The 46,352-nt window shown below is 74.4% G+C and carries 35 protein-coding genes and 1 riboswitch (1 of these 36 running past the window's edge); of the genes, 20 read left to right on the forward strand and 15 right to left on the reverse strand.

All coding sequences use genetic code 11. The annotated features are described in order from the left end of the window. A protein-coding gene (locus ACGFS9_RS17190; RefSeq protein WP_393253990.1) for a GMC oxidoreductase crosses the window boundary here: on the forward strand, positions 1–1,355 show its 3' portion. The gene continues 478 nt to the left of window position 1, outside the view; the window shows 1,355 of its 1,833 coding nt (coding positions 479–1,833); its start codon lies off the left edge, out of view; its stop codon occupies positions 1,353–1,355. A 149-nt stretch (positions 1,356–1,504) separates the two neighbouring features. On the opposite strand, the gene ACGFS9_RS17195 is transcribed toward ACGFS9_RS17190, so the two are convergent. Together ACGFS9_RS17195 and ACGFS9_RS17200 are read right to left on the reverse strand one after the other, a co-directional pair. Further along, positions 1,505–2,542, reverse strand: a complete 1,038-nt coding sequence (locus tag ACGFS9_RS17195; protein WP_393253992.1) for an LAETG motif-containing sortase-dependent surface protein — start codon at positions 2,540–2,542, stop codon at positions 1,505–1,507. A 1,114-nt stretch (positions 2,543–3,656) separates the two neighbouring features. After that, entirely contained in the window at positions 3,657–3,941 is a 285-nt protein-coding gene (locus ACGFS9_RS17200) for a chorismate mutase (protein ID WP_393253994.1), read from the reverse strand. 338 nt (positions 3,942–4,279) lie between these two features. On the opposite strand from ACGFS9_RS17200, the gene guaA reads away from it, so the two are divergent. Continuing rightward, the gene (gene guaA, locus ACGFS9_RS17205; RefSeq protein WP_393253996.1) at positions 4,280–5,860 is read left to right on the forward strand and encodes a glutamine-hydrolyzing GMP synthase; all 1,581 of its coding nucleotides are present in this window, start codon (positions 4,280–4,282) and stop codon (positions 5,858–5,860) included. A gap of 32 nt (positions 5,861–5,892) precedes the next feature. On the opposite strand, the gene ACGFS9_RS17210 is transcribed toward guaA, so the two are convergent. Beyond that, on the reverse strand, positions 5,893–6,363 hold the full coding sequence (locus ACGFS9_RS17210; protein ID WP_393253997.1) for a pyridoxamine 5'-phosphate oxidase family protein: 471 nt from the start codon (positions 6,361–6,363) through the stop codon (positions 5,893–5,895). A 172-nt stretch (positions 6,364–6,535) separates the two neighbouring features. Between ACGFS9_RS17210 and ACGFS9_RS17215 the strand changes: the two genes are divergently transcribed. Continuing rightward, positions 6,536–7,330 carry a class II aldolase/adducin family protein gene (locus ACGFS9_RS17215; protein ID WP_393253999.1) on the forward strand — a complete coding sequence of 265 codons (795 nt, stop codon included), beginning with the start codon at positions 6,536–6,538 and terminating at the stop codon, positions 7,328–7,330. 74 nt (positions 7,331–7,404) lie between these two features. Here ACGFS9_RS17215 and ACGFS9_RS17220 read toward each other — a convergent pair whose 3' ends face one another. After that, positions 7,405–8,286 carry a DUF4429 domain-containing protein gene (locus ACGFS9_RS17220; protein WP_393254000.1) on the reverse strand — a complete coding sequence of 294 codons (882 nt, stop codon included), beginning with the start codon at positions 8,284–8,286 and terminating at the stop codon, positions 7,405–7,407. 162 nt (positions 8,287–8,448) lie between these two features. Between ACGFS9_RS17220 and ACGFS9_RS17225 the strand changes: the two genes are divergently transcribed. Together ACGFS9_RS17225 and ACGFS9_RS17230 are read left to right on the forward strand one after the other, a co-directional pair. Next, on the forward strand, positions 8,449–9,789 hold the full coding sequence (locus ACGFS9_RS17225) for a hypothetical protein (RefSeq protein ID WP_393254001.1): 1,341 nt from the start codon (positions 8,449–8,451) through the stop codon (positions 9,787–9,789). 160 nt (positions 9,790–9,949) lie between these two features. Next, a complete protein-coding gene (locus ACGFS9_RS17230) occupies positions 9,950–10,480 on the forward strand; it encodes a DoxX family protein (RefSeq protein ID WP_393254003.1) in 531 nt (176 codons plus the stop codon). A 36-nt stretch (positions 10,481–10,516) separates the two neighbouring features. Here ACGFS9_RS17230 and ACGFS9_RS17235 read toward each other — a convergent pair whose 3' ends face one another. After that, positions 10,517–10,750 carry a hypothetical protein gene (locus tag ACGFS9_RS17235; protein WP_393254005.1) on the reverse strand — a complete coding sequence of 78 codons (234 nt, stop codon included), beginning with the start codon at positions 10,748–10,750 and terminating at the stop codon, positions 10,517–10,519. Then, positions 10,737–12,110 carry a PspC domain-containing protein gene (locus ACGFS9_RS17240; protein WP_393254006.1) on the reverse strand — a complete coding sequence of 458 codons (1,374 nt, stop codon included), beginning with the start codon at positions 12,108–12,110 and terminating at the stop codon, positions 10,737–10,739. The genes ACGFS9_RS17235 and ACGFS9_RS17240 overlap by 14 nt, the downstream gene beginning before the upstream one ends. 295 nt (positions 12,111–12,405) lie before the next feature. Between ACGFS9_RS17240 and ACGFS9_RS17245 the strand changes: the two genes are divergently transcribed. Further along, positions 12,406–13,695, forward strand: coding sequence for a PspC domain-containing protein (locus ACGFS9_RS17245; protein ID WP_393254008.1), 1,290 nt, complete (start codon positions 12,406–12,408; stop codon positions 13,693–13,695). Next, positions 13,692–14,399 carry a LuxR C-terminal-related transcriptional regulator gene (locus ACGFS9_RS17250; RefSeq protein ID WP_393254010.1) on the forward strand — a complete coding sequence of 236 codons (708 nt, stop codon included), beginning with the start codon at positions 13,692–13,694 and terminating at the stop codon, positions 14,397–14,399. Before ACGFS9_RS17245 ends, ACGFS9_RS17250 begins: the two co-directional genes overlap by 4 nt. On the opposite strand, the gene ACGFS9_RS17255 is transcribed toward ACGFS9_RS17250, so the two are convergent. Then, complete coding sequence (locus tag ACGFS9_RS17255; RefSeq protein ID WP_393254012.1) at positions 14,377–14,865, reverse strand: ATP-binding protein; 489 nt, start codon at positions 14,863–14,865, stop codon at positions 14,377–14,379. The two genes, ACGFS9_RS17250 and ACGFS9_RS17255, sit on opposite strands and share 23 nt — an antisense overlap. Positions 14,866–14,996: 131 nt before the next feature. On the opposite strand from ACGFS9_RS17255, the gene ACGFS9_RS17260 reads away from it, so the two are divergent. The 3 genes from ACGFS9_RS17260 to ACGFS9_RS17270 all read left to right on the forward strand — a co-directional run bounded on the left by ACGFS9_RS17260 (position 14,997) and on the right by ACGFS9_RS17270 (position 17,439). Further along, positions 14,997–15,827, forward strand: coding sequence for a helix-turn-helix domain-containing protein (locus tag ACGFS9_RS17260; RefSeq protein WP_393254013.1), 831 nt, complete (start codon positions 14,997–14,999; stop codon positions 15,825–15,827). Continuing rightward, positions 15,812–16,060, forward strand: a complete 249-nt coding sequence (locus ACGFS9_RS17265) for a DUF397 domain-containing protein (protein WP_393254014.1) — start codon at positions 15,812–15,814, stop codon at positions 16,058–16,060. The genes ACGFS9_RS17260 and ACGFS9_RS17265 overlap by 16 nt, the downstream gene beginning before the upstream one ends. A 260-nt stretch (positions 16,061–16,320) precedes the next feature. After that, entirely contained in the window at positions 16,321–17,439 is a 1,119-nt protein-coding gene (locus tag ACGFS9_RS17270; protein WP_393254016.1) for a MarR family transcriptional regulator, read from the forward strand. 16 nt (positions 17,440–17,455) lie between these two features. On the opposite strand, the gene ACGFS9_RS17275 is transcribed toward ACGFS9_RS17270, so the two are convergent. Further along, complete coding sequence (locus ACGFS9_RS17275) at positions 17,456–18,538, reverse strand: NlpC/P60 family protein (protein ID WP_393254018.1); 1,083 nt, start codon at positions 18,536–18,538, stop codon at positions 17,456–17,458. Positions 18,539–19,040: 502 nt separating this feature from the next. Between ACGFS9_RS17275 and ACGFS9_RS17280 the strand changes: the two genes are divergently transcribed. Then, positions 19,041–19,394 carry a hypothetical protein gene (locus ACGFS9_RS17280; protein ID WP_393254020.1) on the forward strand — a complete coding sequence of 118 codons (354 nt, stop codon included), beginning with the start codon at positions 19,041–19,043 and terminating at the stop codon, positions 19,392–19,394. Between the two features lie 73 nt (positions 19,395–19,467). Here the strand turns inward: ACGFS9_RS17280 and ACGFS9_RS17285 are convergent, their stop codons facing one another. After that, positions 19,468–20,448 (reverse strand): tellurite resistance/C4-dicarboxylate transporter family protein, encoded by a 981-nt coding sequence (locus tag ACGFS9_RS17285; protein ID WP_393254054.1) that lies wholly within the window; start codon positions 20,446–20,448, stop codon positions 19,468–19,470. Between the two features lie 145 nt (positions 20,449–20,593). Further along, positions 20,594–21,781 carry an NlpC/P60 family protein gene (locus tag ACGFS9_RS17290; protein WP_393254022.1) on the reverse strand — a complete coding sequence of 396 codons (1,188 nt, stop codon included), beginning with the start codon at positions 21,779–21,781 and terminating at the stop codon, positions 20,594–20,596. Positions 21,782–21,788: 7 nt separating this feature from the next. Further along, positions 21,789–21,961, reverse strand: a riboswitch (cyclic di-AMP (ydaO/yuaA leader). A 337-nt stretch (positions 21,962–22,298) separates the two neighbouring features. Here ACGFS9_RS17290 and pcrA point away from each other — a divergent pair. Further along, a complete protein-coding gene (gene pcrA, locus ACGFS9_RS17295; protein WP_393254023.1) occupies positions 22,299–24,785 on the forward strand; it encodes a DNA helicase PcrA in 2,487 nt (828 codons plus the stop codon). 254 nt (positions 24,786–25,039) lie between these two features. Here the strand turns inward: pcrA and ACGFS9_RS17300 are convergent, their stop codons facing one another. Then, on the reverse strand, positions 25,040–26,785 hold the full coding sequence (locus tag ACGFS9_RS17300; protein ID WP_393254025.1) for a M23 family metallopeptidase: 1,746 nt from the start codon (positions 26,783–26,785) through the stop codon (positions 25,040–25,042). A gap of 84 nt (positions 26,786–26,869) precedes the next feature. After that, positions 26,870–27,739: an esterase/lipase family protein gene (locus tag ACGFS9_RS17305; RefSeq protein ID WP_393254027.1), complete on the reverse strand. Its 870-nt coding sequence runs from the start codon at positions 27,737–27,739 to the stop codon at positions 26,870–26,872. 634 nt (positions 27,740–28,373) lie between these two features. On the opposite strand from ACGFS9_RS17305, the gene ACGFS9_RS17310 reads away from it, so the two are divergent. Continuing rightward, positions 28,374–28,790 carry a cobalamin B12-binding domain-containing protein gene (locus ACGFS9_RS17310; RefSeq protein ID WP_393254028.1) on the forward strand — a complete coding sequence of 139 codons (417 nt, stop codon included), beginning with the start codon at positions 28,374–28,376 and terminating at the stop codon, positions 28,788–28,790. A gap of 622 nt (positions 28,791–29,412) precedes the next feature. On the opposite strand, the gene ACGFS9_RS17315 is transcribed toward ACGFS9_RS17310, so the two are convergent. Together ACGFS9_RS17315 and ACGFS9_RS17320 are read right to left on the reverse strand one after the other, a co-directional pair. Next, a complete protein-coding gene (locus ACGFS9_RS17315; RefSeq protein ID WP_393254030.1) occupies positions 29,413–31,221 on the reverse strand; it encodes a DUF5691 domain-containing protein in 1,809 nt (602 codons plus the stop codon). A gap of 292 nt (positions 31,222–31,513) precedes the next feature. Then, positions 31,514–32,869, reverse strand: a complete 1,356-nt coding sequence (locus ACGFS9_RS17320; RefSeq protein ID WP_393254032.1) for an SWIM zinc finger family protein — start codon at positions 32,867–32,869, stop codon at positions 31,514–31,516. A gap of 134 nt (positions 32,870–33,003) precedes the next feature. Here ACGFS9_RS17320 and ACGFS9_RS17325 point away from each other — a divergent pair, with 134 nt between their 5' ends. The 6 genes from ACGFS9_RS17325 to sucD all read left to right on the forward strand — a co-directional run bounded on the left by ACGFS9_RS17325 (position 33,004) and on the right by sucD (position 42,765). Further along, a complete protein-coding gene (locus ACGFS9_RS17325; protein ID WP_393254034.1) occupies positions 33,004–34,182 on the forward strand; it encodes an AAA family ATPase in 1,179 nt (392 codons plus the stop codon). After that, the gene (locus ACGFS9_RS17330; protein ID WP_393254036.1) at positions 34,179–36,917 is read left to right on the forward strand and encodes a DUF5682 family protein; all 2,739 of its coding nucleotides are present in this window, start codon (positions 34,179–34,181) and stop codon (positions 36,915–36,917) included. The genes ACGFS9_RS17325 and ACGFS9_RS17330 overlap by 4 nt, the downstream gene beginning before the upstream one ends. Beyond that, positions 36,914–38,077 carry a VWA domain-containing protein gene (locus tag ACGFS9_RS17335; protein WP_393254037.1) on the forward strand — a complete coding sequence of 388 codons (1,164 nt, stop codon included), beginning with the start codon at positions 36,914–36,916 and terminating at the stop codon, positions 38,075–38,077. The genes ACGFS9_RS17330 and ACGFS9_RS17335 overlap by 4 nt, the downstream gene beginning before the upstream one ends. A 202-nt stretch (positions 38,078–38,279) precedes the next feature. Continuing rightward, positions 38,280–39,839 carry a hypothetical protein gene (locus ACGFS9_RS17340; protein WP_393254039.1) on the forward strand — a complete coding sequence of 520 codons (1,560 nt, stop codon included), beginning with the start codon at positions 38,280–38,282 and terminating at the stop codon, positions 39,837–39,839. Positions 39,840–40,680: 841 nt separating this feature from the next. Further along, positions 40,681–41,859 (forward strand): ADP-forming succinate--CoA ligase subunit beta, encoded by a 1,179-nt coding sequence (gene sucC / locus ACGFS9_RS17345; protein WP_393254041.1) that lies wholly within the window; start codon positions 40,681–40,683, stop codon positions 41,857–41,859. A gap of 21 nt (positions 41,860–41,880) precedes the next feature. After that, complete coding sequence (sucD, locus tag ACGFS9_RS17350; protein WP_393254043.1) at positions 41,881–42,765, forward strand: succinate--CoA ligase subunit alpha; 885 nt, start codon at positions 41,881–41,883, stop codon at positions 42,763–42,765. A 124-nt stretch (positions 42,766–42,889) separates the two neighbouring features. Here the strand turns inward: sucD and ACGFS9_RS17355 are convergent, their stop codons facing one another. Then, positions 42,890–44,185 carry a helix-turn-helix domain-containing protein gene (locus tag ACGFS9_RS17355; RefSeq protein ID WP_393254044.1) on the reverse strand — a complete coding sequence of 432 codons (1,296 nt, stop codon included), beginning with the start codon at positions 44,183–44,185 and terminating at the stop codon, positions 42,890–42,892. 108 nt (positions 44,186–44,293) lie between these two features. Between ACGFS9_RS17355 and ACGFS9_RS17360 the strand changes: the two genes are divergently transcribed. Beyond that, positions 44,294–46,090: a DUF6350 family protein gene (locus ACGFS9_RS17360; RefSeq protein ID WP_393254045.1), complete on the forward strand. Its 1,797-nt coding sequence runs from the start codon at positions 44,294–44,296 to the stop codon at positions 46,088–46,090. The last annotated feature ends 262 nt before the right edge of the window (positions 46,091–46,352 follow it).

Raw genomic sequence — 46,352 nt, forward strand, 5'->3', positions numbered from 1 at the left:
ACCTGAAGGCGGCGGCCGAGCGGATGGGCGTGGGGGACAGCTTCCACATGGCGCCGGTCGGCGTCTTCTTCGGCGACGGGCAGGACGCGGACGGGGAGGCGAGGGCCACCGCCGGCGGGGAGGTGCCCGACCCGTACTTCGGCGGCGTGGGCCCCGCTCGCAGGGCCTGCACCGAGTGCGGCGAGTGCATGACCGGCTGCCGCCACGGCGCGAAGAACACCCTCAACGAGAACTACCTGCACCTCGCCGAGAAGGCCGGAGCCGCCGTCCACCCCATGACGACCGTCGTGTCCGTCACGGACGACTCGCGCGGCGGGTACGCGGTGCAGACCCTGCCCACCGATCAGCGGCGCAAGGGGGAGGGGCGCACGTTCACCGCGCGCCGCGTCGTCCTGGCCGCGGGCACGTACGGCACCCAGACCCTGCTGCACCGCATGAAGGCGGGCCGTCAGCTGCCGTACCTGTCGCAGCGGCTCGGCGAGCTGACCCGCACCAACTCCGAGGCCCTGGTGGGCGCGCAGACCGACGACCGGCGCTACCGGGCGGCGCACGGGACGGGCCGGGCGGACTTCACCCGGGGTGTCGCGATCACCTCGTCGATCCACCCGGACGAGAACACCCACATCGAACCCGTCCGCTACGGCAAGGGCTCCAACGCGATGGGCGGCCTGTCCACCCTCCAGGTCCCCTACGCGCAGGGCTCCTCGCGGGTGGCCGGGTGGCTCGCCAACGCGGCACGCCACCCGCTGCTCCTGCTCCGGTCGATGTCCAACCGCCGCTGGTCCGAACGCTCCATCATCGGCCTGGTCATGCAGTCGCTCGACAACTCCCTGACGACGTACCTGAAGCAGAGCGGCCCGGGCAAGGGGCTGCTGACGGCACGTCAGGGGCACGGGGCGCCCAACCCCAAGCAGATCGAGGCGGCCACGCGCGCCGCCACGGCCCTCGCCGAGGAGATCAACGGCTTCGCGGGCAGCAACGTCGGCGAGTTGATGGGCACGCCGCTCACCGCCCACTTCCTCGGCGGCTGCCCGATCGGCGCGGGGCCGCAGGACGGGGTCATCGACCCGTACCACCGGCTGTACGGCCACCCGGGGATCTCCGTCGTGGACGGCTCGGCCGTCTCCGCCAACCTCGGGGTCAACCCGTCGCTGACCATCACCGCGCAGGCCGAGCGGGCGATGTCGTTCTGGCCCAACAAGGGCGAGGCCGACCCGCGTCCGGCGCCGGGCGCCGCCTACGAGCGGCTCAAGCCGGTCGAGCCGCTCCGCCCCGCGGTCCCCGCGGACGCGTTCGGCGCGCTGCGGCTCCCGTTCCTGGGCATGCCGGCGATGCCGCCGAAGCAGCGTCCCTAGCCAGGGGCGGGCCGGGTCCTGCCCGGCCCGCCCCGGCCGGGCCCCGGCCGGGCACGAAGAAGGACCTGCGCCCCCCTCCTGGCGCAGGTCCTTCCTCGGCTGCGGGGCGATGCCCGCGTCAGCGCCGTCCGGTCACCGGACGGGCCGCGTCACGCGGTCGCGTCGCCCGACTTGCGGCGACGGACGACGACGAGCGCGCCGGCACCGGCGACGACGGCGATGCCACCGGCGAGCGCGATGGTCGGCAGGGCGGAGCTGGAACCGGTCTCGGCGAGCGAGCCGGTGGCGTCCACCGTCTTGACGTCCTTGATCTCCTTGGCGCCACCGGTCTGCGGCTTGGCGTCCGACGGGTTGCCCGCGTCGGAGCCGGGGGCCAGGATCGCGAACGCGTAGATCCAGCCGTTCGGGTCGTCGGCGATCCAGCAGCCCGCGTCGTCCGCGTACTGGGCGAAGCCCGCGGTGATGCCGATGGAGTCCGGCACCTTGCCGTCGACCTTCAGCCTCAGCTGGTAGGAGGCCGAGGCCCCGGGCTCCAGCGAGAACGCGGTGAAGGTGCCGCCTTCGCCCGCGGCTCCGGCGACCTCCCGCCAGGAACCGGAGGCCTTGTCCAGGACCTGGACGGTGATCTTGCCGGAGTAGTCCTTCCCGTTCCAGCCCTCCGCCGCGACACCGATCAGCGGCGTGATGTCCGCGATGGCGCGGTCCCCGTGGTTGGCCACGTTGTACCGGAAACCGGTCCAGCCGGCGCCCGCGACGATCCGCTCCGGCAGGCCGGTGAGGCCGCTGGTGAGGTCGGCGCTCAGCTCGCTGACGTCGTCGCCGTTCTCGTCGATGCAGATGTCGGCGGGACCGCTCTGACTCGCGCTCGGGGAGGCGGGGGAGGACGTCGAAGAGGAGGAGGCGGACGCCGTGGCGGAGGACGCCGCCGAGGTGGACGCGCTCGGCGCCGGAGCGGACTCGCTCGCGCTCGCCGTCGCCGAGGTGGAGGCGGACGCGGTGTCCGTGGCCTCGGGGGTCGTCTCGGCGTCGCTGGCGGAGGCCGAGTCCGACGGGGACGCGGTCGCGGAGGAGCTCGTGCTGGGCTCGGCGCTCTCCTCGGCGAACGCGGCCGGCGCGACCGTCAGCAGCGCGAGCGGAGCTATGACAGCCGTCGCGGCCGCGGTGGCCAGGGCACGGCGAATCTTCATGAAGACCTCGGAAGTCCGGTGCGCGTCGCGGGGAGGCGCACAGGTGGGCTTGTGCGGTTGAGGCCTCCGCGGTGGGGACGCGGGTATGGCCAAGGGTTCTGCACGTGTGACCTGTGGGGCCCGCGAAGAGTTGTGCGCACTCCACATAAATCTTATGTGGCCTGCATCACACCTGTGTGTGAGCGGCGGACCGGCGTGCGAACACCCCCCGGTCGCCTCCGTGGCGGCGTCCCCCGGAGAGACTCGGGCGCCCCCCCGGCGCCCGACGCCGCGGGGAAGCCGCGGGGAGAAGAGCGCTCGCGCCCCGCCGGAGGGGGCGGGAGGCCGCGACCGTGGCGGGGGAGGCGACGCGAGGCCGGACAGCGTTCGGTGGCGGGGGCGCCGGAAGAGGAAAGAAGCCGGAAGGGGAAGAGGAGGTGCGCCCGCGGTGGGCCGGCCCGGCGCGGGGCCGGTGCCCGGGCGCGGCGAAGGGCCCCGCGGAACGGTGTCCGCGGGGCCCTTCTTCCGTCAGCACCGACGACAGGGCAGCGCCGGTGCCTGGAGGCGGCGCCGGGGGGGGGTGCGCCGCTGGTCACGGGGTGGCGCGCGGGTGTCGCCGCGCCACGGATTCGGTTGTCGGTCGGTGCCGGACCGCCGGAGCGGTGCCGGAGCCCGCCGTGCCGTCCGGTGCGGGACCGGGGACGGCCCGCGGAACGGACCGCGCGGTACGGGTCGTGCGGTGTGCGCTGTTCTCGGTCGTGCGGACGACGTGACGGCCTCCGCAACCGCCCGGCGTCCCTGAACAGATTCCGCCGGACGGCCCCGGGCGTCCCCGGAGCCGACCGTCCATGAGTGACCGGGCTGCTGTCCCCTGCCGTCCGGTCACACCACCTGGAGCGAGGTCCCACGACGCACGGCACGATCCGGACGTCTCATCGCTCCAGCGGAGCCACGCGTGGTTCTTTCGGGCCCGCCCCTGGCTGACACGGACACCAGGAGAAACGAAGCCCGTGCCGACCCGGTCACGCGCCGTACGGGTGAGAGGCGATGCGTACGTGCGTGCGCCGGGTCAGGGGTCGCGCGGCCTGGACGCGGCCGTCCGGAACGTGCGGGCGCCGCCCGCCGCCCGGTCGCCTCAGACCCGGCCGCGGCACAGTTCGAGGAGGGTCATGGCCAGCGAGGTGCCCGGCTTGCCGAGCGCCTCGCGGTAGTGGCCGAGGACCTCCATCTCGCGCGACAGGTTCACCCGCCGGCCGCCGGAGGTGATCCGGGCCTCCTGGATGACCGCCGAGACGGCCATCCGTTCCTGGACGAGGCCGATGATCCGGTCGTCGAGCGCGTCGATGCGCTCACGCGCGCCGGTGATCACGTCGGCGGCCTCGTCGGTGCGGGCGCCGGTCCTGTCGAGTACGTCGGTCATGGCGGGGGCTCCTCGGTGGAAGGGGTGCCCCGGGGCGGCCGGACCCGGAAACGGCAGGCGCCCCGGGCCTTGTCGGCCCGGGGCGCCTGGGAAGTCGCTTGTCAGTTGCTCAAGCAGCACGACCATGGCAGCCGGTGGGCCGGTTGCCATAGGTAAACGCGAACGTCGCGTGGGTGAGCCGGATGAGCATGGACGGCAGTATGCACGGGTGCGGGCGCCGCGGCCAAGCCGGTTCGGATGGTGAGACCCCGGCCCTCGAACCGGGCGGCGCCGCCCCCGCCCCGGCCCCCGGTAGAATCGCCCCCACACACCCTTTGCTCACCGCCGGAAGGCAGACCGTGCCAGAAGCGTCCCCCGCCGCCCCCGACACCGTCCTGGTCGTCGACTTCGGTGCGCAGTACGCCCAGCTCATCGCCCGTCGCGTCCGTGAGGCCCGGGTCTACAGCGAGATCGTGCCGAGCACCATGCCGGTCCGGGAGATGCTCGCGAAGAACCCGGCCGCGATCATCCTCTCCGGCGGCCCCTCGTCGGTGTACGCGGAGGGCGCCCCGCGCCTGGACCGCGAGCTCTTCGAGGCGGGTGTCCCCGTCTTCGGCATGTGCTACGGCTTCCAGCTGATGGCGACGACCCTCGGCGGCACGGTCGACAACACCGGCGCCCGCGAGTACGGCCGGACGCCGCTGCACGTGTCGAAGCCCGGCTCGACGCTGTTCGAGGGCACCCCGGACGAGCAGCCGGTGTGGATGTCGCACGGCGACGCGTGCTCCGCCGCCCCCGAGGGCTTCGCCGTCACGGCCTCCACGGACGTCGTCCCGGTCGCCGCCTTCGAGAACGACGAGAAGAAGCTCTACGGCGTCCAGTACCACCCCGAGGTCATGCACTCCACGCACGGCCAGCAGGTGCTGGAGCACTTCCTGTACCGCGGCGCGGGCCTCACCCCGAGCTGGACCACGGGCAACGTGATCGACGAGCAGGTCGCCCTGATCCGCGAGCAGGTCGGCACCCGGCGTGCCATCTGCGGCCTGTCCGGCGGCGTGGACTCCGCGGTCGCCGCGGCCCTCGTCCAGAAGGCCATCGGCTCCCAGCTGACCTGTGTGTACGTCGACCACGGCCTGATGCGCCAGGGCGAGACCGAGCAGGTCGAGAAGGACTTCGTCGCCGCGACCGGCGTGCAGCTGAAGGTCGTGGACGCGCAGGAGCGCTTCCTCACCGCGCTCAAGGGCGTCTCGGACCCCGAGGAGAAGCGGAAGATCATCGGACGCGAGTTCATCCGCGTCTTCGAGCAGGCCCAGGCGGAGATCATCGCCGAGGCCGCCGGAGGCGAGGACGTCGCGTTCCTCGTGCAGGGCACGCTCTACCCGGACGTCGTGGAGTCCGGCGGCGGCACCGGCACCGCCAACATCAAGTCCCACCACAACGTGGGCGGACTCCCCGAGGACCTGGAGTTCGAGCTCGTCGAGCCGCTGCGCAAGCTGTTCAAGGACGAGGTGCGGATGGTCGGCCAGGAACTCGGCCTGCCGGACGAGATCGTCCAGCGCCAGCCGTTCCCCGGCCCCGGCCTCGGCATCCGCATCGTCGGCGAGGTCACCAGGGACCGGCTCGACCTGCTGCGCGCCGCCGACGCCATCGCCCGCGAGGAGCTGACCGCCGCCGGTCTCGACCGGGACATCTGGCAGTGCCCGGTCGTCCTGCTCGCGGACGTGCGCAGCGTGGGCGTGCAGGGCGACGGCCGGACCTACGGCCACCCGATCGTGCTCCGCCCGGTCTCCAGCGAGGACGCCATGACGGCCGACTGGTCCCGGCTGCCCTACGACGTCCTGGCGAAGATCTCGACCCGCATCACGAACGAGGTCGCGGACGTCAACCGCGTCGTCCTGGACGTGACGAGCAAGCCGCCGGGCACCATCGAGTGGGAGTAGCCCTCCCGCCGGGGCGGGGGTGACCTCCTCCCTCAGGTCCGCCTGAGCGTGCGCACCGGCACGCCGGGCTTCCAGACCTGGACGACCAGATACGTGTCGTCCTCCACGCAGGTCCGTGTGACCTCCGTCAGCTCGGTGCGGAAGAGGTGGAACGGCTCCGGCGGTTCCACCTCTTGCGTGTACGCGGCCTTGCCGGGATCGCCGTCGCCGACCTCGACGGCCAGCCCGCCGATCCGCACGTCGCCGCCGCCCATGTCCGTACCGGCGCCCGGGTTCGCCTGGAGCGCGAAGCGCGGGTCCCGGCGCAGGTCGAGGGCCTTGAGCGAGTCCGGCATCATGCCGAACCACAGTTCGCCGCCGGTGAAGCGCACCTCGATGCCGGAGGTGCGCGGCGAGCCGTCGCGCCGCAGCGTCGCGAGGACGTGGTGGGTGAAGGCGCGGAAGCGCTGCTCGACGATGCCGGCGAGTCCGGGTTCCGCGGAGGAGAAGGCTGCCCAGTTCATGGTCCGAGTCTCGCGCTCATACCCGACATCTTCTGTCGTGTTTGCGGCGGATCGGCGTCCGGTCCCGCCTTTCGACACCCGGAGCACCATCCGTGTCCGGACAGCTCTGTTCTCCCGCGCCGAGCACGGGTACCTTCCGCTTCGTACCGAACACGCCAGTGCTGGAGGACCTATGCACGGGCCCACGCCGCCCCTGCCCCGCCCCACCGACCAGCTGCGGTTCGCCATGCCGCCGATGCACGAGTCCCTGGACGACGAACGGCGGCACCGCAAGGAGCGGCTCGCCGGCGCGCTGCGGCTGTTCGGGCGGCTCGGCTTCGAGGACGGCGTCTCCGGGCACATCACCGCACGCGACCCGGAGTACAGCGACTGCTTCTGGGTGAATCCCTTCGGCATGCCGTTCAAGCACGTGACGGTGAGCGATCTGGTGATGGCCAACCAGGACGGCCAGGTCGTGGACGGCCGGTACCACGTCAACCAGGCGGCGTTCACCGTGCACGCGCAGGTCCACGCGGCCCGCCCCGACGTCGTCGCCGTCGCCCACTGCCACTCCGTGCACGGCCGCGCCCTGGCGGCCCTCGGCGACCTGCTCGACCCCATCACCCAGGAGAGCTGCGCCTTCTACGAGGACCATGCCCTGTACGACGCGTACACCGGTGTCAACGTGGACGCGGAGGAGGGCCGCAGGATCGCGGACACGCTGGGCAGCCGCAAGGCGCTGGTGCTGCGCAACCACGGCCTGCTGACCGTCGGGGACTCGGTGGACGCGGCGGCCTGGTGGTTCCTGACGATGGAGCGCTCCAGCCAGGTCCAGCTCACCGCGAAGGCCGCCGGCCGGCCGCTGCTCATCGACCACAAGCAGGCGGTCGCGACCCGGGAGCAGCTCGGCGGCGACCTGGTCGCCTGGATCAACTACCAGCCCCTGTGGCAGGACGTCAGCCGCAGCGAGCCCGACCTGCTGAGCTGAGGGCTGTCCCGACCGGAAGAGTCCACCGGCTCGCGACGCCCGCCACGGCACCGGCGTGCCGCGGAGGAACACCCCTAGAAGCCGCGCAGGACCGCCTCCTTGGTCCGGGTGAACTCCTCGTCCGTCAGGACGCCGTCCCGGTGCAGCTCGCCCACCTCGCGCAGCCGGCGCAGCAGTACGTCGTGATGGTCGGAACGCGGTCCCCCCGACGGGGCCGGCCCGGTGGTTCCGCTGGGGGCCCCGGTCAGGGTCGAGGGGTGCGGCAGACGTGCCGTGACCGCCGCGGCGACCAGGGCGGTGAGCAGGTCGCGGCGGGCGCTGCCCCACAGCTCCAGGGCGTAGGGGTCCCTCTCGGGGGGCAGGGCGGAGAACATCGTCTCCCGTGCCACGAAGCGCAGGTACCCGTTCTCCAGGCCGGAGTTGGGCAGCCACTCGACGTGTGCCAGGTCGCCCGCCGCGATGATCCGCGGCCCGGTGGCCCGCTTGATGCGGTCGGAGGTGTCCGCCCAGTCGATCCGCACCCGCGTCCCGTCGAAGGACACCGTCCCGTCGCTGGAGCGCACCGACACCGGCACGGGCGGGCCCGTCAGCAGGTAGGCCGTCGCCGGTTCCCCGGGGACGCGGTCCAGCAGCAGCGCGCGGCGGATCTCCTCGGCGACGTAGGCGGCGACCCCGGAGCGGTCCACGTCGACGGCCAGCCGGTAGGGGTCCGCGTCGTCCGGGAGCCGGCCCCCGGTCGCCTGGAGCAGCGGGTCGGCGCCCTCGCGCAGCCGCAGCCTCAACCGGCCCCGCCTGCGCACGGGTTCGTAGGCCACGCCGGCCACCGCCTCCAGCGGGACGGACACCTCGCCGTACGTCTGCCGGAACAGCGGGACGCCGCGGTGCCGGCCCGGAGTGATGCGGACCGTGCTGCCGTCGAAGACCCAGGTCCCGTCCCGCTGGATGATCTCGGCCATGGGGAAATTCTCGCAGCCGGGTCAACACGCGGTCGCGTCCTTCACCCGCGCCGACCCCACCTGACGGCTGCCCGTCCGCTGTCGTGCGGCACAATTCGCTGTCGACACAAGGTAGTTGTGGGCCGGTGTACGGCGGTTGCGGCACGGAAGGCGGCAGAGGACGTGGCGGTGCAGGAGGCGGGACACGGTGCTGGGCACGGTGCCGGGTCGGGTGCCGGACCGGGCGGCGGGCCGGGCGCTCGACGCGGACCCGGGGGAGGGGGCGGGCACGAGGGCGGCTGCACGTGCGGGGACTGCCCGCACGGGGCCCGCACCGGACACCGGCGCGCCGTCGCCGCGTTCCTGGCCAAGCGGGACGCGCTGGCCTCCGGGCAGGGACTGCCCTCCGGTGTCGCGCACTCCGCCTCGGCCTCCCGGCAGTGGGTGTCCGACGAACTCACCCAGTCCGCCGACCTCGTCGCCGAGCGCGCGCGCCTCGACGGCGAGGCGTGGCTCGGACGGCTGTGGCGGTACACCGCGTACACCGTCTGGGGCACGGTCGTCGCCCTCCTCCTGGTGCAGGCGCTCACCGCGATCGGGGCCGGCTGGACGGCGGCACGCACCGCCGGTCTGCTCGCCGCCGTCGTCCCGGCCGCACTGCTGACCGCAGCCGCGTGGCGGCACCGGACGCGGGGCGGCGCCCTCGCCCCCGTCATCGGCGAGGACAACCGCCTCTCCACCTCCCGCGCGGTGGCGGCCGGCTGGGTGCTGCTCGCCGTGTACGCGGTCCTCGTCCTGGTGGGGCGGCTGGCCCTGGCCTCCGACCCGGGCCGGCGCGACGAACTCGTCGCCGGGCTCGAACTCGCCCGCGGGGCGGGCCTCGTGACCGTCGTCGCCGTGGTGTGCGGGGTCGCCGTCCTGGTGCGGCGGGTGGTCGGGCTGCGGGTGCTGGGGCAGCGGCTCCAGAAGGTCCGCGCGGACCGGCCGCGCGCGGCGGACCTGCTGACCGACGACGCCGGGCGCGGCAGCTTCACGGACATCCAGTACGTGGTGGTCGGCGCCGCCGCTCTCGTCTTCGCCGCGGTGCGGCTGGCGCGGCGGCCCGACCGGCTGCCGGACCTTCCCTGGGCCCTCGCCGTGCTGGTGCTGGTGTCGGCGGCCGCCTACGTCGCCGGGAAGTACGCCGAGGGCGGGCGGCCGGTGATCCTGTCCGTGGTCCGCGCCCGGGAGGCGGGCGACCTGGACGCGCCGATCCGCACCGGCGACGACATCGAGATCCGGGGGGCCGGTTTCGTGCCGCCGGGGGCGCAGGGCCCGGCCCGGCTGTCGCGGATGGTGGTGCGGATCGGGGCGGTGCACGTGCACGTCCCCCTGGTGCCGGTGGCCGGCGGCTTCAGCAACCCGACGGACGCGGTCCTGACCGTGCCGGTGCCGGTGGACGTCGAGGCGGGGCGGGTCGAGGTGCAGGTGGTCACGGCGGCCGGCGTGGAGACGAATCGGTACGGCATCGAGGTGACGGAGTAGTTCCGCCCGCCGTCCGCGCGATGCCCGTGCCGACCCGGCGAGCCGCGTCCCGGGGGCGGCGGGGTCCGAAAAGCCGTCCCCGTGGTGAGCGGAGCGGCCCGTCCATCCGTATGGTCTGTTGAGGGCTCAACAGAACACGGGTGAGAGGCGGCGCAGAGCGATGACTCACGGTATGCGATCGGACACGCACGCCCCGTACGGCGAGGAAAGGCGCGGCCTGCGGGACACCGCGAGCCGCTACGCGCTGCTCCCCCTGCGCGTCTTCCTCGGCGTCACCTTCGTCTACGCCGGACTCGACAAACTCACCGACAGCGCCTTCCTGAAGTCCTCCGGCTCGGGCTCGATCGGCGACATGATGCGCACGGTCCGCGACTCCTCCGCCATCCCGGCGCTCGTGGACCTGTCCCTCAAGAGCCCCGTCGGCTTCGGCTACGCCATCGCCTTCGGCGAGCTGGCCGTCGGCATCGGGACCCTGCTCGGACTGCTCGCCCGGATCGCGGCGCTGGGCGGCGCCCTCATCTCGCTGAGCCTCTGGCTGACGGTGAGCTGGGCGTCCGACCCGTACTACTACGGAAACGACCTCGCCTACCTGATGGCGTGGCTCCCGCTCGTCCTGGCGGGCGCGTCCGTCCTCTCGGTCGACGCCGCGCTGCGGTCCCGGCGCCGCCGACGCGCCGGGAGGTACGCCTGACCGTCCTCCTCCCGTGAGGCGGACGCGGCGACCCGGTCAGGGGGCGGAGGGGTCCACGCCGCGCCGCCGGCCGTCCGCGCGGCGTCCGCGGACCGCGTGGTGCACCGAGGCGACCGCGCCCGCCAGGCACAGACCGCCGGCGACGACGGGGAACATCACGAACCACGGGGTCGTCCACCAGCCGGCGGCGTCCCCGCCGAACGCGACGCCCGCGCCCGCCAGGGCGAGGCCCGCCACCAGCTTCCCGGGCTGGAACTCATGACGCGGCACGGGCCACCTCCGCCTGTCCCACGCCGACCCGCAGGACCAGGTCGAACGTTCCGCCGTCCCCACCCGCCGTCACCGGCCGCAGGGTCACCGTCCTGTGCCTGCCCGGTTCCACGTCCACGTCCTTCGCGTCGTCGCCCGGCAACCGGATGTCGCCCACGCCCACCCCGATGGTGAGGCGCACCGTCGCGTCCCGGGGCACGACCACCTTCAGCCGGCCCGCCCCCACCTCCGCGTTCGTCCTCACCGTCTGCCCCTTGGAGAGGCCGACCCGGCTCAGGTCGAGCGTGCCGACCCCGGTGCCGAGGTCGTAGCCCGGCCGGACGTCCGCCGCCGACGCCGGGGTCCAGTCGGTGCGCACCCAGTGCGTGCTGATGTCCTTCGGCAGGGCCGCGGCGGCGGCCAGCAGGCCCGCCGTCACGATCGCCAGGAAGACCGATCCCGCCCCGGTGCGCCCGCGGAAGGCGCTCAGGGCGATGCCCAGGCCGAACACCACGAGCGCGGCGGCCAGCCCGGTCTGGAGGCTGGTGCCGAGCGCCTGGTCGTCCCAGGTCAGTCCGGTGCCGAGGCCGCCCGCCAGCAGCGCGAGGAGGAACACCCGCCCCGCGATCGACCGCGGCCCGCGCCGTCCGCGCTCCCCGCCGTCCGGCCGGGGGCCGCTCCACGGCGTGCCGCGCGCGCCGCCGAGCGCCGTCGCCACCTCCCGGTCCCCCGTCTCCGCGGGCCCCCACAGATAGCCGGTGCCCCCGACGTGCGAACCGTCCTTGACGATCGGGTCCCGCCACCACGACGGGTACGAGGCCGGCACCGGCGGGGCCTGCGCCTCCGGCGGGGCGTCGGCGGCGGCCTGGGCGGCGAGCGGGTCGGGGTCGGGGGCGTCGCGGTGACGCGACCAGTACCCGGCACCCGCGAGCAGCAGCGAGAGCACCACGGCGAAGGCCAGCACGCCGCCGTTCTTCAGCATGGACAGGAAGACACCGCAGCCGACCAGCGCGAACAGCACGGCGGCCAGTCCCGGTCCGTCGACGCGGCCGGTCAGCAGCTTGCGGACCTCGTTCTCGTCCTCGTCGTCGGCGGGGACGAGGAGCCAGGCGAACCCGTAGAAGATGAGGCCGACGCCGCCGGTCGCCGAGAGCACCGCGAGCACGATCCGGAAGATCACCGGGTCCATGTCGCACTGCCGCCCGAGCCCGGCGCAGACACCGCCGAGCATCTTCTGGCGGCGGTCGCGCCGGAACCGGGACGGGGCATCGGAGACGGCGGTGGCCCCGCCCCCCGCCGCGCCGGCGTCGCCGCCCGCGCGCGGCCCGTCACCCGGGGCGGAGCCGGGAGGCCCCGCCGCCGCGTGCTGCTGATCTGTCATGGGTCCATGGTGACGGGCGGGAGGGCCCGGCGGCAGTCGTGACGACCCTGGCCGAACCCTGATATCCGGCCCGGAGGAACGGCGGGCGGCCGACACGGGCCGCCCGGGGGAGGACGGCGGCCGAGCGGCGCGGCGCGGGCCGCCCGGCCCGCGCGCGGCGAGCGGGGTTCGCCGCCGGTTCCGGGGCGGCCCGGGCCGCGGCTTCGAGGACCCGGGGCGCGCTCGTCGAAGATCAGGGGACTCTGGGGGGCCGACCCTGATGCCCGGGGTCGCCGGGCATGTGACCATCGATGCCATGCCGGAAGCCGCCACCCTGCCCGTCGACGACCCGCGGCCCCCGCGCAAGCTCTACCGCAGCAGCGACGGACGCTGGCTCGGAGGCGTGGCGCGCGGGCTCGCCGGTCACCTCGGGCTGCCCGTGATCTGGCTGCGACTGGTGTTCGTCGGCCTGTTCATGGCCGACGGACTGGGCGCGCTGCTCTACGCCGCGTTCTGGTTCTTCGTGCCGCTGGGCGTCGGCGGCGTCGGCTCCGGGCGCGCCCCGGCGTTCTCCGCCGAGACCTCGTCGGACGGCCGCCGCCGCCTCGTGGCCCGCAAGCCCGACAAGGGCCAGATCGTCGCGCTGCTCCTCATGGTGGCCGTCGCGCTGGTCTTCGTCGGCAACGTGAACCTGGGCGGCGGCACCAAGGCGTACCTGTGGCCCACGGTCCTCGTCGGCGCCGGCGTGGCCCTGGTCTGGCGGCAGGCGGACAACGCGCGCCGGGCCCGCTGGGCGGAGGTCGGCCGCCGCCGTCGCACGCTGACGCTGCTGCGCTCCGCCGCCGGCGTCCTGCTCGTCACCACAGGCGTCTCCGCCATCTTCGTGCTCCAGGGCTCGGCGGCCCATCTCGGCCCCGTGCTCCAGGCGGCCCTCGCGGTCCTCGTCGGCATCGCCCTCCTCGCCGGCCCCTACCTCGTGCGGATGACCCAGGACCTGTCCGAGGAGCGCCTGATGCGCATCCGGGCGCAGGAACGGGCGGAGGTCGCGGCCCACGTCCACGACTCGGTGCTGCACACCCTGACGCTGATCCAGCGCAACGCGGACAGCCCCGGCGAGGTGCGCCGCCTCGCCCGAGCCCAGGAACGGGACCTGCGGGCCTGGCTCTACAAGCCGGAAGGGACCGGGAAGGACGAGGACGAGGAACCCGGCACCCTCGCCGAGGCCGTCCGCCGGTGCGCCGCGGAGGTCGAGGACAAGCACGGCGTCCCCATCGAGGTCGTCGTCGTCGGCGACTGCCCCCTCGACGAGGGCCTGAGCGCGCAGATGCAGGCCGCGCGGGAAGCGATGGTGAACGCGGCCAAGTACGGTGGCGACGGCGGCGCCGTGCAGGTCTACGCCGAGGTCGAGGGGAGGACGGTCTTCGTGTCCGTCCGCGACCGCGGTCCCGGCTTCGACCTCGACGCGATCCCCGCCGACCGCATGGGCGTCAGAGAATCGATCATCGGCCGCATGGAGCGCAACGGCGGCACGGCGCGACTGCGCGCGGTGCCGGACGGCGGCACGGAGGTCGAACTGGAGATGGAGAGGGCGGAGAAGACGTCATGAGCGACGCGAACGAGCCGGTCGAGCAGGGTGGCACCGACGGCGGACGCCGGGTGCGCGTGGTCCTCGTCGACGACCACCGCATGTTCCGCACCGGGGTGCAGGCCGAGATCGGGGAGACCGAGCGGACCGGCGTCGAGGTGGTCGGCGAGGCCGCGGACGTCGACCAGGCGGTCACGGTCATCACCGCCACCCGCCCCGAGGTGGTCCTCCTGGACGTGCACCTGCCCGGCGGCGGCGGGGTCGAAGTGCTGCGCCGCTGCGCCCCGTTGATGGCCGACGCGGAGCGGCCGGTCCGCTTCCTCGCGCTGTCCGTGTCGGACGCCGCCGAGGACGTCATCGGCGTGATCCGCGGCGGCGCCCGGGGCTACGTGACCAAGACGATCACCGGCACGGACCTCGTGGACTCGGTCTTCCGCGTCCAGGACGGCGACGCGGTCTTCTCCCCGCGCCTCGCCGGGTTCGTCCTGGACGCCTTCGCCTCCACCGACGCCCCGCCGGTCGACGAGGACATGGACCGGCTCACCCAGCGCGAGCGCGAGGTGCTGCGGCTGATCGCCCGCGGGTACGCGTACAAGGAGATCGCCAAGCAGCTGTTCATCTCCGTCAAGACGGTCGAGTCGCACGTCTCGGCGGTGCTGCGCAAGCTCCAGCTCTCCAACCGCCACGAACTGACCCGCTGGGCTACGGCGCGACGCCTGGTGTGAGGCGGTCGGCCGCCCGGTCGCCGTCCGGCCGGGACGGCAGCCGGATCTCGAACCAGACCTCCTTGCCGACGCCCTTCTCCCGGTGGCCCGCTCCCCACGCGTCCGCCAGCGCCGCCACCAGCGCGAGCCCCCGCCCCGACTCGTCCTCCGGTGACGCCGTGCGCGGCTCCGGCAGGGTGTCGCCGGCGTCCGTCACCGTGACCCGGAGACGGTCCCCGGTGAGGACGCAGCGTGCCCGGATCTCCCGGCCGGGAGCGGCCTTCGCGTGCCGGTAGGCGTTCGTCGCCAGCTCGCTGAGCAGGAGTTCGGCCGTTTCCGTGATGTCCGCCGACAGCCCCCACGACCCCGCCTGTTCCCGGAACAGGGTCCGGGCCCGGCCGACACTCCGCGCGTGACGCGGCAGGCGCCATTCGATGTCCTGCGGGGAGGCGGCGGACGTCCGTGGGGGGTGGTTCGGGCTCTGCATGCGTGGTTCATCCCTTGCGTGGAGGCTTCGACGTTTGCCGGGTATACGGTCCCGTTCCCCCCGTAGCCTCAGGAGTGACGGCACGGGTACAGAGGGTGGCTGTACCCGTCGTGGACCCGGCGGAGGTGTGGGTGTCGACCGAGGTGAGCAATCAGCCGCCGATCGCCTGGCGTTACTGCGGCAGTCAGATCAAACTCTGGCGCACCGAGGCGGGCGTGGGCCGCGAGGCGCTGGCCAAGGAGTCGGGCTACGACTACGAGTACGTCAAGTCCATGGAGAACGGCCGCCGCCGCCCGACCCTGCGGCTGCTGCAGATCGCGGACCAGGTGTGCGGGGCGGGCGGCAAGCTGGTGGCGGCGCAGGAGTACTTGAAGCCGGAGCCGTTCCCCGCGCGGTCCCAGGAGTTCATGGCCATCGAGGCCGAGGCGATTGCGGTTTCTTGGTACGAGCCGCTGCTCATTCCGGGGTTGCTTCAGACGCAGAGCTACGCGCAAGCCTTGATCGCCGGCAGTTGTCCGCCTCTGGATGACGAGACGGTCAGTGAGCGAGTTGCTGCCCGCATGCGGCGGGCAGAGGCGCTGTCGCGCCGATTCAGGGTGATGTACGGCTTTGTGATCTACGAAGCAGCCTTGCAGACGTTGGTTGGTGGCGAAGAGGTGATGACGCAGCAGCTCCAGCATCTGCTCGACGTGGGGCGGATGCGCAACGTGTCGATCCAGGTGCTCCCGCTCGGCCGGTGCAGTGGAGTCGCGCTCGCGGGGCCCATCGTGCTGTTGGAGACAGCCGAGCACGAGCATCTCGCCTACGTCGAAGGACCGGAGATGAGCATGCTGCACGCCAGCCCGGACAAGGTCAGTGCGCTTACCCAACGGCATGGCATGATCCGCATGCACGCGCTCAGTATTGAGGAGTCGGCCAAGTTCATCGGAGAGGTGGCGGAGAGCTCGTGGGTGACCGCCTGATGTGGTTCAAGTCCAGCTACAGCGGCACCGAAGGTGGCAACTGCCTCGAAGTCGCCCTCGAATGGCGGAAGTCGAGCTACAGCGACGATCAGGGCGGCGCCTGCCTCGAATTCGCCCCCTGCCCGCACACCGTGCACCTCCGGGACTCGAAGCTCGGGGAGCGCAGTCCCCGGTTCGCGGTCGGCGGGGCGGCCTGGACCGCGTTCGTCGCGTACGCCCGGCACGGAGCCTGAGCCCCGAGACACGGGCTCCGGGACCCGAGCGGCGTTTGCAGGGAATGGGTGGTGGTCCTACCCCGCCCTCCCACCCTCCCGTGGCGCGGGCCGTGGCCGCCGGATGTCCCAACCCCGGTCACACGCAGCCGAGGTGACTTTTCGTGACCGGCTTGCGACGCCACGTCGTCACCCTCTAGCGTTCGCGGCAACAAACAACCCCGGTCGGGTGCTACCAACACCCGCCGGGGTCTCACCGCAAGATCGGAAACGACGATCCCGTGGCTTACGAAAACTCTATCTCCGCCCTGCCCGCAGCCGCACACCCCATGGCCAACCCCGGCTACGGGAAACGGGCCGCTCCGGGCGAGCCCGGCCAGGCGCGCCGGACGCCCGTCTTCGGGCACCTCCCGCCCCGCGAGGCGTACGTCGCCGCGTTCGTCGACCGGCTGCCCGAGGGCGCCGCGATGGACGTCAAGAGCCTCGCCAAGGTGCTGCCCCTGTACGGCCAGCAGGCCGTGGGCTCGGCGCTCAACACCCTCTCCCGAGCCGGGCACCTCCGCCGGGTCCGGCAACTCGCCGAGACCGGCGACACCGGCACCCGCTGGGTCTTCCGCACGTACTGGTCCCGGGTCGCACGTGACGACGCATGGTGGACGCGGTTCCTCGCGGGTGACGGCGCGGCCGGGCTCGGCGACGCGGCCGGGCTCGGCGACGCGGCCGTTCCCACCGCCGGGGCACCCGGCCCAACGCGCGCCCCGGTATCCGGGCCCGCCGCCGCCCCGTCGGACGGAGCCTGCGTTGGCGGGGGTTCGCCCGCGCCGGCATCCGCACCCGAGGGAGCCCCGGGCCCGCCGATCCCCGACCCGGCCGCGACCCGCTCGACGGCCTACCGCGCACTCGCCCACCTGGGCGGCGAGGACGGCAGGTTGACCCTCTCCGCCGCCGACTGCGCGGCCCTGGCCGATCTGGCCGCCGCCTGGTTCGCCCGAGGCGTGTCCCCGGACCGGTTCGCGAGCGTGCTGACCGGCGGACTTCCCGATGTCGTCCACGCGCCCCGGGCCTTTGTCGCCCGCCGCCTCCGCGACAAACTGCCCCCCGAGCCCGCCGCGGGTCCCGCTCCCGGCCCGACGTCCGCTCACGAGCCGATCCCCGCGGGTGTCCTCCGCCGGACGATCGTCGAGTGCACGCGGTGCGGTGTCCCCGGGCGCCCGCAGGCCCTTCCCGGAGGACTCTGCCGGGGCTGCGTCGCACCCGGCGACCCGTCGGGTCCGTCCCCGGCGGCGACGGTGGACGCCGCGCCCGACGTCCGCCGTCATGTCTCCCGCATCCGCACCGCGATCGCCGTCCGCAGGGAGGAAGCCGGCCGTGCCGAACCGGGGTTGCTCTTCTCGCGGTGAGCGGCGGGCCCGCCGCTCACGCCACGCGGGTGGCTCCGGCGAACGGCATCTGGTCGATCGGGGCCAGCCGGACCGGCGCCGACGGGTTCGGGGCGTGGATCATCTGGCCGTCGCCCACGTAGATGCCGACATGGCTGATGCCCGAGTAGAAGAACACCAGGTCCCCGGGCTGGAGTTCGGAGCGGGCGACGCGCCGGCCCGCGTTGATCTGGGCGTACGTCGTGCGGGGCAGGGACACGCCGGCGGAGCGGTACGCGGCCAGGGTGAGGCCGGAGCAGTCGAAGGCGTCGGGTCCGGTGGCGCCCCAGACGTAGGGGCTGCCGAGCTTGGAGTAGGCGAAGGACACGGCCGCCGCGGCACGCGAGTCGGGCGCCGCGCTCGGGGCCCCGGTCTCGGCTCCGCCGGAGGTAGCCGGGAGGTCGCGCGCCGACGAGCGGGAGGCCCGCTGCCCGGCGCTCTGCCCGCCCTGCTCCGCGTAGCGCGCCCGCTCCTCGGGGCTGAGCCGCGCCAGCAGGCTGCGGGCCGCCGCGAGCTTCCCGGTGACGGTCTTCTTCCGCTGCTTCAGTTCGGTCTGCCGCGCCTTGAGCGAGGTCAGCTCGCTGTCGGCGGCCTCGCGCAACTGGGCGATCTCGCGCAGCTGTTCGCGCACCTCGGAGACGGCCGCCGCCTGGCGGGTACCGACCCGCTCGGCGAACGCGGCCCCGTCGAGATACCGGTCGGGGTCGTCGGAGAGGGCGAGCTGCACGGCCGGGTCGATGCCTCCGCTGCGGTACTGCGCCGCCGCCATCGAGCCGAGCTTCTCCCGGGTGGTGTTGAGCCGGTCCTGCTTGCGGGCGGCCTCGTCGCGCAGGGTCCGCAGGTGTTTCTCCGCGGTGTCGGCCTTCTCCTGGGCGCCGTTGTACTTCTCGGTGGCGACCTCCGCCTCCTTGTACAGCGCGTCGACCTTGGCCTTCACCTGGGCGGGGGACAGCCGGGGTTCGGCGTGCCCGACCCCGTCGAAGGCGGTCGCCGTCGCCGCGCCCGCCAGCGCGATGGTGACCGCCGTGCGGGCCGTGGTTCCACCGAGAGAACGCTGCCTGGCCTTGCGATGCGCTGCCACGAGGGCTCCCATCCTTCCCTGAGACCGGCGTGCGGGCCGGTCGAGCGGTGACGTGTCCGGCGGCGGCTCGCACAGGGGGAGCATGCCGCCGCCGGACCTTCTCGGCGGTGGTGCCCGGCCGGCCGCCCAGGGCGGTTGTGTGGGACGCCGGTCACCTGGGGCAGGACGCTAAACCTGCGCGTGCGGCGCCGGTGAGTCCATGTACGGAACTGTCGGCACTGGACCGGCGGATGACCGGACGTGACCGGAGATCCGTCCGGTGGGGCCGACTTCACCCGCCCCACTGACCGATGCGCCGCATCCGGGACGACCGGAGTGGCCGGGGTGCTATGGCTGACGGCCGGTGCCGGTGGGACGCCGAGGGGCCCGGCGGCCCGTGGGGCGGGTGCGGACGGGCCGGTGGGGGTGGGCCCGGTGGCTTACGGCGCGGGCGGGGGAGGCGGAGGGGAGAAGGGTGGCCCGGTGAGGGGCCGGGGAGGGGGGCCGATTAGGCTCCGGCCCCATGGACGTACTCATCCATCTCTTCGTCGGCCTGCACATCATCGGCATCGCCGCCCTCCTCGGCGGCTTCCTCACCCAGATGAAGGCGATGGGCCGGGGCACCGCCCGCTTCGTCCCCGCGATGCTGCACGGCGCGCTCACCATGCTCGTCACCGGTGTCGTCCTCGTCGGCCTCAACCAGGCCGACGACCACACGGTGAACAACATCAAGATCGGCGTGAAGCTGGCCCTGCTGATCGTGATCCTCGGGCTGGTCTACGTGAAGCGCGACGACGAGAAGGTCGACAGGAACCTCTTCGCACTGGTGGGCCTGCTCACCGTCGCGAACATCTTCATCGCCGTCCTCTGGACCTGACCGCGCCGTCCGCCGGGGCCCGGCCGCGCCGCCCGGCGGCCCGGAGCGGCGCGTGCCCGGTCCCGCGGCGGCGTCAGCGCGCGGCGCCCGCGTCCGGCCCCCGGGCGTCCCGGACCGCGCCGGCGGCGACCACCACCCACGCGGCCACCGAGATCCAGAGCAGGACCTCGCCGAGCCCCTTCAGCCAGGAGACGCCGAGCGCGGCGGAGACGGAGAGCGCGGCCACCGCCGTCATCCCCATCGGGAAGACCGTTCCCCACCGCTCCAGGGCGTACCGCGGACGCGGCCGGACCGCCTCCGCGACGAGCAGCACGCAGAACCCCGCCAGGGCGAGCGTCACCAGCACCGTCGTGGTCGCGCGCAGCGCCCCCTGGTCGTCGTCGTTCCACAGGTAGGGGTTCACCCCGTGCGCGGCCACCAGCGCGGACCCCGCCAGCGCCGAGATGCCGAGCGCGCCGCCCGCGATCCAGTGGTCGCCGGCCCCCCGCGTCACCTCCCGTGCGTCGAACCGCGTGCACGCGATCACGTACAGGGCCAGTCCGAGCCAGAACAGCACCATGGCCGCGTGCGCCAGCCAGTCCCAGCCCTCGGCCGACGCGACCGCCGAGCCCAGCACCGACAGCCCCTGCGTGGCCACGCAGACCAGGAACACCGCGCCCGTGGAGCGCCGTCGCCAGTGCCGTACGACGGCCGCGAGCAGCACCGGCCAGAGCACGGCGGCGAGCGCGAGCAGGGCCTGGGCCACGGTCTGCCATCCCAGGGCCGAGAACCGGACGCCGAGCACGGTTGTCGCCGCGACGGCCGTCAGCCCGGCCGGTGTGCCCGCGTCCCGGGCCCACCGCTGCCGGTCCCGCACCAGGAGCAGGGCGAAATCCGCGGCGAGCGCCAGCCAGGCGGCCGAGGCGAGGGCCAGCGCGATCCGGGAGAGGGTCTCGCGGCCGGCCAGGTACAGGCCCACCGACAGGATGGCGGTGGCCATGACGGCGGACCCGGCGGCGGGTGCCCGGCGCGCCCATCGGACGGTGAGCGGGGAACGGTCGGACGCATCCGGCATATCGGGCATGCGGCCGATGCTAGGGACCCCGGAGCCGGTTCCCGGTGGGGCGCGCGGGGCCGGACGATCCGCCGCCCCGCACGCCCCGCCGGCGCGCTCCCGCGGGGCCCGCGCATGCGGGGCCCCGCGGGGCGGTGGACGGACGTCAGGCGGGCCGCACCACGCTGTGGATCGCCGAGGTGCCGTCGTAGTAGATCGACTCTTCGCGGACGTAGGCTCCCGGCTTCGGCGCGTGGATCATCATGCCGTTGCCGATGTAGATCCCGACGTGGCTGATGTCGCCGTAGAAGAAGACCAGGTCGCCGGGTTTCGCGGCGGACAGGGAGACCGTCGTGCCGGCGTTCACCTGGTCGTAGGTGACGCGGGGCAGGGAGACGCCGGCGGCCTTCCAGGCCGCCTGGGTCAGCCCCGAGCAGTCGTAGGAGTCCGGACCGGTCGCCCCCCACACGTAGGGCTTGCCGATCTGGGCGCGGGCGAACGCCAGCGCCTTGTCGGCCTTCGTCGTGTACGAGGGGTCCGTGGCGGTCGAGCCGGTCGAGCCGGTGGAGCCCGTCGAACCGGACGGGTCGGCCGTGGGGGTCGAGGAGCCCTGCTCCGCCGCCTTGTCCTCGGCCGCCTTCTCGGCCGCCGCCTGCTGCCGCGCCAGCTCCGCCGCCTTGGCCGCCGCCTGCTCCCGCTTCTTCTTCTCGATGGCCGCCAGCCGCGCCTTCTCCTCGGCGGTCAGCTTCGAGAGCAGGTCGCGGGCGGCGGTCAGCTTCTTCTGCACCGTCGCCTTGGACGTCTTGAGCGCGGTCTGCGAGGTGGTCAGCGACCGGAGGCTCTCGCTCGCCTCCGTCCGCTTCTTCGCGGTGGCCGCCTGCTCGGTGATGTAGTCGTCGACGGACGCCTTCTGACGCGTCGTCAGGCGGCTCATCAGCTGCGTCTGGTCGAAGTAGTCCTGCGGGTCGTCGGCGAGCAGCAGGGTCGCGGTGCCGGGCGTGGACGCGCCGGTGCGGTACTGCGCGGCGGCGAAGGACCCCAGCTCCTTGCGCGCGGAGTTGAGCTTGTCGGTGCGCTCGGCCACGTCGTCCAGGAGGGCGTCGACGCGCTTGCGCTGCTTGGCCGTCTTCTCCCGGTTGGCGTTGTACTTGTCGGTGGCCGTCTCGGCCTGGTGGTAGAGGTCGTTGACCTTCTTCTCGACCTCTTCGATGCTCGGCCGCGGCTCCGCCGAGGGAGCGGCGTTGGCCGTCTGGGAGAGCAGGGCCACGGAGGTGAGGGCCGCCGTCGCGAGGGCCGGGGTCCGTATGCCTGCCATGCGCGTGCCCGAGGGACGCGGCTTGCGGTGCGACGCCAAGAGAGGCGACTCCTTCCGTCATCCGCCTACCGGGTTAGCTGTCGGGTTCGGGCGGGTGGTTCCGGAAGGTTTGCCCTACGGTCGCGGCCCCCTCGCGGCGGACGGACCGATTCACCCCAGGTCGGTGGGTCCCCGGCTCCGGCCGCCCACCGGGCGGGCCGAACTCGGCGGAGGCCGCTCGGCCCGGCGACGTTCGCCGGTCGCGGTCGGGCGGCCTGGCAGCACGCTAGCCAACTCGTGTGGTCCGTGTGAAGGTTGGAGTGCGATATGCCCGATACATTTTCGTGACCTTGGCCCCACGAGGCGCCGTACCCGACCGACTCGGGCGGTATCACCCGGTTCGGGGTGGTGGACCGGGTCCGGTCCGGTGGCCGCCGCGGCCCCCGCCGGGAGCCCGCCGCACCGCCCGCGACGTGCACGTTCCGTCACCCTCCGGTCACGTGTGCGCGCCCGCGTCCCCGCCGGGTTCCCGGGGTGGCCGCGGTGTGTCGGTGGGGCGGCCTAGACTCGGAGAGCGATGAGCAGCCTCTTTGACGACAGCTTCCTGGCGGACCTCAAGCCCTCCGCGGCCCACGAGGACGAGCACCCGCCGCCGCCCGAGGACGAGCACGCGCCGGAGCCGGTCGCGGACGACCTGTTCGGCGGCCGGTTCGACGTGCCGCCGAGCCGCGACGCGTACTACCGCGACGGCGCCGCCCGGCCCGCGGTGGACCCGGCGGCCCTGCTCGACGGGCTGAACGAGAACCAGCGCGCGGCCGTCGTCCACTCCGGCTCCCCGCTGCTCATCGTGGCGGGCGCGGGTTCCGGCAAGACCCGCGTGCTCACCCACCGGATCGCCCACCTGCTCGGCGAGCGCCGGGTCCACCCCGGCCAGATCCTCGCGATCACCTTCACGAACAAGGCCGCGGGCGAGATGAAGGAGCGCGTCGAGCAGCTCGTGGGCCCGCGGGCGAACGCCATGTGGGTGATGACCTTCCACAGCGCCTGCGTCCGCATCCTGCGCCGCGAGAGCAAGCACCTCGGCTTCACCTCCTCCTTCTCGATCTACGACGCCGCCGACTCCAAGCGGCTGATGGCGCTGGTCTGCCGTGATCTCGATCTCGACCCCAAGCGCTTCCCGCCGAAGTCGTTCAGCGCCAAGATCTCGAACCTGAAGAACGAGCTGATCGACGAGGAGGACTTCGCCGCCCAGGCCGCCGACGGCTTCGAGAAGACCCTCGCCCAGGCGTACGCGATGTACCAGTCGCGTCTGCGCGAGGCCAACGCGCTCGACTTCGACGACCTGATCATGACCACGGTCAACATGCTGCGCGCCTTCCCGGACGTCGCCGAGCACTACCGCCGCCGCTTCCGGCACGTCCTGGTCGACGAGTACCAGGACACCAACCACGCGCAGTACGCGCTCGTGCGCGAGCTGGTCGGCACCTCGGAGCACCCCGTCGACGTACCGCCCAGCGAGTTCGACGTGCCGCCCGCCGAACTGTGCGTCGTGGGCGACGCCGACCAGTCGATCTACGCCTTCCGCGGTGCGACCATCCGCAACATCCTCCAGTTCGAGGAGGACTACCCGAACGCGACGACCATCCTGCTGGAGCAGAACTACCGCTCCACGCAGACGATCCTGACCGCCGCCAACGCGGTCATCGAGCGCAACGAGTCCCGCCGCCCCAAGAACCTGTGGACGAACGCGGGCGCCGGATCGAACATCACCGGCTACGTCGCGGACACCGAGCACGACGAGGCGCAGTTCGTCGCCGACGAGATAGACCGCCTCACCGACGCGGGCGAGGCCAAGGCGGGCGACGTCGCGGTCTTCTACCGGACGAACGCCCAGTCCCGCGTCTTCGAGGAGGTCTTCATCCGCGTCGGCCTGCCCTACAAGGTCGTCGGCGGTGTCCGCTTCTACGAGCGCAAGGAGGTCCGGGACGTCCTCGCCTACCTGCGGGTGCTGTCCAACCCGGAGGACTCCGTCCCGCTGCGCCGCATCCTGAACGTGCCCAAGCGCGGCATCGGCGACCGCGCCGAGGCGATGATCGACGCCCTCTCGCAGCGCGAGAAGATCAGCTTCGCGCAGGCCCTGCGCCGGGTCGACGAGGCCTACGGCATGGCCGCCCGCTCGACGAACGCGGTCCGGCGCTTCAACACGCTGATGGAGGACCTCCGCACCGTCGTCGAGTCCGGCGCCGGCCCGGCCACCGTCCTGGAGGCCGTCCTCGAACGCACCGGCTACCTCGCCGAGTTGCAGGCGTCGACCGACCCGCAGGACGAGACCCGGATCGAGAACCTCCAGGAACTCGCCGCGGTGGCGCTGGAGTTCGAGCAGGAGACCGGCGAGGACGAGACCCCGGCCGGACTCTCCGCGTTCCTGGAGCGGGTCGCGCTCGTCGCCGACTCCGACCAGATCCCCGACGAGGAGGACGGCAACGGCGTCATCACCCTGATGACCCTGCACACCGCCAAGGGACTGGAGTTCCCCGTGGTGTTCCTCACCGGCATGGAGGACGGCGTCTTCCCGCACATGCGCGCCCTCGGGCAGGTCAAGGAGCTGGAGGAGGAGCGCCGCCTGGCCTACGTCGGCATCACCCGCGCGCGGGAGCGGCTCTATCTCACCCGGTCCTCGATGCGCAGCGCGTGGGGGCAGCCCTCGTACAACCCGCCCTCCCGGTTCCTGGAGGAGATCCCGGCGACGCACCTCGACTGGAAGCGCACCGGCGCCGTCTCCTCCCAGCCCGCGGGACCGGTCTCCGGCATCGCCGCCTCCCTGTCGTCCTCGCGCGCGCGGTCCGCGGCCTCGGGCGCGTCGGGGTTCGCCACCCGGCGCGTGGCCACCGAGAAGCCGGTCGTCTCGCTGGCCGTCGGCGACCGCGTCACGCACGACCAGTTCGGCCTCGGCACGGTCGTCGGCGTGAAGGGCACCGGGGCCAACGCGGAGGCGACCGTCGACTTCGGCGAACCGAAGCCGAAGCGGCTCCTGCTGCGGTACGCGCCGGTGGAGAAGCTGTAGTCCGGCCGGCCCGACACGGGGTCCGGACCGCGGTGCGCGATCCGGACCGCCCGCGCCGGTGAGACGCGCCTCCGGCCCGGCCGCCGCACGACCGGCCCGGCCGCGGCGCCCGCGCGCGCCGCGGACGACGGCTCAGGGGGACGGAAGGCGGCCGGCGGAATCACGGGCCGGGAGGCACGGCGTCAACAGGCCGTCCGGGCAGACGCCGGGGGGCCGGGCCGCGGAGACGACCGTGCGGCGAGCCGCGCGCCGGGTTACGTGGGGTCCAGCCCGTGGCTGCGCAGCCACGGCAGCGGGTCGATCGCCGCACCGCCGGCCGGGCGGACCTCGAAGTGCAGGTGCGGGCCGGTGGAGTTGCCGGAGTTCCCGGAGAAGGCGATCTGGTCACCGGCCTTCACGGTGGTACCGGAGGACACCTTGTACGTGGAGAGGTGGCAGTACCACGTCTCCGTCCCGTCCTTCGCGGTCACGATCATCATGTTGCCGTAGGCGCTGTTCCACTGCGTCCGGACGGTCCCGTCGGTCGCGGACATCACCGGCGTTCCGTACGACACGGGGAAGTCGATGCCGGTGTGCACCGACATCCAGTTGATGCCCGCCTGGCCGAAGTAGGCGCTGAGCCCCCGCTGCGCCACGGGAAGGGCGAACTTCGGACGCAGCCGCTCCTTGCGGGCCGCCTCCTCCGCCGCCTTCTTCTTCTCCAGGACCTGCTGCGCCTTCAGGTCGATGCGCTCCTGCGTGCGGCTCGCCCGGTCGGCGAAGTCGTCCGCGCCCGCGGACAGGCTCTGCAACTGGGTGTCCAGCTTGTTGTTCGCGGTCGACGGCTTGACCGAGGCGGTGTCCGAGGCGCTGGCCGCCGTGTCCTTGGTGTTGTCCCCGCCGGTACCGCCCACGGAGGCCACCGCGATCCCCGCGACACCCATCACACAGGCCGAGGGCACCGCGACGGTCAGCAGGGCGGAACGTTTCGCGGGAGAGCGTCGGCGGGAGCGGGAGGCCGACCGGGACGCGGCGCGCGGCGCCGGGGCGACCTCCTCCATGCCGTCGATGAGGTGCGTCCCGGGCTCGTCGCCGTACGCCTCGTACGCCTCGAAGCCGTCCCGGGCGCCGCGCTCGTCGCCCTCCTCGTGCGGGAACCCCGTCCCGGACGGGTGGCCGGCCTCGTCGGATCCGTCCTCCGGGGAGTCCGGCCGGCCGTAGGCGTCGGCCTGCTCGAAGGTGGCGGTCGCCTGCTGGTCGAAGGGGACCGCGGCCACCGGTTCGGCCTGCTGCTCGTAGACCTCGGTGGGCGGGTGCGCGTACGCGTCGGCGCCCGGCTGCTCGTAGACCTCGGTCGGCGGATGCTCGTACGCCCCGTAGGCGTCCTGGCCCGGGACGGTGTTCCACTGCGTCGCGTCCCAGGCGCCCGTCTCCTGCGTGGCGGCGTTCCACTGGTGCATCCCGTCGAGCTGCTGCTCGGGAAGGAGCCAGGCGCTCGCGTCCCACTGGCCCGAGGTGTCGTGGGCCGGATGCTGCGCGGGGATGTCGGCGATCTGCTGGTGGCCGGCGCCCCAGGCGGTCGTGTCGTACGCGCCGGTGTCGTAGGCGCCCCGGTGCTGCGCCGCGTACGGATCGCAGGACGCCGTCTGCTGGGCGCCGGTGGTCCACTGCGTGGCGTCGTAGGCGCCGGTTCCGCCCGCCTGGCCCGGCAGTTCGCCGAAGAGGGGGTCGGTGGCGAAGGCCGTGGGGTACGCGCCGGAGTCGAAGGTCGCGGTGGCCTGGGCGCCGTACCCGGTGACGTCACCGTACTGGGCTTCCTGCCCGCCGTACGGCGCGTAGAGCGCCGAGGCCGCATCGGAAGCCGGGGCCGGGGGAGTTGCTGTCCCCGACGGGTGACGGTCGTTCACCAACTTCTCTTTCGCCTCGACAACAGGGGCTGGCAGAGCAGTGCGGCGACTGTACCCGGCGGTATGCGGGCGCGACAATCTTCGGCAGGTTTCCCCCGCGCAGGAAACGGGCATTCGGCCGTGTTTCGGGGGAGGGTGGGCGAGGCTTTGGCCTGGCGTTCGATGAGTGTTCGAAGCCGAGGGGTGCTGAAAGGCGGTTCAGGCGACCGTCAGACCGCCACGGCGGGCCGCGGAACGCGTCGCCGGCTCCGTCGTGTCGAGCGCCTGCCGGATGCCGGTCGCGACGGCCGGGTGCACCGGCAGCGCGAGATGCCCGACGCCGCTCACCCGGACGTTCTGCGCGAGCAGATCGGGATGCTCCACGCAGGCCGACTCCAGCGGGTCCATCAGGTGGTCCAGATCGCTCCAGAAGCCGACGAACCGGGTGCGGCAGCCCGCGGCGGGCCCGCCCAGCTCCTCGATGACCGTGGAGCCGGGGCGCATCTGCCGGACGATCGGGTGCGCGTTCATCAGCGGGGCGACCCGGGTCCCCGCGTGCGGTGTGCCGAGCGTGACGAGCGTGCGGACGTGCCGGTCGCCGCCGAGGCACTGCGCGTAGTAGCGGGCGATCAGGCCGCCGAGGCTGTGGCCCACGACGTCCACGCGGTCGTGGCCGGTGCGCGCGCAGATCTCCTCGATGTGGCGGCCCAGCAGCTCCGCCGCGGTGCGGATGTCGCACGTCAGCGGCGAGTAGTTCAGCGACTCGATGTGCTGCCGGCCGTGCTGGGCGAGGTTGCGGCGCAGCAGGAGGAAGACCGAGCGGTTGTCGATGAAGCCGTGCAGCAGGACCACCGGCGGCCTGTCGTGGGCGGGCAGCCGGGCGGTGGTGTCGTCCTCGGGGGAGGGCAGCGCGGGCGTGACGCGGCGTTCCTGGGTGATGCCGGAGGGATAGAGCAGGAGGTGCCCGGCGAGGATCGCGAACTCCAGAGCCGTCGCCTTCAGCAGGGCCACCGAGAGCCCGGCGAGTTTCGTCGGAAACAGACGCTGACAGAGGGGCAGAAAGGGCGATACCGTCCCAGGGACCTTCATGGCCGACCTCCCGTCGGCACGCGGCAGGACCACTCCGTCCCCCGTGTGCCCTAGTGGACAGCCCTGACCGGGGTGCCGGCGGTGGCGGACGACGCGTACCGGGCGCCGTCGTGCCCTCGCCGGGGTGCCTCGGCACCACGCTGTCCCGCTGACGGCGCGGTGGCGGGGCCACCTGATCGGCGGCTCTCCTTGCGCCGGCTCCGGCGTGGCCCGCACGCCGCACCTGGGTGCGGCGCCGGTGCCGCGATACGGAACCGTGCGCGGCGAACTTGTCCCACTGTGTGATTTCCCCCTCGGTCTCCGTCGCGAAACTGCCGGTTACGGGATGCTGGCGATAACGTTCGTTCACTTCCGTGGTCCACACTGGCCCGGAACGCTTGTGCCGCCTGGCACCCACGGTCCTTCGGATGCGATCCGCCTGCCCGGGGGCGACAGGGGTACGAACGGGCGATAGGTGTCCGTGGTCGGTAGGTGTCGGCGGTCGACAGCGACCGGTCGCTCACGCCTGGTGACCGGTGGTGACGTTTCGTGGTCGCCGGCGGTCGCCGTCGGTGATCGCGGCACCCGCCGCGGGTGCCGTCCGTCGTCGTTGGTGTAGTCGTTGAGTCGGTGTTCTCGCTTCATGGAGGCAGTGATGGGTGTGGCAGCCGGACCGATCCGCGTGGTGGTCGCGAAGCCGGGGCTCGACGGCCATGATCGCGGGGCCAAGGTGATCGCGCGGGCGCTGCGCGACGCCGGCATGGAGGTCATCTACACCGGGCTCCACCAGACCCCCGAGCAGATCGTCGACACCGCGATCCAGGAGGACGCCGACGCGATCGGCCTGTCCATCCTCTCCGGTGCCCACAACACGCTGTTCGCGGCCGTCATCGACCTGCTCACGGAGCGCGAGGCCGAGGACATCAAGGTCTTCGGCGGCGGGATCATCCCCGAGGCGGACATCGCCCCGCTCAAGGAGAAGGGTGTCGCGGAGATCTTCACCCCGGGCGCGACGACCACGACGATCGTCGACTGGGTCCGGGAGAACGTGCGGCAGCCCGCCGGCGCCTGACGCCGCCCGGCTCCGCCGGTGCCTGGTACCTCCGACCCCGTCCGGCTCCGTTCGGCTTCGCGGGGTCCGGAGAACGTACGGCAACTCGTCGGCCCCTGGTGCCGCCGACTCCGTCCGGCTCCTGCGGCGCCTGATGCCGCCGACTCCGTCCGGCTCCTCCGGCGCCTGACGCCGTCGGCTCCGTTCGGCTCCGTTCGGCATCGCGGGGTCCGGAGAACGTACGGCAGCCCGCCGGCGTCTGATGCCGTCGACCTCGTCGGGCCCCCGGACCCCGGCTCCGAGGGGCTCCGGCCGGCGCCCCGGACCTCGGTTCCTCGGCCCGCCCGGGCCCGGCGGAACGTCTCCGGGGTCGGACGCGTGCCCGCGGTGGCGCTCGCCTCGCGCGGTCCCACGTGGCCCGTGCGGGCCCGGAAGCGGGTTGCCCGCGCGCTCCGGCCGGCGCCCCGGACCTCGGTTCCTCGGCCCGCCCGGGCCCGGCGGAACGTCTCCGGGGTCGGACGCGTGCCCGCGGACGGCGACATCCGCCGCCGCGCGGTTCCGGGAGCGGGTGTCCCGCGTGGTCCCGGGGCCCGCGGTCGCCGGGCGGGAGCCGGGGGCCGGGGGCCGTTCGGGACCCGCGACCTCACTGCCCGCGCGCCGGGTCGGTCGGCCCGGCCCCGCCGGCGGGTGTCAGCTCCGCGGCCATCGCCGCCCGTAGCCGCAGCGTCGTGACCAGCCGCTGGAACGCCTCGGACCAGTAGTCGCCGGCGCCGGGTGCCGCGTTCTCCCGCTCGTCCGGGACCGAGGTGAGAGCGTCCAGCCGTGCCGCCTCCGCGGGATCGAGACACCGCTCGGCCAGTCCCATCACGCCACTGAAGCTCCACGGATAGCTCCCCGCGTCCCGGGCGATGTCCAGTGCGTCGACCACCGCCCCGCCGAGGCTCCCGGCCCACGGCACCGCGCACACCCCGAGCAGCTGGAACGCCTCCGACAGCCCGTGCGTCCCGATGAAACCGGCCACCCACCGCGCCCGCTCGTCGGCGTCCAGCGTCCCCAGGAGCCGGGAACGCTCCGCCAGCGACACCGCCCCCGGACCCCCCGCCTCCGGCGCCGAGGGGGACCCGAGCAGCGCCCGCGACCAGCCGGGGTCCCGCTGCCGCACCGCCGCCCGGCACCAGGCCGCGTGCAGCTCCTTACGCCAGTCGTCGGCCACCGGTAGCGCGACGATCTCCTCCGCCGAACGGCCCCCGAACCGCTGCCGCCAGCAGTCGAGCGGTGCGGCCTCCACCACCTGGCCCAGCCACCAGGAGCGTTCGCCCCGGCCCGCCGGCGGCTTCGGCACGACGCCGTCGCGCTCCATGCCGGCGTCGCACTCGTGCGGCGCCTCGACCACGATCGCCGGAGTGCCGCGCAGCCGGTCGACGGCCACGCACGAGGCGGCCCGGGACGCCATCCGCCCGGCGAGCGCGGACGCGGGCAGCGCGGAGAGCAGCTCCGCCGCCGTGGCCCGCACCGTGCGGCTGCGATCCGACAGGGCCCGCTCCAGGAACGGCTCGTCCTCGGCGGCCAGCCCGGACCGCAGCGAGTCGAGGAACATCAGACGGTCCTCGGCCCGCTCCGTCGCCCACGTCGACTCCAGCAACTCCCGTGCCGCGCGCGCATTCCGGGCTCGGACCGCGGTCAGCAGGGCCACCCGCTCGGCGAACAGCCCCTCCTCCCAGAGCCGCCGGACCCGGTCGGCCTCCGCCGCCTCCGGCAGCGCGGCGCCGCCCCCGGCGGCCGACCGCAGCGCGAACCGCCACTCCGGGTTCAGCCGGGCCAGCCACAGCGCCCGCGGCCCGGCGAAGGCCAGGGCCGCCGGGCGCAGGTCCGTGCGTGCCCGGGCGGCGTCGAGCAGCGCGGGCAGCGACTGCGGGGGCGCCGCGAATCCGCGGGCGTTCGCCAGGGCCAGCCACTGAGGCAGCAGTTCCATGAGATCGGGGGCCGCTCCCCGGCGGCCCCCGCCGCCCGTGCCGGGCCGGTCCGCGAGGAGCATCGCCAGCCTGCGGGCGGCGGCCGGCGGCAACGCCGTCCGCCGGTCGGGCGCGGCGGGCTCCAGACGGGCCGCCGCACGGGCCGGCCGCACCCCCGCCCTGCGCCGCACGGTCTCCGTCGCGGCCGCGTCCAGCAGGGCCACCGGCGCGGCCCGTCCCGCCCCCCGCACGGGCGGTGTGCGCCGCTCGGTCCCCAGCAGGGCCGAGGTGACGAGTTCCTCCCAGGAACCCGAGCCGAGAAGGGAGCCGGAGCCGGAGTCGGGGGCTGAGACGGAGTGGGAGTCGGAGTCGGGGGCTGAGACGGAGTGGGAGCGGGAGTCGGAGGCCGAGCCGGAGCCGGCATCGGGGGCGGGGCCGGAACGGGGGTCGGAGCCGGCTCCCGGGCCGGTCGCGGTGGTCGAAGCGGGTGTGGCGTTCATGGGCGTCCTTTCCCCGGAGAGGGCATCGGGCGGCGGGCGGGACGGCGCGGGACGCCGACGGCAGGGCGGGCGGGATGGCGTCGGACGCCGACGGCAGGGCGGCCAGGCGGCGCGCCCGCCCGTCCGGCGTGCGGTCCGCGGAGGAGCGCCGGTTGCGATGGCGGCGGGGCGAGAGGTAACGGGCCCGGACAAGGGGAGGGGCCCGCCTCCGCCGCACGGCTCCCGATCGGGTGACTGGGGCACGTGGAAGCGTCGGCCGCGGTGGCCGGGACCGCCCGCCGCGCGCCGGTGCTCAGCACAGCGGCACCGCCTCGCCCCCGCCCTGCGGCCACGCCGTCAGGGGAGCGAAGCCGCGGTGGCCGCACTCGCCGAAGACCGTGACCGGTGCTCCGCCGGAGAGGGCGACCAGCCGCCACAGCTCGGGGCGCGACCGCGAGGACGGTGCCAGAGGGAGCGCGAACTCGCCTTCCGCGTCCGCCAGTTGCCAGGAGTCTCCGTCCGGTGTCGGTATGACGGGGCCCAGCGTGACCGGCCACGACTCCAGCCAGGGATCGGCGCACAGCGCCTCCCCGTAGCGGGTGGCCGCCTCGGCGGCGGTCAGGCCCGCGGGGCGGGTGGCCGAGGGCACGGGAGGCGAGAAGCGCTCGCCCAGAGCCACCCGCAGCCGGCCCGCGCCCGGATACGAGGACACCTCCGCCTCGAAGGCCAGACCCACCGGAAGCGCCTGCTCGGGAGCCCGGCCGGCCGCTCCGTAGGACAGCAGGAGGGCGGTACGGCCCGTGCCGGTGCCGTGCAGCCAGATCCGGCGCGTGGTGAGCTTCGCGTCCGCCGTGTCGTACTGCGCGAGCACCAGCCAGCGGTCGCGCACCGGCGGTCCGTCGGCCGCCGCGGGCAGCCCGACCCGCGAACGCACCGTCGCGGCGAGGTCCTGCGGCAGCTCCGCGCGGCGCAGCCAGCCCTGGTCCAGCAGGTGCAGCAGGGCGCACTCCTCCAGCAGGCGCTCCGGCCAGCCGGGACCCGACGCCGGGATCGCACCCAACTCCCGTACCCGGGAAGCCAGACCGGGCGCCTGCGCGTCGACCATCCGGGCCGCCGTCTCCTCCCACATCCCGTACCCGGCGCGCTCCGCCGCGGCGAGGCCGCCGCGCACCAGATCGGCCAGCCGCTGCTCCAGCTCCACCGTCCCCGCGCCGATCCGCTCGGCCCGGCGCTCCGCCCGCCGCCGCGCGGCCCCGGCATCACCCGACGAGGATGCCCCGGGCGCCCCGGCCCCCGCCCTCCCCTCCCGGCCGCGAGCGCGCCGCCCGGCCAGCCACTCCTCGGCCCAGTCCGGCGCCCGCCCCGGAGCCACCGCACCGTCCTCGCCCGACCAGAGCAGCAGCAGTCCCAGCGCGTGCTTGCACGGGAACTTCCGGCTCGGGCAACTGCACTTGTACGCCGGCCCCGCGGCGCCCGCGACGTCCACCACCGTCCGGTACGGCGTACTGCCGCTTCCCTTGCACAGTCCCCACACCGCCCCCTCGTCCGAACTGCCCGGCTGCGACCACGGTCCGGCCGCGCCGAGCTTGCTCCCCGCCTTGCGTGACGCGGCGTCAGGCGCCAGTGCCAGCACCTGATCCGCCGTCCAGCGCACCGCCTGCTGTGTCATGCGTCCGAAGGTAGATCGGGCCACTGACAATCGGCCGTTCCGAGGTCGTTCGCGCAGGTCAGAGCCGATTGTCAGTGGTGTGGTGCACGGTGGAGCCAGATCCGAAACCGGCCGAGCTGGAGGGGGACCGAGCCATGTCCGTGTCCGTTGAACCGACGTCCGCGCAGCGCGCGGAGACGACCGCGGGGGCCGCCGCGAGCGGACGGAGCGCGGGGAGCGGGGGAGTCGCGGAAGGCGAGGCGCTGCGACCGCACGCCGAGCACGCCTTCGCCGCCGAACTCGCCGCGCTGGCCGCGCAGGACGACCGGCCGCGCCCGGCCCGCTGGCGGCTGTCGCCGTGGGCCGTGGCCACCTACCTGCTCGGCGGCACCCTGCCGGACGGCACGGTGATCACGCCCAAGTACGTGGGGCCGCGCCGCATCGTCGAGGTCGCCGTCACCACCCTCGCCACCGACCGGGCGCTGCTGCTGCTCGGCGTGCCCGGGACCGCCAAGACCTGGGTGTCGGAGCACCTGGCCGCCGCGGTCAGCGGCGACTCGACGCTGCTCGTCCAGGGCACGGCCGGCACCCCGGAGGAGGCCATCCGCTACGGCTGGAACTACGCCCGGCTGCTCGCCCACGGGCCCAGCCGGGACGCCCTCGTGCCGAGCCCCGTCATGCGGGCGATGGCGGAGGGCATGACGGCGCGCGTCGAGGAGCTGACCCGCGTGCCCGCGGACGTGCAGGACGGCCTCATCACGATCCTGTCCGAGAAGACCCTGCCCATACCGGAGTTGGGCCAGGAGGTGCAGGCCGTCCGCGGGTTCAACCTGATCGCCACGGCCAACGACCGCGACCGCGGGGTCAACGAACTGTCGAGCGCGCTGCGCCGCCGCTTCAACACGGTGGTGCTGCCGCTGCCCGAGAGCGCCGACGCCGAGGTCGACATCGTCTCGCGCCGGGTCGACCAGATCGGCAGGTCCCTCGACCTGCCCGCGGTACCCGAGGGCGTCGAGGAGATCCGCCGCGTCGTCACGGTCTTCCGCGAGCTGCGGGACGGGATCACCGCCGACGGCCGGACGAAGCTCAAGTCGCCGAGCGGCACCCTGTCCACGGCGGAGGCGATCTCCGTCGTCACCAACGGACTCGCCCTGGCGGCCCACTTCGGCGACGGAGTCCTGCGCGCCGGCGACGTCGCGGCGGGCGTCCTCGGCGCCGTCGTCCGCGATCCGGCGGCCGACCGGGTGATCTGGCAGGAGTACCTGGAGGCGGTCGTCCGCGAGCGCGAGGGCTGGAAGGACTTCTACCGGGCCTGCCGCGAGGTGAGCGCATGAGCGGACTGCCCGAGGGCGGGGCGGCCGGCGGCCCGCCGCCGGGGGCCGACCGGCGCCCGGGGCCCCTGCTGCTGGGCGTACGGCATCACGGGCCCGGCTCGGCCCGCGCCGTACGCGCCGCGCTGGAGGCGGCCGGACCGCGGGTCGTCCTCATCGAGGGGCCACCCGAGGCGGACCCGCTCGTGCACCTGGCCGCGGACCCGGACATGCGGCCCCCGGTCGCGCTCCTCGCCCACGCCGTCGACGAACCGGGCCGGTCGGCCTTCTGGCCGCTCGCCGAGTTCTCCCCCGAGTGGGTCGCGCTCCGCTGGGCCCTGGACCACGGGGTGCCGGCCCGCTTCGTCGACCTCCCCGCGGCCCACTCGCTGGCCTACGAGCCGGAGACGGCCCGCGCGGCGGAGGAGCGGCCGGCCGGCACCCCGCCCGGCGCCCCCGGCGCCGCGGCGCCGGACGGCTCCGCTCCCCGTGCACCCGCGGACGCCGCCCGTCCCCGGGGCGCAGCCGACCCGGCGGGTCCGGCCGGGAGCGGCGGTCCGCCCGATCCGGCGAGCGGAACCGGCCCACCGGAGCACGCCGGGAACCCCGCCCGGCAGGAGGCCGATGCCGCCGCCGAGGCCGTGCGGGTCGACGCGCTCGCGGTGCTCGCCGAGACCGCGGGGTACGACGACCCGGAGCGCTGGTGGGAGGACGTGGTCGAGCACCGGTCCGAGACGGCGGGCGACCCGTTCGCCCCGTTCACCGTGCTGGAAGAGGCGATGACCGCCCTGCGCGAGACCTACGGAACCGGCGGACACGAGCGGGACGGGGTGCGCGAGGCGTACATGCGGCTCCAGATCCGTTCGGCGCAGCGCGAGTTCGGGGACGACGTCGCCGTGGTGTGCGGGGCCTGGCACGTGCCCGCGCTGCGGAGGAAGGCCGCCGTCGGCGCGGACCGGGCGCTGCTGAAGGGCCTGCCGAAGGTGAAGACCGACCTGACCTGGGTGCCCTGGACCCACCGCAGGCTCGCCCGCTCCAGCGGATACGGGGCGGGCATCGACTCCCCCGGGTGGTACGGGCACCTCTTCGGCGCCGCCGACCGGCCGATCGCCCGCTGGATGACGAAGGTCGCCCGGCTGCTGCGCGACGAGGACCGCGGCGTCTCCTCGGCCCACGTCATCGAGGCCGTCCGGCTGGCGGACACGCTCGCCGCGATGCGCGGACGCCCGCTCGCCGGGCTGACCGAGACGACCGACGCCGTCCGCGCGGTGATGTGCGAGGGCTCGGACGTCCCGCTCGCGCTGGTGCGCGACCGACTCGTCGTCGGCGACGTCCTCGGGGAGGTGCCGCCGTCCGCTCCCGCCGTGCCGCTGCAACGCGACCTGACGCGGTCGCAGCGCGGACTGCGGCTCAAGCCCGAGGCGAGAGAGCGGGAACTCGAACTCGACCTGCGCAAGGAGACCGACGCGGGCCGCGGCAGGCTGCTGCACCGGCTGCGTCTGCTCGGCGTCGGCTGGGGCGAGCCCACCGCTTCCCGCGCCGGCACCGGCACCTTCCGGGAGACCTGGCGGCTGCGCTGGCAGCCGGAGTTGTCCGTGCGGGTCGCCGAGGCCGGCGTGTGGGGCACGACCGTCCTGGCCGCGGCGACCGCCAAGGCCGAGGCGGACGCGGTCGCCGCGCCCGCCCTCGCCGACGTCACCGCGCTCGCCGAACGCTGCCTTCTCGCCGAACTCCCCGACGCACTGCCCGTGGTGATGCGGGTGCTCGCCGACCGGGCCGCCCTCGACGCCGACGTCGGCCACCTCGCGCAGGCCCTGCCGGCACTCGTCCGATCCCTGCGCTACGGCGACGTGCGCGGAACCGACACCCACGCCCTCGCCGAGGTCGCCGCCGGTCTCGCCGAGCGCGTCTTCGTCGGCCTGCCGCCCGCGTGCGCCGCTCTGGACCCGGACGCCGCGGCGGAGATGCGCGGCCACGTGGACGCGGTGCACGGGGCGGTGCGGCTGCTCGGCGAGACCACCGGCGACGACGGCGCGGCCCACGGCGGGCGCGGCGGCGTCCGAGATCGCTGGCACGCCGTCCTGCGCACCCTCGCCGTGCGGGACACCGTGCCGGGCGTGGTCAGGGGCCGCGCGGTCCGGCTCCTGCTGGACGAGGGCGAGCTGGCCGCGGACGAGGCGGCACGGCTCATGGGCCTGGTGCTGTCCCCGGGCACCGAGCCGGCCGACGCGGCCACCTGGATCGAGGGCTTCGTCGGCGGCGCCTCGGGCGGCGGCATGCTGCTGGTACATGACGAACGCCTCCTCGGACTCGTCGACACCTGGCTGACCGCGGTGCCCGCGGACGCGTTCACCGACGTGCTGCCGCTGCTGCGGCGGACGTTCTCGGCGTACGAGGCGGGAGTGCACCGCACCCTGGGCGAACTCGTCCGGCGCGGCCCGGCGGCCCGGACGGCCGCCGCGGTCGCCGGTTCCGGTCTCGCCGGCTTCGCCCCCGACCTCGACACCGGGCGGGCGCAGGCCGTCCTCCCGGTACTGGCCCAGCTGCTCGGCCTCGGCGAGCCGGCCGCCGCCGGGACCGGTGCCGCCGGCCCGGCAGCGGGTGCGGGGGAAGGCTCCGGGCCGGGACCCGACGGCGGGCCGCGGGCCGGCTCCGGGGCCGGCAGCGCAACCGACGGCACGGCCGGCACCGAGGCCCCGTCCACCGGACGGACCGGCCCGGCACGCCACGACAACGAGCTTGCGAGGGTGACCCCATGAACGAGTCGGCAACGCGTGCCGGGGACGAGCGGCTGCGCCGCTGGCGGCTGGTGCTCGGCGGCGGCGACGCCGACGGCACCGGGTGCGCGCTCTCCGGGACGGACGCGGCGATGGACGGGGCGCTCGGCGCGCTCTACGGGAAGGAGGGCGGGGGACGTCGGGGGAAGGACCGTTCCGCCGGGCTCGGCGCCTCGGCACCGAGCGTCGCCCGCTGGCTCGGCGACATCCGGACCTACTTCCCGTCCTCCGTCGTCCAGGTGATGCAGCGGGACGCCATCGACCGGCTCGGACTCTCCGCGCTGCTCCTGGAGCCCGAGATGCTGGAGGCGGTGGAGGCCGACGTCCATCTCGTGGGCACACTCCTGTCGTTGAACAAGGCCATGCCGGAGACGACCAAGGAGACCGCGCGAGCCGTGGTGCGCCGGGTGGTCGAGGACCTGGAGAAGCGACTGGCGACCCGTACCCGGGCGACCCTGACCGGCGCGCTCGACCGCAGCGCCCGGATCAGCCGGCCCCGCCACCACGACATCGACTGGAACCGCACGATCGCCGCGAACCTCCGGCACTACCTGCCCGAGCAGCGCACGATCGTGCCCGAGCGGCTGATCGGCTACGGGCGGGCCTCCCAGTCGGTGAAGAAGGACGTCGTCCTCTGCATCGACCAGTCGGGGTCGATGGCCGCGTCCGTCGTCTACGCGTCCGTGTTCGGAGCGGTCCTCGCCTCGATGCGGTCGATCGCCACCCGGCTCGTCGTCTTCGACACGGCGGTCGTCGACCTCACCGACCAGCTCGACGATCCCGTCGACGTCCTCTTCGGCACGCAGCTCGGCGGCGGTACCGACATCAACAGGGCGCTCGCGTACTGCCAGTCGCAGATCACCCGGCCCGCCGACACCGTCGTCGTCCTGATCAGCGACCTGTACGAGGGCGGCATCCGGGACGAGATGCTGAAGCGGGTCGCGGCGATGAAGGCGTCGGGGGTGCAGTTCGTGACGCTGCTCGCGCTGTCCGACGAGGGCGCGCCCGCATACGACCGGGAGCACGCCGCCGCCCTGGCCGCGCTCGACGCACCGGCGTTCGCCTGCACGCCCGATCTGTTTCCCGAGGTCATGGCGGCGGCGATCGAGAAACGGCCGCTTCCGATACCGGACCCGCGATGACGACTTGCCGCATACCGGACATGAATACCCAACGGTAACAGGGGACTTGCGCCACCTCGGGAGTCCCGTGCGAGGATCGAAGCGGCCGAAGCGTCCCGTTCCGCCGCCTGCTCGCGGACCGCGGCCGGGCCGGTCCGGTGCGCGGCCCCGCGTTCGTCCGCGGCCCCTTCGTGTCCCTTCGCACGGGAGGACCCTCCCCGTCTTGTCCCGCTCAGTGGCGTCGTCGGATGCCGTCCCGCGCCCCGCGCGCGGTACGGCGGGCCGGTACGCGCTCCGAGCGGTGCTGCTGGCCGGTGTGCTGCCGGCGCTCGGTTTCCTCCTCGGAGGCCAGGCCCACGCCGCCGAAGGGCCGGCGTCCCCGGCCCGGCCGACGCGACAGGCGGCGGCCGACGCGGCCGGCGTGCTCTCCGCGCCCCGCGCCCTGGCGGACCGGCTGCCGATCCCGGCCGTGCGGGCCGGCCAGGTGCGTCGAGCCGACGGCGCGGTGGCGGTGGCGGCGGCGCGCGACGAGCGGACCGGTGTGACCGAGCGAACCCGGGCGACACGACCGGCCGAGGTGGCGCGACCGACCGAGGTGGCGGGATCAGCCCAGGCTGCGAACAAGCTGCCTGAGGTGACGAATCCGGCCGAGGCTGCGGGATCGGCCGAGTTTGCGAAGGTGCTGCCCGAGGTGGCGAATCCGGCCGAGGTGACGAACCTGCCCGTGGTGGCGAACCCGGCCGAGGTTGCGAAGGTGCTGCCCGAGGCGACGAACCTGCCCGAGGTGACGAATCCGGCCGAGGTGACGAACCTGCCCGTGGTGGGGAGTCCGGCCGAGGCTGCGAAGACGGCCGACGCGACCGGGTACGGAGCGGCGGCGTCGGACGGGACGCGGGGCGTTCCGGGCGGCGGCGCGACGGGATCGCGCACGCTCGCAACCCTGCAGCAGGCGCCCGTCCCGGCGCCCGTCCCGCACCTCCCCTCCGCCGCGTCCGTCGTCCCGTCCACGCCGGCCTCCTTCCTCCGCTCCGCTCCCGTCGATCTCGGGCCCGTCGATCTCGGGCCCGTCGATCTCGGGCCCGAAGGTCTCGGGCTCGTCGACCTCGGGGCCGTGGACTCCGGTGTCGGCCTGGTCGACGGGACCGTGCGATCGGTGGTCGAGGCGGTGCGGCGGACGACGGCGGCGACCGTGACCGGCGAGCCCCTCCTTCCCGTGCTGGAGCGCTCGGTCCAGGACCTGGTGCTCCCGGTCCTCGCAGCCGTCGAGGGGCCTCTCCCTTCGCTCCCCGTCCTGCCGGCGCCCCCGTCGGGTGCCGACGCGACGAACCCGTCCCGGGTCGAGTCCGCGGCGCCGCCGCGTGGTGCGCGGGTGGAGTGGCCCGGTGCGGCCGGAGCGGTCCGCGGGGCGCGGCCGGAAGCGGTCGCCGGTGGCGCGGCAGCGCCGAACGGGTCCCCCGCCGCCGTGCCGGCCGCCGCGCCGACGGTTCCGGCGACGTACGGGCCGGTGCCGGCCGGGGTGCGGAGCGGGAACGCCGTGGCGAAGCCCCGCCCCGACGGGGCGGGTGCGGGCCGGGCGGGCGCCCGGCGCCCGCACCCGTCCGGCGAGAGCGGTGACGCCGGCGGCCGGTCCGCTCTCGACGACACGGCCCAGCGCCACGCACCGGTCCCCGCCGTCGCGCCGGACCGCGGAACCATCCAGCGCCTTGGGCGCGGCGTCCCGGCCGCGACGACGACGGGCGCGACGCGGGACCGCAACCGGGACGTTCCCCTCTTCCCCGGCTGACGCCCGCCGCGGAGTCGGTGTGCCGCCGGACGGCGCGCACGGGGCGCGCCCGACCGGATGACGACGGCGGACGGGCTCGGCGGAGCCGTCGCGCCCGTGCCGGTCGGCGCGTCAGCCCGCGCCGGTAGGGCGGTACGGCGTCCGTGGCACCGCGGTGTCCCCGCGGACGGCCCCGCCTTCGGCTCGGTGCCGTAGCGGAGCCGCCTCCCCCCCCCCCCCCCCCCCGACACGCGGTTCGGCACGGTCCGGCAGGCACGGCACCGCATGACCGGGGCACCTGAATGGGCATGGGCATGACGGAAGTGCCCCGCCGCACACCGCACCACGCCACGACCGCACACCGCACCACGCCACGACCGCGTGACGCCTGGTCGCCCAGTGCCACCCGATGTCACCGGACTGCACCACCGCACCGCAGCGCAGGACCGCCCGGCCGGCCCGGGCGGCGCGCGGCGGTGGCGGCCCGACCGCTTCCGCGAGGCCATGGGCCGGAGGACCGGAATCCACCGGACCCCCCGGCCGTCATCCCGCGGAAGGGCCGGACGGCCCCCATTGGGGTGGGGGCCGTCCGCCCTGGGCCCTTCGGGGCCGTCAGAGGGGCCTCACCAGGCAAACCCCAGCCTGGTGGGGTCCCGTCCGGCCCGATCTGTGACAGGTATCACCGCTCAGGTGTGATCTGCGATTTAGGGACCCGCGTCCAGCGGCGATAACCTGCGAGACGGACATGCCGCGCGCTCGGACATCGTGTGCGCCACCCTTGTGACAGCGGACGTCACGTTGCCCTTCGCGGCACGCCCACGCAGACAACGAACCGCGAGATCACTGATAGGGACGGACGCGCGTGGACCTGTTCGAGTACCAGGCGAGGGACCTCTTCGCCAAGCACGGTGTACCGGTGCTGGCCGGTGAAGTCATCGACACGCCTGAGGCAGCCCGCGAGGCGACCGAGCGTCTTGGCGGCAAGTCCGTCGTCAAGGCCCAGGTGAAGGTCGGCGGCCGAGGCAAGGCCGGCGGCGTCAAGCTCGCCGCCACCCCGGACGAGGCCGTCGCCCGGGCGACGGACATCCTCGGCATGGACATCAAGGGCCACACGGTCCACAAGGTGATGATCGCCGAGACCGCACCCGAGATCGTCGAGGAGTACTACGTCTCGTACCTCCTCGACCGCACGAACCGCACCTTCCTCGCCATGGCGTCCGTCCAGGGCGGCGTGGAGATCGAGGTCGTGGCGGAGGAGAACCCCGAGGCCCTGGCCAAGGTGCCGGTCGACGCCAATGAGGGCGTCTCGATCGAGAAGGCCCGCGAGATCGTCGCGCAGGCGAAGTTCCCGGCCGAGGTCGCGGAGCAGGTCGCCGAGATCCTGGTGACGCTGTGGGACACCTTCATCAAGGAGGACGCCCTCCTCGTCGAGGTGAACCCGCTCGCCAAGGTCGCCTCCGGCAAGGTCATCGCCCTCGACGGCAAGGTCTCCCTCGACGAGAACGCCGAGTTCCGCCAGCCGGACCACGAGGCGCTCGTCGACCACGCGGCGGCCAACCCGCTCGAGGCCGCCGCCAAGGAGAAGAACCTCAACTACGTCAAGCTCGACGGCGAGGTCGGCATCATCGGCAACGGCGCGGGTCTCGTCATGAGCACCCTCGACGTCGTCGCGTACGCCGGTGAGAACCACGGTGGCGTGAAGCCCGCCAACTTCCTCGACATCGGCGGCGGCGCCTCCGCCGCGGTCATGGCGAACGGCCTGGAGATCATCCTCGGCGACCCGGACGTCAAGTCCGTGTTCGTCAACGTCTTCGGTGGCATCACCGCCTGTGACGAGGTCGCCAACGGCATCGTCCAGGCGCTCCAGCTGCTCAAGGACAAGGGCGAGGACGTCACCAAGCCGCTGGTCGTGCGTCTCGACGGCAACAACGCCGAGCTGGGCCGCAAGATCCTGTCGGACGCCAACCACCCGCTCGTGCAGCGCGTGGACACCATGGACGGTGCGGCCGACAAGGCCGCCGAGCTCGCGGCCGCGAAGTAAGGGACGAGGGACTAAACAGCCATGGCTATCTTCCTCAACAAGGACAGCAAGGTCATCGTCCAGGGCATGACCGGTGCCACGGGCATGAAGCACACCAAGCTCATGCTCGCGGACGGGACGAACATCGTCGGCGGCGTGAACCCGCGCAAGGCGGGCACCTCCGTCGACATCGACGGCACCGAGATCCCCGTCTTCGGCACGGTCGCCGAGGCCATGGAGAAGACCGGCGCCAACGTGTCCGTCCTCTTCGTGCCGCCGGCCTTCGCCAAGGCCGCCGTGGTCGAGGCGATCGACGCGGAGATCCCCCTCGCGGTCGTCATCACCGAGGGCATCGCCGTCCACGACTCCGCCGCCTTCTGGGCGTACGCGACGTCGAAGGGCAACAAGACCCGCATCATCGGCCCGAACTGCCCCGGCCTCATCACGCCGGGCCAGTCCAACGCCGGCATCATCCCGGGCGACATCACCAAGCCGGGCCGCATCGGCCTGGTCTCGAAGTCCGGCACGCTGACGTACCAGATGATGTACGAGCTGCGTGACATCGGCTTCTCGTCCGCCGTCGGCATCGGTGGCGACCCGGTCATCGGCACGACGCACATCGACGCGCTCGCCGCGTTCGAGGCCGACCCCGACACCGACCTGATCGTCATGATCGGCGAGATCGGCGGCGACGCCGAGGAGCGGGCCGCGGACTTCATCGCGAAGAACGTGACCAAGCCGGTCGTCGGCTACGTCGCGGGCTTCACCGCGCCCGAGGGCAAGACCATGGGCCACGCCGGCGCCATCGTCTCCGGCTCCTCCGGCACGGCCGCCGCGAAGAAGGAGGCCCTGGAGGCCGCCGGTGTCAAGGTCGGCAAGACGCCGACCGAGACGGCCAAGCTCGCGCGCGAGATCCTCGCGGGCTGATCTGCCGCACGGCACACACGCCGGTGGGGCCCGCACCCTGGGGGGTGCGGGCCCCACCGGCGTTCCCGGTGCCGGATGCCATGTGCCGGTGCCGGACGGCGGGTGCTCCGCCGCGGCCGGGGGTTCAGCGGATGCCGGGGACCAGCCGTTCGGGGCCGCTCGACGTCAGGGAGCGCAGCTTGTCGCGCAGGACCAGCTCGTCCTCGGAGAGCGGGCCGGGTGCGGAGCGGGGCGGCAGCCCGCGGACGGTCTCGGGCGGCGACAGCGGCGCCTCGTAGTGGTCCGGCGCCGTCCGCAGGGTCAGCGCCGTCACGCCGATGAGCAGCACCGTGAACGCGATCGCCCCGCGCGTCCACTGCCGGGCGCGGCGCTCGCCGTGGTCGCGGACCGTGCCGGGCTTCGCCGCGCGCGGGCGCTGCGTGCTCGCGAGTTCGGCGAGCCGCCGGTGCAGGTCCTCCGGAAGCGCCAGTTCGGGCAGCCGCTCCGCGACGGCCTCCCGGGCGTGCAGCACCCGGTTGGCCGCCGCGGGCGTGCTCGCCTCGGTCTCGGCCGCGGTCTCCGGAAGTCCGAGTCCGACACCGTCGTAGAGCAGCAGGGTGCGCCGGTAGACGGGCGGCAGGTCGAGCAGGGCGGCGAGCAGCGCGCGGTCCGCGGCGTCAGCGGGCGGGGCTTCGGGGTGCCGGTGGCGCGGGCGCAGCCGGTGCCAGGGGGAGAGCGCGTACTCGTACGCCGTCGCCCGCACCCAGCCCGCCGGGTCACGGTCCACGGCCACCTCGGGCCAGCGGTGCCAGGCCAGTTGGAAGGCGTGCTCCACGGATTCGCGGGCCAGCTCCCGCCGACCGGTCAGCAGATAGGTCTGCCGGACGAGTGCGGGGGCGCAGAACGCGTAGAGGGCGTCGAATGCCTGAGCGGGTGTCAGCGACGGCTCCCGTCCACCGCCGCCCTCCTCCGCGGAGGTGTCGTCCCGGCCGGTCGCCCGGGGGCCGTTCCGGCCGTCGTCCCCGTCCCGCCCGGCGTCCGGTTCCGCCCGGTGCGGTGCCGTGCCGTCCCGGGCCGGGGTGCCGGCGGACCGGCGCCCGTCCGCCCCGGGGCGGTCCTCGCCGCGGGGGCCCCGGTCCCGTTCCCCGGCGGTGCGGTGCGCCGCCGACGGTGTCGTCCCCGCCCCCACGAGGGCGGGTGCGGGGCCTTCCTGACGGCCGCTCATCGTGCCGTCCGCGGGGGCCGTCCCCACGCCGAGCAGCTTCACGTACGCCTCCAGCTTGCGGCCTCGTGGTGTCGTGCGGCCGGTCTCCCACGAGCGCACCGTCGCCCGGCTGACCCCGATCCGGGCCGCCAGCGCCGCCTGGGTGAGGGACCGGGCCTCCCGCAGGCGGCGGCGCTCCTTCGGCGCGGGCAGCGGGGTGGCGGGGCTCTGTGTCATGTCGGATCCCACAGGGCGCCCTTTCATACGAAAAAGTACATAACGGTATCTTGGGCGACACTTCGGGGGTTCGCCTGTTACGACGAGAAAGCGCGTGTCGTTGGGAGCATGACGGGTGTGACCCACAACACCGACCGCAGGCTCCCGTTGTCACTCCTGCTCACCCGGATGCGCGGCCGATCACCCGGTCTGGCCGCGGGCCTCACGGGTGGCGTCCTCGCCGCGGGCCTCGGGCTCGGCTCGATCGCCGTCCTCGTCATGGTGCTGTGGATCAGCTCGCCCTACCCCGACAGCGGGCCGGACGGAGCGCTGCACGTCGCCGCCGCGCTCTGGCTCCTCGCGCACGGCGTCGAGCTGATCCGCACCGACACCGCGTCCGGCCTGCCGATGCCGGTGGGGGTGACCCCCCTGCTGCTGCTGTCCCTCCCGGTCTGGCTGCTGCACCGGGCCGCACGCGAGGCGGCCGACGCGACGGCGGAGGCGTCGCCCCGCACCGCCTGGGCGGGGGTGGTGGGCGGCTACCTGGCGGTCGGCTGGGCCACGGCCCTCTACGCCTCGGGAGGCGAGCTGCGCCCCTCCTGGCCGTGGGCCCTGGTCGCCCTCCCGCTGCTCGCGGCGGGCGCCGCCGGAGCGGGGGTCTGGACGGCGTACGGGCGGCCGTGGGGCCCGATGCCGCGATGGCTGAGGCAGGTGACGGGCGCCGCGCCCGTCACTCGCGCGTACCCGCTCTCCGGCCTGCGGCGTCTGGCCGCCGGCCAGGACGACCGGGTGCTTCGGGGAGCGGCACGGGCCGCCGCGGCCGGGGCCGCCGTCCTCGTCGGCGGCGGGGCGCTGCTGGTGGCCGTGTCGTTGGTGTGGCACGGGGGAGCGGCCCGCGGTTCGTTCCTCCAGCTCACCGGTGTGTGGTCGGGACGGTTCGCCGTCCTGCTGCTGTGCGTCGCCCTGATCCCGAACGCGGCGGTCTGGGGCGCCTCGTACGGGCTCGGGCCGGGTGTCGTCCTCACCGCCGGGCACGTCGCGGGTCCGCTCACCGCGGCGGCCTCCGGGGCCCGCGTGCCGACGGACCTGCTGCCCGCGTTCCCGCTGCTCGCCGCGGTGCCGGGGACGGGCTCCGGCGAGCCGCTGAACTGGCTGAGCGGCGCGGTGCCGGTGGCCGCCGGCGCGACGGTGGCGTGGTTCGTGGTCAAGGCGGGCGCCGCACAGGACGCGGAACCCTGGTCGCGCGGCCGGACGCTGTCCGCCGTGGGCCTCGCGGCGGTGTTGTGCGGGGTGCTGCTCGGCGTGCTCGCCGGGCTCGCCGGCGGGCCGCTGGGGGTGGCCGCCCTGGCGCACTTCGGGCCCGTGTGGTGGCAGGTGGGGCCGGCGGCTGCGCTCTGGACGGCGGTGGTCGCGGCACCCGTCGCGGTGGGGGTGCACGCGTGGCGGGGCAGGGGCGTCCCGGCACCGGAGCGCGCGCCCGCCGGTCGCCGGGCGCCCGCCCGGCCGGCGGCACCGTCCCGTCCGCGGGCGGGCCGGTGGAGGTCCGCGTGGGTGCCCTGGCGCCGGACGGCGCCCGCCGCCTCCGCGCCGGCCGCGCCGACGCCGCTGCCGTCACCGTCACCGCCGGCCGGGACCGGACCGGCGGCGCCCGCCGGACCGGCGGCCGGCGTGACCGTGCCGGACGACGGGGAGCCTTACGAGTTCCTGTCCGGCGGTGCCGCGCCGGCCGCCTGGCACGAGGACGCGCCGCGGGAGGAACGCTGGGCGGCGCTGCGGAAGGCCGCCGGGCTCGACGGCCCGGCGGGGTCCGCACCCGACGGCCGGGCCGGGCCGCTGGGCGGTGACACCCCGGACGGAGCCGGCGGCCCGCCGGACGCCGACGCGGACGCCGGCCCGCCGGACGCAAGCCGGGACCGGACGGCCTGAGCGACGGGAACGGGGGCCGCCTCCCCGTGCGGCAGGCGAGCACGGACGGCCCGGACCCGTTCTCCGGGCGGCGGGCCGGGGATGGACGGACCGGGGCCCGTTCTCCGCACGGGCGGGCCGGAGGAACGGGAGACGTCTCCCCGAGCGGTAACCGAGACGGACGGCCCGGGGCCCGTTCTCCGCACGGGCGGGCCGGAGGAACGGGAGACGTCTCCCCGAGCGGTAACCGAGACGGACGGCCCGGGGCCCGTTCTCCGCACGG

This window comes from Streptomyces sp. NPDC048566 (genome assembly GCF_043199735.1).
GTDB lineage: Bacteria > Actinomycetota > Actinomycetes > Streptomycetales > Streptomycetaceae > Streptomyces.

Excerpts from the sequence above, each read along its gene's own strand:
- ACGFS9_RS17215 (WP_393253999.1), top strand. The coding sequence starts at position 6,536 with ATGCACGGGCCCACGCCGCCCCTGCCCCGCCCCACCGACCAGCTGCGG.
- ACGFS9_RS17230 (WP_393254003.1), top strand. The coding sequence starts at position 9,950 with ATGACTCACGGTATGCGATCGGACACGCACGCCCCGTACGGCGAGGAA.
- ACGFS9_RS17285 (WP_393254054.1), bottom strand. The coding sequence starts at position 20,448 with ATGCCGGATGCGTCCGACCGTTCCCCGCTCACCGTCCGATGGGCGCGC.
- ACGFS9_RS17195 (WP_393253992.1), bottom strand. The coding sequence starts at position 2,542 with ATGAAGATTCGCCGTGCCCTGGCCACCGCGGCCGCGACGGCTGTCATA.
- ACGFS9_RS17280 (WP_393254020.1), top strand. The coding sequence starts at position 19,041 with ATGGACGTACTCATCCATCTCTTCGTCGGCCTGCACATCATCGGCATC.
- ACGFS9_RS17245 (WP_393254008.1), top strand. The coding sequence starts at position 12,406 with ATGCCGGAAGCCGCCACCCTGCCCGTCGACGACCCGCGGCCCCCGCGC.
- ACGFS9_RS17355 (WP_393254044.1), bottom strand. The coding sequence starts at position 44,185 with ATGACACAGAGCCCCGCCACCCCGCTGCCCGCGCCGAAGGAGCGCCGC.
- ACGFS9_RS17325 (WP_393254034.1), top strand. The coding sequence starts at position 33,004 with ATGTCCGTGTCCGTTGAACCGACGTCCGCGCAGCGCGCGGAGACGACC.
- sucD (WP_393254043.1), top strand. The coding sequence starts at position 41,881 with ATGGCTATCTTCCTCAACAAGGACAGCAAGGTCATCGTCCAGGGCATG.
- ACGFS9_RS17240 (WP_393254006.1), bottom strand. The coding sequence starts at position 12,110 with ATGACAGATCAGCAGCACGCGGCGGCGGGGCCTCCCGGCTCCGCCCCG.
- ACGFS9_RS17300 (WP_393254025.1), bottom strand. The coding sequence starts at position 26,785 with ATGCCCGTTTCCTGCGCGGGGGAAACCTGCCGAAGATTGTCGCGCCCG.
- ACGFS9_RS17200 (WP_393253994.1), bottom strand. The coding sequence starts at position 3,941 with ATGACCGACGTACTCGACAGGACCGGCGCCCGCACCGACGAGGCCGCC.
- ACGFS9_RS17250 (WP_393254010.1), top strand. The coding sequence starts at position 13,692 with ATGAGCGACGCGAACGAGCCGGTCGAGCAGGGTGGCACCGACGGCGGA.
- ACGFS9_RS17335 (WP_393254037.1), top strand. The coding sequence starts at position 36,914 with ATGAACGAGTCGGCAACGCGTGCCGGGGACGAGCGGCTGCGCCGCTGG.
- ACGFS9_RS17305 (WP_393254027.1), bottom strand. The coding sequence starts at position 27,739 with ATGAAGGTCCCTGGGACGGTATCGCCCTTTCTGCCCCTCTGTCAGCGT.
- ACGFS9_RS17310 (WP_393254028.1), top strand. The coding sequence starts at position 28,374 with ATGGGTGTGGCAGCCGGACCGATCCGCGTGGTGGTCGCGAAGCCGGGG.
- ACGFS9_RS17255 (WP_393254012.1), bottom strand. The coding sequence starts at position 14,865 with ATGCAGAGCCCGAACCACCCCCCACGGACGTCCGCCGCCTCCCCGCAG.
- ACGFS9_RS17320 (WP_393254032.1), bottom strand. The coding sequence starts at position 32,869 with ATGACACAGCAGGCGGTGCGCTGGACGGCGGATCAGGTGCTGGCACTG.
- ACGFS9_RS17315 (WP_393254030.1), bottom strand. The coding sequence starts at position 31,221 with ATGAACGCCACACCCGCTTCGACCACCGCGACCGGCCCGGGAGCCGGC.
- ACGFS9_RS17210 (WP_393253997.1), bottom strand. The coding sequence starts at position 6,363 with ATGAACTGGGCAGCCTTCTCCTCCGCGGAACCCGGACTCGCCGGCATC.
- ACGFS9_RS17330 (WP_393254036.1), top strand. The coding sequence starts at position 34,179 with ATGAGCGGACTGCCCGAGGGCGGGGCGGCCGGCGGCCCGCCGCCGGGG.
- ACGFS9_RS17360 (WP_393254045.1), top strand. The coding sequence starts at position 44,294 with ATGACGGGTGTGACCCACAACACCGACCGCAGGCTCCCGTTGTCACTC.
- ACGFS9_RS17220 (WP_393254000.1), bottom strand. The coding sequence starts at position 8,286 with ATGGCCGAGATCATCCAGCGGGACGGGACCTGGGTCTTCGACGGCAGC.
- pcrA (WP_393254023.1), top strand. The coding sequence starts at position 22,299 with ATGAGCAGCCTCTTTGACGACAGCTTCCTGGCGGACCTCAAGCCCTCC.